Raw genomic sequence first — 55,263 nt, forward strand, 5'->3', positions numbered from 1 at the left:
CATCGTGAGGTTACGTACGCCTGTCTTCATTCGTCCAATGCCGATATCCACCGCACTTGATGCGCCCGGCGCATCGACCTGCCCCCGTGCTGGTTGCGGGTTCAACGGCGGAGGAGGCTGAGAAGCGTTTCTCCGGGGTACCGGTCCGGTATGAGTGCAGAAGACGAAGGATTGGACCCGGATCCGCGGACGGACCACAAGCCGGACACCCACATTCGGCGCTGGGGTGCGGTCTATGTCCTTCTGGTGTTGTTCCTCGGTTCCTGGCTGGGACAGTTCTTCGCGCAGCTGAGCGAGTTCCGCAGCGAGCAGGAGGAGCACAATCAGGCGTTCGCCTGGGCCGACTTCTTTCCGGCCTTCCTCAACAGCACGTTCGAGAACTGGCAGAGCGAATGGCTGCAGCTGGTCTTCCAGGCGATCCTGCTCCTCGGCGCCAAGCACCTGATCTTCCGCGTCGACGCCGAGGACATGGAACGCCTCGAAGCCAAGGTCGACAAGATCAGCCACCAGCTCGACGGGATCAGGTCAGGTGCTGATCGGGCGGGTGATCCGAGCGGCGGCCGGTGAGAAAGCGGCTCGGGTCGCCGCCCGCGCTCGCGGCGGAAGCCAACCAGGCCCGGATCCCCTCGGGGTCGCGGCGCTCGAGCTCGTCCAGGCAGCGTTGACGCGCCATCACGATGCGGAGCCGGGCGGTGGGTGTGGTTGCCTGGCTGAGCGCGACGTAGCTCTCGTGCCATTCCCGGCACAGCCGGCTGGTGCTGACAAGACCGGGTGACGGAGGGGTCGGCACCACAGGTTCGGCTCGTGTCCGTTGCCTTCGCAGCGGCCGGCTCCACCATTCGACAGCGCGTGGGGAACTCGCGCCCACCAGCAGGAGGAGAGGTACGACGCCGCCGCCGAGGACTGCGCCGATCCCCAGGACAGCGACAACCGCCAGGCAGACGACGAGAGCGCGCCGAAGCGTCCGGGCCAACGCGGAAGCCGCCGCGTCGCTCGTTGTTGCCCGGCCGACGACAGCGGTCAACCCGACCACGACGGCGAACAACATCACCAGGACCCACACCTCGATCGGCAGCACGACGAGGCCGATCACCACACCGACGGTGATGAGCACGCCGCAGAGAGCTCGCCAAATGGATCGGTAGACGTCCACGGTCGGCTCCGGGTGAGTCAGACCCGGTCGCGGGCGGCGGAGGCCCCGGACATCTGGGCGCAGTTGGCACAGCAGTAGATCGTGCTGTCCTGCTGGACCCCGTGGCCGAGCACCCGGCACCCGCAGTGCGCACAGGTCGGAGCGATCGCGTGGGCCGCGCACTCCAGGCTGTCGAAGACGTGCTCCTGGCGGTCGGGCGTGATCACCGTGAACGCCGCGTCGTACTCGTTTCCGCAGACTTCGCAGGCCGGCATCGGGGGCCTCCTCTCCGAATCCTCACAGACCGAGCACAAGTACCCGATCGCCGGGCCGGTAAGCGCTCCGGCCGGTGCGGATCCGCGGCGTCATTCCTCGTCGGTGCGGCGCTTGAGTTCGTCGATGCGGCCTTGGTCCTCGCCGGCATCGAGCAGGTTGTCCGCCGGCGCTCTCGTGTCGCCGTACTCGCGGAGCGCGACGCGGGGACGGTGCAGGTCGAACGCCGGGCTCTCCGACCGGATCCGGGGCAGCTGCTCGAAGTTGTGCCGCGGCGGCGGGGAACTGGTCGCCCACTCCAGCGAGCGGCCCCAGCCCCACGGGTCGTCCACACCCACCAACGGCGCCTTGCGCGACTTGTAGACGTTGTACAGGAACGGCAGCGTCGAGAGCCCGAGCACCATCGCGCCCACGGACGACACCTGGTGCAGGAACGTGAAGCCCTCGTTGGCGCCGTACGTCGCATAACGCCGCGGCATCCCCTCGACACCGAGCCAGTGCTGCACCAGGAACGTGGTGTGGAAGCCGACGAACAGCAGCCAGAAGTGGACCTTCCCGAGTCGTTCGTCGAGCATCCGGCCGGTCATCTTCGGCCACCAGAAGTAGAACCCGGCGAACATCGCGAACACCACGGTCCCGAACACCACGTAGTGGAAGTGCGCGACCACGAAGTAGGTGTCGGAGATCTGGTAGTCCAGGCTCGGCGAGGCCAGGATCACCCCGGTCAAGCCGCCGAAGAGGAACGTCACCAGGAACCCGATACTCCACAGCATCGGGGTGTCGAACGACACCGAGCCGCCCCACATCGTCCCGATCCAGTTGAAGAACTTCACCCCGGTCGGGACCGCGATGATGAAGGTCATCAGCGAGAAGAACGAGCCGCTCACCGCGCCGGTGACGAACATGTGGTGCGCCCACACGGCGATCGAGTACAGCGCGATGGTGATGGTCGCTCCGACCAGGCCGACGTACCCGAAGACCGGCTTGCGGCTGAACACCGGCAGGATCTCGGTGATGATGCCGAAGAACGGCAGCGCGATGATGTACACCTCGGGATGGCCGAAGAACCAGAACAGGTGCTGCCACAAAAGTGGCCCGCCGTTCGCGGCGTCGAAGACGTGAGCCCCCAGGACTCGATCCGCCTCCAGCATCAGCAGCGCGCCGGCCAGGATCGGGAATGCGATCAGCACCAGGATCGAGGTGACCAGGATGTTCCAGGTGAAGATCGGCATCCGGAACATCGTCATACCGGGCGCGCGCATGGTGATGATCGTGGTGATGAAGTTGACCGCACCCAGGATGGTGCCCAGACCGGCCATCCACAGGCCCATGATCCACAGATCCGCACCGACACTCGGTGACCTCGTGTCGTCGGACAGCGGCGTGTACGCGGTCCAGCCGAAGTCGGGCGCACCTTCCGGGGTCAGGAAGCCGGCCGAGGCGATCAGGCCGCCGAACAGGAACAACCAGTAACTGAACATGTTCAGCCGCGGGAAGGCGACGTCGGGGGCGCCGATCTGGACGGGCATGATCACGTTCGCGAACCCGACGAACAGCGGGGTCGCGAACAGCAGCAGCATGATCGTGCCGTGCATGGTGAACATCTGGTTGTAGACCTCTTCGTTCACCATCTGCAGTCCGGGCTGCGCCAGCTCGGCCCGGATCACCAACGCCATGAGCCCGGCGATCAGGAAGAACGCGAACGAGGTGATCAGGTACAGATGGCCGATCAGCTTGTGGTCCGTGGTGGTGAGAATCCGCACCGCCGCGCGCCCCAGTGGCCGGCGCTCGGTCACCGTGGGCTGAGCAGCACCCCTCCGCACGATCGTGACCATGGATCAGCTCCTCTGCCCGGACAGAATCCCGCGTAAGTACCCACTGCCACCCAGTTCATGCATCCGGCCGCCTGTGCGTCGTAGTGGTTTCAGCGACGTAGACTGGAGGCTGCCGCCGGCTTTTCGATATCGCCACCAAGGGCAATGTCGTCGCGGCTCCCGACCGATCCCCGGCGTCGTTGCTCGTAGCCGGTGGAAGGTGATGCCGATGAGCATCGACCGGAATCCCGACGACGCCGCGGCTCGCGCCGCCGTCGAACATGCGGCAGTCGTGTCGATCGGTCAGGCGCAAGGCGTGATCGCGGAACTCTACGACCTGTCTCTCGATTCGGCCCTCGGTGTCCTGGACCGCAAGGCTCACGATGCCGGAATCCCACTGGTCGAGGCCGCCCGGTGGCTGCTGACCACGGAGACCCTGCCGTGAGGTTCAGCCGGCGGATTCTGGGCACCGCGACAGAGAGTACCCGCCCGGTGAGTAGTCTGTGTCGGACCACACAGGGCCGACTGCACCTGGCCGATGGAGAGGTGTTCCGGTGACCGATCGATCGGCGATCCTGGCGAGGCTGGCGCGGTTGACCGCGGCCGAGGCGGACCGCCGGCATCTCGCGGATCGGCTCTGCGAGGCCAGTCGGGTGATCCTCGCTGCCGACGGCGCGTGGATCACCGTTCAGGACACCGGCCCCCAGCACCTACCGCTCAGCACGACCGACGAGACCGCATCCGCGCTGGAGGACCTCCAGGACGTGGTCGGGGAGGGGCCCTGCCGGGACGCGTTCCGCGCGGGTACGCCGGTGACCGCGGTCATCGGGGACAAGTCGGACAGACGGTGGCCCGAATTCAGCCGGGCAGCGTGGCATCGGGTCGGCCGGCTGACCGTCCACGCGTTCCCGGTGCGACCGGGTCGCCAGACCTTCGGGGTCCTCAGCATCTACCTGCGACCGGACACGGCCTGGGTGGAGTCGCCTGAGGTGGCACAGTTCCTCGCCGACACGGTCGGCGCCGCGCTGCTGCGGGACCCGGTCCCGAAACTCGAACGCGAGCCGACGGGCGGGATGTGGTCGGCGCGCGCCGAGGTCCACCAGGCCACCGGCATGGTGATCGCCCAGCTACGGATCCCGCCGGACGACGCGCTGGCCCTGCTGCGGGCGCACGCCTACGCCCACGACACCACTCTCGTCGCGATCGCCCACCAGGTTGTCACCCGACAGCTCGACTTCCGAGGAGAATCATGACCCCCCGCGACACCGCACACCCGGCGCTGCCCGAGCGCGCGGTGCGTGAGCTGGCTGCCGCGACCGCTGCCCTGGTCAGCGACCATGATGTCATCGGTACGACGACGGACCTGCTGGCCGGATGTGCCGAGTGCGTCCAGGCCACCGCCGCGGGAATCGTGGTGTCGGAGCCCGGGCAGGACCGGCTCGAGTTCCTGGCCGCCACGGACCACCGGGCCCAGCACCTCGAGCTGTACCAGCTCCAGGTCGACGAAGGTCCGGGAGTGGACTGCATCGCGACCGGTCGGTCGGTCACTGCCGTCGGCGTCGCGCAGATCGCGGGTCGTTGGCCGACGCTGCGCGAACCGTTCCGGTCGGCGGGGTTCGACGGCGTTCACGCCGCCCCCATGATCTGGCGGGGCGACACCATCGGTGCTCTCAACCTGTTCTTCGCCGAGGACGGACTCGACCCGGACGCGGCCTACGTGGCGCAGGCGTTCGCGGACATGGCCGCCTTGGTGATCGTGCACAGCGCTCCGACGTCACCGGCCGACATCGCCGACCGGACCAAGGCGGCGTTGGAGGAGCGGACGGTGATCGAACGTGCCAAGGGCGTCATCGCCTACACCGAGAATCTCCCGGTCGACGCCGCCTTCGACCGCCTGATCGCACTCGCCCGGGACCGCTCCCAACCGCTGACCCTGGTCGCAGCCACGGTCGTCGATCGAGCCGCCACCCCCGACCACCAGTGACGCGCGGACACCTGAGGACCGCTGAGGCTGGTCCTGGGGCTGATGGCGCATAATGAGCGCACTGGCCAGGCTGCCGCCGGGCCTGGTCGATGGGGGTGGGAGATGGAGCTGCCGGAGCTTGCCGAGCTGATGGCCAAGGTGGCTGATTCGTTGCGGGTGCCGGTGGACGTCGACGAGACGCGGGCAATGATCACCGCCAGCGTCGTGGACACCATCCAGGGTGTCACCCATGCCAGCATTTCGGTGACGAACAAGGACGGCACGATCGAGACCTTCGCTCCGACCGACGCGGTCGCGGCGGCGGCCGATGCGTTGCAGTACGAGCTCGGTGAAGGCCCCTGCATCGCGGCGGCGTTGTCCGAGCCGGTGGTGCAGGTGGATGACCTGAGCAGCGATCCGCGCTGGCCGCTGTACGGACCGAAGGCCGGCGCGCTCGGGCTGTGCTCCCAGTTGTCGTTCCAGTTCCGTGCCGAGCCGCAGGTGCGGGGTGCGCTCAACCTGTACGCCGACGAACCCGCGGTGTTCGACGTCGAGGCCCGCTACATCGGGTCGATGTTCGCCGATTGGGCCGCCGTACTGCTGGGCTGGGGCCGGCAGGAGACGACCCTGCTGCAGGCTCTGGAGAGCCGGGCCAGCATCGGGACCGCGGTAGGGATCCTGATGGAGCGCTACCAGCTCGACCAGCAGCGCGCCTTCGCCTTCCTCGCACGGCTCTCCCAGAGCGGAAACATCAAACTCCGCGACGTCGCCGCCAACATCGTCACCGACACCGCAATCAGGGCCCGCGCCTAGCTCCGGCTTCAGCCGAGCCGGGGACGGCCGGCCGTCAGGCGTCGCTCCCCGGCGGTCCGCACCTCGAGCTCGAACCTTCAGATCCAGCAGTACGCCGGATCAGGTCGTCCGGCCGCGGGCGCGGTTGATCAGCCAGGCGACGACCCCGACCGCGGTGCCGACCAGGGTTCCGGTGACGATGCTGCTGATCACCGCGAAACCGCGGAAGATGAGGGCCTGCACGGATTCGGGAACATCCGCCAGGTTCCCGCCGAGCCGCGGCTCCTCGTCGATGGCCCAGGTCCACAACACCTGATGGCCGATCGCAAGCAGGACGCCGTACGTGAGACCGACGACGGTCAAGGTCCAGATCGGGTTCGGGACCCGTGCGGCGACCGCCACGGCGAGCCAGACCGCCAGCGGGGCGAATACCAAGACCGCGTTGACGGCCGGCCCGACGAGATCGAGGTCGTGGGCGACGACGCGCGGAACGGCGAGCAGTGCCAACAGGAAGATGACCGGGAACGACAATCCCAGTCGACGTGATCTGGTCATGTAGGCAGTCTACATGTAGCTTGCCTATGCGCTCGAAGGCATTTCCCCCAGTAGACCTGGTGCGGGAGGCGACTACTCGTCCGGGTAGTGGAGGCCGATGGTGGCTCGGATGGTGTCCAGGGTCTGCATGATGCCGACTGATTCCTCCGGGGTGATCAGCGGGCTGACCGTTTGGCCCTCGGCGATGAGTCGTTCCAGTTCTGCCGCCTGGTACTGCATTCCCCGGCCGCTGACGGGCTGGTCGAACACGTCGACCACGGTGCCGCTGTTGTCGAGCAGGGTGACGGGTGCGGGTCCGTACCAGACCGCGGCGATCTCGATGCGGCCTTCGGTGCCCAGGATCGAGGCGGTGTTCGAGCCGCGGGTCTGGCTGGAGGAGTAGGTGGTGGAGATGCCGCCGTTCTCGTGCTGGAAGATGGTGGCCACGGAGGCGTCCACCCCCGAGGTCCGGAAGACGGCGCGAGCCTGTACGTCGGCCGGGCGGCCGAGGATGTCCCAGGTGAACGAGATCGGATAGACGCCCAGGTCGAGGAGCGCGCCACCGCCGAGGCGCAGGTTGTTGAGGCGGTGTTCGTCGTGCTGTGGCAGTCGTTGGGTGTGGTCGGCGTGAACGGAGCGCACCTCGCCCAGGCGGCCGGCCTCGATCAGGGCGCGGACGTGCGCCATGTGCGGGAGGAACCGGGTCCACATCGCTTCCAGGACGACGAGATTCTTCCGCCGGCCGAGCTCGGTGATGCGCCGGGCCTGGTCGCCGGTCAGGGTGAAGGCCTTCTCGACCAGCACGTGCTTGCCGTGCTCGAGGGCGAGTTCCGCGTTCGCGGCGTGGAAGTTGTGCGGCGTCGCCACGTAGATCACGTCGATGTCCGGGTCTGCGACCAGTTCCTCGTAGCTCCCGTACGCGCGGGGGAGTCCGAACTCGGCGGCGAACGACTTGGCCGACTCCGCCGTACGGGAGCCGACCGCGAGCACGCGATGCCCGTGCAGCAGGAGGTCGCGGGTGAACGCCCGGGCAACGCCGCCGGTCGCGAGAATGCCCCAGGAGACCGTGCCGGCTGACCGCGGGTACGGCTCGATCGCCGCGCTCATTGGTCGATCCCGTAGTCGAGGACGACCTGAAGGGCCTTGTCCGGTGCGTTGTCGAGCATTTCGAACGCGGCGGGGGCGTCTTCCGCGGGCATGACGTGAGTGATCAGTTCGCGGAGCGGAAGCCGTCCGTCGCGTTCCAGCTCCAGAACTGTTCTGGACATCCGCAACTCGTCCCATCGGTGCATCAGATGTGGCGCCACGCCGGAGATCTGCGAACCGACGATGGCGACCCGGTTGTGGTGAAACTCTTCGCCGAGCCTGACCGCGCGGGCGTCGCCCTGGAAGAACCCGCTCGCCACGACCCGGGAGCTGTAGGCGACAGCACGGACGGCTTCGTGCAGGGCCTGGTAGCTGCCGCTCATCTCGATCACGACATCGGCGCCGCGGTTGCCGGTGGCCGCGCGGATCCGGTCGGCCACGTCGTCGGTCGACGGATCGAGGACCAGAGATGCGCCCAGACGTTCGGCGAGCTCTCGTCGCCCTGCCACCGGGTCGACGACGATCACCCGGCCACCGTTCAACCTGGCCAGCAGTGCGACGATCTGCCCGGGTACGCCGGCTCCGAACACGGCGACCGTCTCACCGACATGGATGTCGGCGTCGAGGATCGCGTTCAGGGCGATGGCCCCGATCTTGGCGAAGATCCCGGCGATCGCCGCGGAACCCTCGGGAAGTACGCGGTCCTGGGCCCAGTCAGCCGGTCGCACCGCCGACGAGCGGTGACCCCAGGCTCCCCAGACCAGCTGCCCGACCAGCGCGGGGTCGACCTCGTCACCGACGGCCTGGACCCGCCCGACCTCCTCGTACCCCCAGCCGTCGAGGGGGTAGGAGTGCGTCGAGTCGCCCGGCACGAACAGTCGCCGGCCGGCGTCCCACTTGCTGTTCAGGTAAGGATTGCTGCCACGGTAGGCGGTGAGCTCGGTTCCGGCCGAGATGCCGGAGTAGAAGGTTTCGAGGCGTACGTCGTGCGGCCCCACCGGCTCGTCGTCGAACTCGACGACCTCGGCCTTACGCGGTGACGTGAAGCGAACGAGATGTCCCACGGGTCAGATCCTGTTCTGAGTGGTGATCGGTGCTGAGCTGGTCGCGGGCTCGGCGACGAGCCGGAAGAGCAGTGCCTGTTCTGGGTACAGCATCGGTGCTTGGAGACCGATCTCGCCGGCCAGGCGCCCGGTGACGGTTGAAGGGCGGCTCCACCAGGAAGGCGGACCGGCGGCGGTTCTGGTGAGTGCGGCGGAGGACAGCTCGATCGGCTCCACCCGGTAGGTGGCGTCCGGGACCAGTCCGGGGATCCGGATCCGCCCCGGTCGCGCCAGCGGCGTGGTGGCCATGGCCACGAAGGCGAAGATCGCCCGGTCGCCCGACGGGCTGACGTAGCCATGCGACCAGTAGCTGTCGTCGGGGTAGTCGCAGTGCACCGCCGTACCGGTGTGGATGAGTGCGCGCTCCTCCTTGTACAGGCGGACCCAGGCGGCGAGCTCTTCCAGTTCCGTGTCCGACGCCGTCCGCAGATCCCACTCGATGCCGAAGTGGCCGAAGAGCGCGGTGGCCGCGCGAAAGGCCAGTGAGTGCGTGCGATGAGTGGTGTGTGCGGTGGGCGCGCCGACATGAGCGCCGACGAGCTCGGGCGGAAGAAGCAAACCGGTCCACCGCTGGATCTGCTGGCGTTCCAGCGGGTCGATGCAGTCGCTCGCCCACACCCGGTCGGTTCGCTGCAGGACCTCCAGATCGACCCGGCCACCACCGGACGAGCAGGACTCGATCTCCAGCCAGGGATGGCGGAGTCGAAGCTCGTCCATCATCGCGTAGACCGCGCGGGTCTGTTCGTGCACGCGCGCTGCTCCGGTGGTGCGGTCGCCTGCTTCCACGAGGTCCCGATTGTGGTCCCACTTGATGTAGTCGATCCGGTGTTCGGAGACGAGCGAGCTGATTGCCTCCAGCACCTGACTGTAGGCGTCCGGGATGGTCAGGTTGAGGACCTGCTGGTGCCGGGCGCGCAACGGCAGCCGGTCGCCCGGTGCCATGATCCACTCCGGGTGGGCACGCGCGAGATCGGAGTCCTCGTTGACCATCTCGGGCTCGAACCACAGTCCGAACTCCATTCCCAGGCCCCGCACCGCGTCGACCAGCGGTTGGAGACCCTTCGGCCAGACGTCGGGATCGACCTGCCAGTCGCCGAGGCCGGCGCGGTCGTCCCGGCGGTGCAGGAACCACCCGTCGTCGAGGACGAATCGTTCCACCCCCACCTGTGCGGCATGTTCGGCCAACTCGATCAGCGACTCGAGATTGTGGTCGAAGTACACGGCTTCCCAGGTGTTGAGCACCACTGGCCGGGGCGACTTCGGGTGTGTCGGACGGTCGCGCAGAGACCGGTGGAACGCCTGTGCGAGCTCGTCCAGGCCCTCGCCGTACGACGCGTACAACCATGGCGTGGTGTACGTGTCGCCGGGAGCCAGAACCAGCTCGCCCGGCAGCAGCAGCTCGCCACCGCCCAGGACCCGGACGCCGGCCAGACCGAGCTCAGCGAAAGTCACGTGATTGCCGCTCCACGCGGTGTGGACGGCCCACACTTCGCCGCTGCGGAAGCCGAACGAGCGCGTTCCGGCGGCAAGGAGGATGCTGGCGTCCGAGCCCGTCCGCCCGCGACGCCCTTCCCGTAGGTGGGTGCCGGCCACGAACGGGTGCCGTTGAGGCGTCCGCTCGCGCAGGTGGCGGCCGGTGAAGTCGAGCAGTTCCTGCGCTTCGGCGGGTACCGGCAGCACGAGCCGAACGGCGTCGACGGTGTACGGCGTGTCCGCAGCGTTCGTGAGGTCGGCGCGCAAGCGCAGTACGCCAGAGGGTTGCAGTTCGATCGTGGTGGTCAGTGCCAAGCCCGCGTCTTCGTCGACTGCCCGCGCACGAAGCTGCTGGGTGTCGTCGTCCGTTCTGCTCAGGTCCCAACCCGTGGCAACGAAACGACTCGAGAAAGTCACGCCGCCGCGGTGGCCTTCCAGCCCCGGCAATCCTCGCCACCCGGCGGACTGCTCAGGCAGCACCGAGGGGAACCCGGCGCCGTGCAGGCCGTCGGCTCCCCACTGTGTCTCGCCGAGCGCTTCGAGGTACGCCGCATCGGACCGGCTCGTGGTGATCCGGCGGCCCCAGTGGAGGACCCGCGGGATCCCGTCAGCGGCGTCGACCACCACCGACACCCTGCCCGCGGAGAGGACAACCGGCGTCACGGGCGGAGCTCCCGTCGATAGTCTCATCCGTTTCATCCTGTCGTTAATATTTTCATCGTGAAACGTGTAGGCTTGAGCATGCCACAAGAGGACGCGCAGCGGAATCCGTGCCACGTCCTTCTTCGGCGGCCGTTGCGGAGTCGGGAGGGTGGTGGTGAGCATGGGCAGAGACGACATCGCGGCAGGCGTGCCGTTCTCGGTGCTGTCCAAGACGGTGGCGATCGACATCCTGGTGCACGGGGCGAGGTCCCGCGCCCAGCTCACCAAGAGCATGGGGCTGTCGGCGGCCACCCTGACCCGGCTGGTCAAGCCGCTGCTCGAGGCCGGTGTCCTGGTCGAGACCGATCCGATCCGCACCCCCGGCCGCGGCCGCGCGTCGCTGGCGCTCGATGTCGTTGCCGACCGCTACCGATTCGCCGGCGTGAAGCTGACCACCGACTCGATCTACGCGGTGGTCACCGACCTTCGGTCGCAGGTCCTGGACACCTGTGTCCAACCCGTGCGGTCGCTGGAGGTCTCGGACGTGGTCGAAGAGGTCAGCGAGATCGTCGCCGAACTCCGGTCCCGCGCCGGCCGGCCGCTCGACGCGGTCGGAGTCACTGTCGGCGGTGTGGTCGACGCCGGTGAGATCGTTGCCGACTCACCGTTCATGCACTGGCGTGACGTCGCGTTGAAAGCCCTGCTCAGCAAGCGACTGGACGTTCCGGTCCACCTCGACAACGACGTCGTCGGCTTGACCCAGGCTCAGCACTGGTTCGGCCACGGCAGGGGTTACACCGACTTCGCCTTGTTCACGGTCGGTGCCGGTATCGGCTACGGACTGGTGCTCAACAACGAGGTGATCCCGACCGGTGTGACACCCGTCAGCCATCTGCCGATCGATCCGTCGGGGCCGTTGTGTCACCTCGGCCACCGCGGCTGCACGACCGCCTATCTCACCTCGGCTGCCGTCACCTCGGCGGTTTCCGCAGTACTCGGCCGGAGGGTCGGGTACGACGAGGTGCTCGGGCTGGCGGCGGCCGGTGAACCGGTCGCCAGGCGGGTCGTGGACGAGGCGGCCGGCGCCCTCGGCCAGGTCGCCGCCGCGATCAGTTCGCTGACCGGTGTGGAGCGCATCATCCTGTCCGGCGAGGGAGTCCATCTCGCCGAGACGGCCCGGGCGTCGCTCGACGAAGGACTGGCCCGGTACGCCGGTCCGCGGGGTCCGCACACCGAACTGGTGATCCGGCCGATGGACTTCCTGGAGTGGGCGCGAGGCGCTGCCACGATCGCGATCCAGGGCGAGTTTCCCTGTCGCCCAGCGGTCGACCAATCGTAAACCGGCGTACTCTTGACATCTTTTCTTTTCACCGAGAAAGTAGATCGACCGGGGACGCTGCTCCAACCGGGAGATGTGGGACCTGCCATGACGCACGGCCGGCTGCCGCCGGTCCGTCCTGGGCGCGGGCCGCGTAAGCGTCACATCGAAACGGAGACTTGGCAATGAAACACCGTTCAGCGGGGACCGCGGCCTTGGCGATGGTTGCCATCGGCCTGGTGGCCACGGCCTGCACAGGGACCGGCGGTCAGACCACCTCGGGTGAGGGCCAGACACAGACGGTCCGCTACCTGATCGAACAACCCGAAGACGCCGCCGCCCTGAAGAAACTCGAGACCCATCTCGCCGAGTTCGAGAAGACGTCGGGTGTCGACGTGAAGCTCGAGGCGATGCCGACCGAGAACATGCGGACCGTGTTGCAGACCCAACTGCGGTCCGGCGAGGGCCCGGACGTCTTCAGTTGGGGTTCAGGGCCCGGGTACGCCGGCGCACTCGCGAAGGCCGGTCTGCTGTACGACCTGACCGATGCCTATCAGAAGTACAAGTGGCCGATCTACCAGTTCGCGAAGGAGCGCGTCACCTTCGACGGGAAGACGGTCGGCGTCCCGGGTGAGATGGAGACGATCGGGCTCTTCTACAACCAGGACTTGTTCACGAAGTTCAACGTCGAGGTTCCGCGGAACCTGGACGAGCTGAAGGCGGCCGCCGAGACGTTCCGGGCGAAGAACGTCGTACCGATCGCCGCCAGCGACAAGGAAGGCTGGCAGGGCGGACACCTGCTCAGCATGGCGCTGTCCAGCGCGACCGGCTCGGACGGGATGGACGCTCTGCTGAAGGGCGAGAAGTCCTGGACCTCGCCCGAGGTGGTCTCGGCGCTCAAGCTGTGGGAGGACTTCGGCAAGTCCGGGTATCTGCCGAAGTTCCCGACATCGCTCAGCTACGACAACGCGAACGCGCTCTTCTACTCCGGTAAGGCGGCCATGCTGCCCACCGGAAGCTGGCTGATCGACGGGATCGAGCAGAACGCGAAGTTCAAGGTCGGCTACATTCCGTTCCCCGCTCCGTCCGGGCCGGGGATCTTCACCGGCGGACTCGGATCCGGTCCGTTCATCTCCGCGGGCAGCAAGAACACCGACGCGGCCCTCAAGCTGGTCGACTTCCTGGCCTCGCCGGCCCATGCCCGCTGGATCGTCGAGAACCTCGGCACGATCCCGCCGCAGCCGGTCGACGTCACCGGCATGAAACTGTCGCCGCTGCTGAGCCAGACTCTGCAGGACACCTCCAAGTTGGCTGCCGGCACCGGGGACTTCGGCTACAACATCGACGTACTGACCACCGACGTGTTCAACAAGGCGATGTGGGACGGCGTTCAGGGGATCCTCTCGGGTCAGCGCACCGCCGAGCAGGTTGCCCGCGATCTCGAAACCGCATTCAAGAAGTCATGAGAACGGAGCCACTGACAGCGGCGCGACCCGTCGGCGAACCGAGGACGGCCTCCCCGAGTCGCAAGGCACACTCAGGACCGCCTCGGGTGACGCGCGGTGCCCAGACCCGGTTGGGGCTGGTGCTGGTCGCGCCGCTGATGGTGATGGTCGTGGTGTTCTTCCTGTTTCCGTTGGCCAACGCCGTGTACTACGCGTTCGTCGACTTCAACGGGATCAACCCGCGGCCGCCGTTCGTGGGTCTGGACAACTTCGTCGAGATCTTCAACGACCCCAGCGTCTGGGCGGCACTGAAGAACAACGTGATCTGGATCGTGCTCGGCACGGCCGCGCCCTTGGTCATCGGTCTCGGGCTCGCCTTGCTGGTCTGGGGCGTCGGGCGGACCAGCATCTTCTACCGGATCGCGTTCTTCGTTCCGTACGTGCTTCCGCAGGTCGCGATCGGCGTGGTGTGGGGTTGGATCTACGACCCCGCCCGCGGCTGGCTCAATCGGGCATTGGAAGCGGTCGGGCTGGGTTCCCTGTCCACGGGCTGGCTCGGCAACCCGAACACCGCGCTGTACGCGGTGCTGGGGACCGCGGTCTGGGCAACCTGCGGCTTCGTCTTCGTCATCCTGCTGTCCGCGCTCCGGAACGTCGACAGCGAGTTGGTGGACGCGGCCCGCATCGACGGTGCGGGGACATTCGGCCGCCTCTGGTACGTCATCCTTCCGCAGATCATGCCGGTGTTCCTGATGGTCACCACGATCACGCTTGTCGGCGGCTTCAGCGTGTTCGACATCGTCTTCATCATGACCGGCGGCGGACCCGCGGGTGCCACCGAAGTGCTCGGAACGTATGCCTACGGCAACGCCTTCCAGCTCAACCGGATCAGCTACGGTACGGCGCTCGCCTTGGTGATCACGTTGATGGCGATCCCGTTCGCCATCTGGCTGAACCGCCTGCAGCGGCGGCTTTCACTGCAGGGGAGCGGAGCATGACGACACTGCAGGGGAGCGGAGCATGACTACGCGCGCAGACCGACGTCCGCTGCGTCGGCAGGCCGCCCTCGGAGGTAAGCACCTGGTCCTGCTCGGGCTTTCCGTCCTGATGCTGTTCCCGCTCGTCCTGATCCTGTCCACGGCGCTGAAGACGGACGAGGACGTGCGATCGAACCCGTTCGGGCTCTTCTCGTCGGTGTCCTCGGAGAACCTGGTGACGGCGTGGACGGTAGGAGACTTCGGCGACTACGTGCTGAACAGCTTCCTGTTGTCCGTGCCCAGCACTCTGATCGTCGTGGTGCTGGCGACGCTGGGAGGCTACGCCTTCGCCCGGCTGCCGTTCCCCGGGCGGACCCTGGCCTTCTACCTGGTTGTCCTCGGACTGCTCGTCCCGTTCTTCACCTACATGATCCCGCTGTACTTCCAGTTGCGCGGTATGGGGCTGCTGAACACGCTGCTGGGAGCCAATCTCGTGCTGGCCAGTACGGGACTGTCGTTCGGCACGTTCTTCATCCGGGCCTTCTTCACCGACCTGCCCACCGAGATCGAGGAGGCGGCGCGGATCGACGGCGCCTCGGAATGGCAGATCTTCGTCAGGGTGATGCTGCCACTGGTCACCTCCGGCGCCGGCGCACTGGCCGTCTTCACCTTCCTGCAGAACTGGAACAACTTCCTGGTACCGCTGCTCTATCTGCCCGGCGGCCGCTACCGGCCGCTGACGACCGGTCTCTACCTTTTCCTGGGTGGGCGTTCCGTCGACATCGGTCCGCTGGCGGCGGGAGCCTTGATCACGATCCTGCCGGTGATGGTGCTGTTCGTCGTCATGCAACGTCAGGTGACGCAGGGATTTCTGTCCGGCGCTGTCAAAGGCTGATCCTTTCCGGCCTCTGAGATTCAAGGAGCACTGTGCACGACGTACTCGACCTGCGCGATCTGATTCCCGACGAGGCGGAGCAACTGCTCCACAGCGGCTATCCGGCGGGGGAGTTGCAAACGGAGGCTCGGGAGGCCGCGGCGGGCAACGATCTGGCGCGACTCGAGGAGACCGAGCGGCGGCTCGGCGATCTGGAACGCAACCCGGACTGGCCTTTCGACGAGCCGGACGATGCGGCGACCTTGCTCGACCTCGCGGCCGCAGCGCCCGAGCTCCCTGTCGACCGAGCGCGTCTGGACGACCGGATTCGCGGGGCCTGGCTGGGACGGACGGTCGGCAACACGCTCGGCAAGCCGGTGGAGGGCCTGACCAGGACCGAGCTCGAGATCTACCTGCGGGCGGCGGATCAGTGGCCGCAACGCGGTTATCTTCCACTGCTCGACCCGCTGCCCGACGGTGTGTCGGCGCTGCACCCGTCGGCCCGGACCGCCTCGGCCGGACGGTTCGTCGACGTTCCGCGCGACGACGACATCGACTGGACGATCATGGGGCTCCATCTGCTCGAGACGTACGGGCGTGAGCTGACGACGGAGCAGATCGCCGCCGAGTGGCTGGACCGGGTGCCGTTCACTCAGACCTACACGGCCGAGCGAGCGGCGTACCGCAATCTGGTTCACGGCCTGCGGCCGCCCGTCACGGCCACCTACCGGAACCCGTACCGCGAGTGGATCGGCGCATTGATCAGGGGAGACGCGTTCGGACTGGTCAGCCCGGGGCGTCCCGGCGAGGCTGCCCGGCTGGCGCTCACCGACGCCAGGCTCACCCACAGTGCCAACGGTGTGTACGGCGAACTGTGGGCCGCGGGTCTGGTGTCCGCTGCGCTGGCCACCGGTTCCGTCCGCGACGCGATGCGGGCCGCGAAGTCGCTCGTGCCGGCCCGGTCACGGCTCGTCGCCGCGTTGGAGGCCGTCGAGCACCTGTACGACGCGGGCGCCGGTCACACCGAGGCGCTCGACTGGGTCGACCGCGAGCTGGGTCACCTGCCGTGGGTGCACACGGTCAACAACGTGGCCCTGATCGCGACCGGGCTGTTGTGGGGCGAGGGTTTCATGGACGCCGTCGGCATCACGATTTCGGGCGGGCGGGACACCGATTCGAACGCGGCCACGGTCGGCAGCGTGTACGGCGCGGCGCACGGCGCGGGCGGCGTACCGGAAGACCTCGTCGGAACGACGCACGTCAAGGTGCGCAGTGCGGTGCGCGACTTCGACCGGATCACGATCGACGAACTCGTCCAGCGGACGCTCAGCCTGGTACCGCCGGCCGATGAGGGGAACCGCTGAGATGGAGCGTGTGTTCTCTCGCACCGCGACGCTGATCGGTCATCGCGGTCTCGGGATGGGGACGGTGCTCGGGCGGGCGGAGAACACGCTGGCATCATTCCTGACCGCCGTGGAGCAGGGCATCGACTGGATCGAGGTCGACGTACGGCGCACCGCCGACGACGAACTGTTCGTCGCGCACGACGCCGCCCTGCCGAGCGGGGACATCCTGGCCCAGATATCAGGCGCTCGGGCGTCCCGCCAGGGTGTACTGCGGGTGCAGGAACTGCTGGACGCGCTGCCGGTCGAGTGTGGGGTCGCCTTCGACATCAAGTCCTCCTTGGAGGACGCCGGCCGTTCGCCGGACCGGACCACCGCAGCCCTTCTCGGCCGTGCGGCCCGGGACTTCGACGCCGGCCGGCCGGCGATCGCGCTGTCGTTCGATCCCGCCGCGCTGGGGCATGTCCGAGCACAGTCGCCCCACCTGCCGCTGGGATTGCTGACCTGGTTGCACTTCCCGATCGGCCACGCGGTCGCCGCGGCCGCACACCTGGACGTCCAGGTCCTGGCCGTCCACGCCGGCTCCCTCTGGCCGAACCCGTCCACGGCACAGATCGACCTGCCCTCGGTGCAACGCACCCTCGATCTGGTACATCGGTCGCACCGGCAACTACTCGTCTGGTGCCCGACCCCCGACCAAGCGACGTACCTGATCGACACAGGCGTCGACGCCCTCGTCGTCGACGACGTACCGACCCACCTGGCCCGCACATGCGACCCGGCCCGAGCTTGATGCCGGCTTGACCCCGGACCCAGGTACGGGGCGCACGCTGACGGCGTAGAAGGGTCGGGTGAGTTTCATGGGTGTATCAGTGGGTTGCGGTCCGGTCGTTGGTGCGGGTGTGCGCGGGCGGCGGGGCATCGGACCGGTTGGGACCGGCGCCCGGGTGGTGGTGGGTGGGTATCTGCTGTGGGAGGTGTGGGGGCCGCCGGTGCGGGATTATGTCGACGGGTCGTTGTTGCTCGGGGTCGTCGGGTTTCCGGTGATGCTGCTGGTGTGGCAATGGTTGCGGGCGCGGTGGTGGCCGGAGCCGCTGCGGTTGACCGGCCCGGTGGCGAGTGTCGTGAATCTGGCGGTGGTGGCCGCGCTGTATGCGACGCCGTGGTACCTGCCGTCGTTGTCGGTGACCAGCGACGCGGCGATGATCTTCTACGGGGCGTCGATGCTGCTGGCCGCGGCGCGCGGGTACGCCGGCTGCGAGGTGCTGGCCGTGTCGAACTGGGTGCTGCGCCGCGACGACCAGATCGGTTGCCTGGTGTTCGCGCCGGTCGACGCCCTGGAACGTCGGTATGCCCGGCGGAGGACCGGGTCGCGGGTGTGACCTTGACTCTGTAGTCAGGTCCGGGGTTGACGATAGGGTCATGAGGACCAGTGAGCTGGCCGACCGGGCCGGGGTGAACGCCGAAACCCTGCGTTACTACGAGCGTCGTGGGCTCCTGACCGAGCCGCCCCGTACGCCGGGCGGTTACCGCGACTACCCACCGACCGCCGTGGAGTTGCTGCGCTTCATCAAGCGCGCTCAGGAACTTGGATTCACCCTCGACGAGATCGAAGAACTGATTCACCTCGACACCGGGGGACCGGACAGCTGTGACGCCGCCCGCGCGCTGGCCGAACACCGCCGCGCCGACCTCGAGGCCCGGATCCGCGACCTGCAACGGATGCACGACTCCCTTGCCGAGTTGGTCGGGACCTGCGACCTGCCTCGCGCAGACCGGCGCTGCGCCTTGCTCGACGCGATCGGTCAGGGCGCCGGCGATCACCCAGCAGAGGTAAGCCGATGAAGCTCGAGGTCCTGCACGTTCCCGACTGCCCGAACCTGGGCCCGATGCTCGACCGGCTCGGGCAGGTCACCGACCTGCCGGTCAGCACGCGCGTCATCGACAGCGACGCGGACGCCGCCAGGTTCGGCATGGCCGGATCGCCGACGCTGCTGATCGACGGCCGCGACCCCTTCTCCGCAATGGAAGGCGGCTGGTCGGTGTCGTGCCGCCTGTACCGCGACGAGGCCGGCCGGATCGTCTCCGCGCCCTCGGTCGAGCAGTTGCGCGCCGCGATCGCCGGCCGGGGGGAGCCGGCCACGCCCGCAGGAGTGCTGAGCGCCTGGCGGGCTCGCGCCTTGCCGCTGGATCCGGTCGAGAAGGCCGTGCACCAGGCCATCCTCAGGGCTTTCGCAACCACGGGCCGCCCACCCTCCGCCGGTGAACTCGACACCGTCATCGTGGCCGGTGGCGCCGGTCCCAGCGTCGCCGCCACCTTGGACGCACTGCACGCGGCAGACGCGATCCGCTTGGCTCCGGATGGCCAAATCGCGGTTGCCTACCCGTTCTCCGCCGTACCGACGCGGCATCGGGTGCACATCGGCGACCAGGCCACCGGCGTCGACGTCTACGCGATGTGCGCCATCGACGCGCTCGGCATCGGACCGATGCTCGGCGAGGACACCCTGATCGAGTCCGTCGACACGACCACCAACCAGGCCATCACCGTCACCACCACCGGCGGTCATAGCCGGTGGGAGCCCGACACGGCGGTGGTGTTCGTGGGAGCCGACGGCCGTGGTGGACCGTCGGCCGACTGCTGCTGCGACTACCTCAACTTCTTCACCGACCTCCGAACCGCGAACGCGTGGACCACGACGCACCCGGACATCCCCGGCCACGTCCTCGACCAAGCCGCCGCCGAAGCCCTCGCCACCCGCCTCTTCGGACACCTGCTGGTCGACCAGCAGGTCTAGGTGGCGGGTGATGCGATGGTGGTGACTGCGCCGGCGATGATGCGGTTGATGGTGTCGGGCGCGGTCTCGGGATCCGGGCGGCCGGCGTCGAGCCAGGCGATGACTGCTTCGACGACGATCGTCGGAATGAGATCCGCGGCCCACTGCAGCCGTGCCTCGTCGGGGATCACTTCCTTCAGGTAGGGCTCGGCGGTGGCCTTCATGGCGGCGCGCAGTTCGTCGGCGTGCCGCCGGAACTCAGGTTCCTGGCCCGATTGGCGGAAGAACAACCGGAAGCCGTCGGGGTTGGCCTGCGCCGCGGCGACCAGGCCCTCGAGGCTGGTCGGGCTCATGTGCTCGGGGTGACCCGTGGCGGCTCTGAGCTGCTCGCTCACGTCGGCGAGGACCGCCTCGTACAGGTCGGTCTTGGACTCGAAGTGGCGATAGATCAGGACCCGGCTGACGCCTGCCTCGGCGGCGACGTCGTCGAGGCTGGTAGCCGCGAAGCCGGCGCGGCCGAAGGCGCGCGCGGCCGCCTCGATCAGGGCGCGGCGCCGTTCGGGTCGCTTGAGCAGCTTGCCTCCGCCTTCGGTGGTCACCGGTCACGTCCTCCAAAGTGTTTACAGCGGTGTTGACACTTTCCTGTTAACACTTCATCGTAGTGGCATGAGCAGGCACTTGTCGCCGCGCCACCCGGCCGGCGATCTCATCAGCGGTACGGCGATCGAGGTGCGCGGGCTGTCGAAGTCGTTCGGTTCGTTCCGGGCGGTCGACGACCTGACGTTCAGCGTGACCCCGGGCACGATCACCGGGTTCCTGGGCCCGAACGGGGCGGGCAAGACCACCACTCTGCGGATGCTGCTCGGCCTGGTCCGTCCCGACCGGGGCGTCGCCACGATCGGCGGTCACGTCTTCCGCGACATCCCTGCCCCGGCGACCGTGGTCGGGGCCGCCCTGGACGCCTCCGGGTTCCATCCCGCCCGATCCGGTCTCGCGCATCTGCGGATCTACTGCACCGTGAACGGCTTCCAGCCGGGACGGGCCGACGAGGTTCTCGAACTGGTCGGGCTGACCACCGCCGGCCGGCGCCGCATCGGCGGCTACTCACTCGGCATGCGGCAGCGGCTCGCGCTGGCCGTCGCGATGCTGGGCGATCCGCACGTCCTGGTGCTGGACGAGCCGGCCAACGGGCTCGACCCGGAGGGCATCGTGTGGATGCGGAGGCTGCTGCGCGGTCTGGCCGCGGAAGGCCGGACGGTGCTGGTGTCCAGCCATGTCCTGACCGAGATGCAGCAACTGGTGGATCGCGTCGTCATCATCGACGGCGGCCGCTTGCGCTACGAGGGTCCGGTCGGCGAGCTGGCGGGCCGGCAGGGCGCCCTGGTTGAGGTGCGCACGCGTCACGCAGACCGGTTGCGTGCGGCTCTGGATCGCCACGACGGCGTCACCGTTGACGAGGACGGCGCCGGCCGGCTCATGGTCAGCGGTACCGATGCGGCCACCGTTGGGCGGGCGGCGTTCGTCGCCGGGGTGGAACTGGAATGGCTGTCGCAACGCGACGGTGACCTCGAACGGCTGTTCTTCGATCTCACCTCGGACGCCTCGACTCCGCGCCCGAACATCTCGGAGGTGGGTGTCCGATGACCGGGCTGGTCCGCGGCGAGTTCGCCAAACTCCGGTCCACCCGGCTCTGGCTCTGGTTGCTCCTGGCAACGATGGCCCTGACCGCACTGTTCGCGAGCCTGAACATCGCCTTCAACGACGATCCTGCGACCCTCGCACCCCCGTTGGCGACCGCTGCCGGCCAGCGGCTGCTGTTCGGCACCGCCGCCGGCGGCGCGCAGACGCTCGTCGCGGTGCTGGCAGCCATCGGCATGACGAGCGAGTACCGGCATCGTACGGCGACGACCACTTTTCTGACGACGCCGTACCGGGCCAAGGTTGTCGCGGCCAAGCTGATCACCTACGCCGTGGTCGGCGTCTTCTACGCTCTCGCCTGCATCGCGGTCGTCACCGCCATTGCCTGGCCCTGGCTGACCGCCCGTGGCATCGACCCCACGCTCACCGGCAACGGCATTCCTGCGACTCTGGCCGGAGTCATCGCCGCGGTCACCGCGTTCGCGCTGCTCGGCGTCGGGCTCGGCGCGCTCCTGCGCGACCAAGTCGCTGCCGTGGTGGGCCTGCTGGTCTACCTGTTCGTCGCGGAACCGATCGTCACGCGCATCCCCGCGCTGCAGGACTGGACGATCTACCTGCCTGGTCCATCGTCCAGTGCGTTGACCCAGATCACCCTGACCGACCAGACCTTCCTCGAGCCCTGGCAGGGAGGCGTCATGCTCGCCGCCTACTCGACGCTCGTCGCGACAGGTGCTCTGTGGCGTACCAGTCACCTCGACCTGACCTGATCTCCGGCGGGACCCCGTCTGCCGTGAAGGACCGGTCAATCAGCAGATTCCGTGCTGCCTCCGGCGGTGCGAGTCTGCAGAGCACGCCGCCGTACATCCGGAGCTCTTCTCTCGGTACGTCGGCAGCAGCCGGGGCACGACGCGGAGAACTGGGTGGTGACGATGGGACTCGAGGAAATGCTGCCGAATGGGGTTCTGCTCACGACGGTGGAGTGGGCGGCTGCCCAGGCGCGGCGCGCGTCGGTCTGGCCCGCCGCGATGGGCCTGGCGTGCTGCGCGATGGAGCTGATGGCAGCAGGTGCCCCGCGCAACGACTTCGCGCGGTTCGGGATGGAGGTCTACCGGCCCAGCCCGCGCCAGGCCGACCTGCTCTGCGTCGCGGGCAGACTCAGCCAGAAGATGGCGCCGGTACTGCGCCAGTGCTACGACCAGATGGCGAACCCGAAGTGGGTCATCGCGATGGGTGCGTGCGCGAGCTCGGGCGGGATGTTCAACAACTACGCCATCGTGCAGGGCGTCGACCACATCATCCCGGTCGACATCTACCTGCCAGGCTGTCCGCCCCGACCCCAGGCCCTGCTGGACGCCTTCATCATGCTCCACCACAAGATCAGGGACGAGAAGCTGGGCGACAACCGCGACCAGATCATCCGAGAGGTCGAAGCCGCGGCCCTGCAGGCCACACCCACCCACGAAATGCCCCGCTGAGAAAGTCTGGTAGTTGAAGGCCAGGCCACCGCGGAAGCAGAACCCGATCAACCCGATCCGGCCGGCGGCCGCGTCCAGCTTCCTCAGTGCGTCCGCTGCCGCGCGGCCATCGCCGACCGCGCGCTGAACCTAGGCGTCTGGGCCGCGCACCGAATCCGTCGTCTGACCGGTCGAATCCGTCAGCTCGCCGGCGTGGCAGTGCGGGGGTCGTCGATGCCGCACGGACACGATTGTTTCGACGACGGCGTCGTACGCCCTGCCGAGCAAGCGCATGGCCTCGGCCGCGGTCGACGGGTCTGTCTTCGCCGACGAGTTCATCAGTGCCTCGGTCAGTGCCAGCGCCGCGCGTTCGCGGTGGTCGTAGAGATCCACGCCACGCCAGGCGGCGAGCAGGTATCGCCGGGGCTGATCGGTGCCCAGTGTTGGAGACCGGCGCGTGGAGGCGTCCAGGCAGCGGACGCAGCCGCTGAGCTGAAGCGCCCGCAGGCGAACGAGGTCGAGGAGGTCCGGACGCGTTGGCCCGCGGTCGCTACACCACCGTCTGGCAGAGAAGCTCACGAAGCCTCGCAGAAGTTGCTGTCCCAGGGGGTCAGGCGTGGGCTGCGGATGCCGCCGGCGACTCGGCGTCGCGGTGGCGGGTGCGGTTGCGGGCGGCGCCGAGGAGGCACAGGAGAAGGCCTCCGATGATCCAGGCACTCAGCGCGGTGAAGGCTCCGGACGATCCGGCGCCGTCGAAGAACGCCACCGACCGAAGCGCGGTCCCGGCGGCTCCTGGTGGTAGCGCCTGACCGAAGTCTCCCCATCCGCTCGGCAGCATCTCGGGAGCACTTGTCAGGCCGGACAGCGGATTGCCGAGCAGCAGCATGACGGCGGCGCCAAGCCCGAGACCGGGAAGACCGAACAACCAGTCGAGTCCCAGCAAGGTCAACGTGACGGAGGAGACGGCCAAGGTGATGACCGCCGAGTTCGCCCAATAGCTGCCACTCAACGCTCCGAGCCAGTACTGGTTGAATGCGGCCAGGATCAGGCCACTCGCGATGCCGAAGACCAGAGCGCCGACGACGCGCTGCGTTCCGGAACGAACTAGCCGCGCGAATCCGGCCCCGCCGGCGATCCCGCCGAGCACGAGCGGCAACGCTCCGGCCGCCAGTCCGGCTCCCCGCGGATCGTCGGCAGGTGCGGGCACCACGTCGACGATCTTCGGCGGCGGACCGCCATCGGGGGAGATGCGCGTGCCGAGGTGGGTCAGGGTGTCGGCGATCGCGGCGCTCGCCGCGGAGGCGGTCAGGATCTCGACACCGCTCGGCCCCGGGACGATCGCGCCGTACACGGTCCGGTCCTCGATCGCCTCGACGGCGGTCGCCCGGTCCGGCATCGCCATGGCGTCGAAGGCGCCGGGTACCTGCGTCTCGAGCCTCTCGATGAGTTGCGAGGTCACCGGCGACGGCCCGGCCACGGCGATCGGGACGTCCCGCGGTTCCGATCGGACCGCCGGCCACGCGAAGGCGATGAGCAGGATGCCGAGCACCACGACGAGCAAGGTCGCGACGCCCGCGGCCGGAGGCTGGTGCGGAGCGCCGGTCGCAGGCCGCTGGTCTTCGGATCTCATGGTTCCTCCAAGAAACGGACAACCGTTCGTTGTTGATGGCAGACGCCTCCAGCGCGCCGGAAGAACAGGGCGCCCGCCCGCGACCCCTCATGAACCCTGCGCGGACGGACGCCGGCCCGAACCGGAGTGAGCACCTCCCCAGCCGGACGATCGCAGCTTATGCAGCCGAAGCCGGCGCTCAGATCCGTCAGGTGACCAGTTCATGCACCCGTCTGCGAACAGCGTCAGGCGTCGGCCTCGTCGACCACCAGGACGATCTTCCCGGTCGTCGTACCGCCGGCGATCAGCTCGTGCGCCTGGGCCGCGGCGGCCAGTGGGAAGGTGTGGCCGACCTCTACCCGCAGGGTGCCCACTGCCACCATCCCTGCCAGTGCTTCCAAGCCGCGGCCGTCCGGTTCGACCAGGAATGCGCAGGCCTGGACACCCAGTTCGGAGGCGCGCCGCTGCATGCCCGGTGTCCAGGCCGCCTGCGAGTTGACCATGATCCCTCCCGGCCGCAGGCACTCGAGCGACCTGAGGGCGGGTGCGCCTCCCACCAACTGGATCACGACGTCGACGTCGCGGACGACTCCCGGCAGGTCGGTGGTCGTGTAGTCCACAACCTGGTCCGCTCCGAGGGCCCGCAGGAAGTCGTGTTTGGCGGCTCTTGCGGACGCGATGACCTCGGCCCCGAGTGCTTTGGCGGCCTGTACGGCGAGATGACCGACGCCACCCGCGGCCGCCGTCACGAGAACCCGATGACCGGGTTGGAGGCGGGCCGTCTCGACGAGCATCTGCCAGGCGGTCAGCCCGGCGAGCGGCAGACCGGCCGCTTCGACGAAACTCAGCTCGGCCGGCATCCGGGCGAACTGACGCGACGGGGCGGCGACGTACTCGGCATAGGCACCGGCGGCCCGCGGGAAGCACGGCATACCGAAGACCCGGTCGCCGGGCCGGAACCGGGTCACGCCGTAGCCGACGTCCTCGACCGTGCCCGCGACGTCCCAGCCGTTGACGAACGGCAACTCCAGGACGCGGTTGTAGGCGACGCCGAGCCGCGTGAAGTGGTCCACCGGGTTGACACCCGCTGCCTTGACCTTGACCAGGAGTTCGGTCGGAGCGGCTTGGGGCGGGTCGATGTGGACCAGTTGCATCGTCTCCGGAGGCCCCCACTCCTGCTGCCGGACCGCCCTCACCGCCGGCACCTCCGCACTGTGCGCACCATGGTCGCAAGGTAGGCCGGGAGGGACCTGGCCGGATCTGCCGAACGACCGGACCGGCACGCGAACGAGCCTGGTCGAATGACGGATGCCACCGGCAACCGGGGTACCTAGGCTCGGAAGCCCCGACGTCATGGAAGGGAGACCGGTGGCTGACTTGCCGAGCGCGCAGCTTCGCGACCTCGATCCCGCCTTCGAGCGGATCGCCCTCGGAACCGGGGAATTCACCTACGGTCTGCCAGGACTCAGCGTGCGGGAGAAGCTGTTGCTGTGCCTGGCGAACGACGTCTGCCGAGGTCACCTCGGGCTCGCCTTCCGCATGCATGTGACCGCGGCGCGCCAGTACGACGTCACGGTGGAGACCCTGTACGCCGTCGTCCGCTTCATCGCGCCGTACGCCGGTTACCCCGCTGCCGCGGACGCGCTGGAGCGACTCGCCGAGGTGCTCGGGCAGGGACCCAACCAGGTCCGGCCGGCGGCCTTGTCCAGCGACGCCGAGCCGAACTATGTGACGGAGACGGCCGACGAGTGGTTTGAGCGGTACCTCCGATCGCGCACCGCCGATGCCTGGGCAGAGACACTGCTGAGCAGGCGTGAACGGGCGTTTCTGGCCATCGCAGCCGATGTCGCGAACCAGACGTTGGGCCAGTCACTGAGGTCTCACGTGTTCTCCGCCCTCGATGCCGGCGTCGGCCCAGAGGCGGTCCGTGACATGGTCCGATTCCTGAGCGAGTTCGCCGCCTTCAAGGCCGAGGCCGCACTACGACGGTTGGACGAGATCCTCGCCGACGCCGGAAGCGGTCCGTGATGAGTACGACGGGTTCACCGGGCTGCCGGATGGCTCATGCGTTGGTCACGGACGCCTCGACGGACATCGGCCGGGCGACGGCGATCCGGTTGGCCGCTCGCGGCTCTCATGTGTTCGGCGCAGTACGGGACGACGACGCTGCCCAGGCACTCCGGTCGATCGGACTGCCCCGATTGACGCCGCTACTCGTCGATCTTGGCGCGGTCGAGAACGTCATCCGGGCAGTGGAACGGATCTCCTCGCATGCCAGGGCACTGGATGCGCTCGTCCACACCACCCAGCCGCGCGGCAGGATTCCGCTCGAGGTTGTGGAACTCGCGGACCTTCGCCGGCAGTTCGAGCTGGCTGTCGTTGCCCAACTCGCTGTCACGCAGGCGATGTTGCCGCTGCTCCGTGCCGCGAACGGCCGGGTGATCACGGTCGGGTCGATGGCCGGCCGACTCCCGGTGCCGTATCGCGGCGTGCACTCGATCGCCGCGCATTCGCAGCACGCGTTGAGCGACGTACTGCGCCAGGAGTTGCGGGGGAGTGGCGTCGACGTCGTACTGATCGAGCCGGTCATCGAGCGGACCGACCGCTGTAGTTCACCGTGGGTGGTGGCAGACACCGTCGTCCCCGCATTCGAGAGTCGGCGGCCTCGCGCCAGCTACGTCTGTGGCCGGCACGGCCGCGCGTTGGCGACGCTGGCAGCCCTTCCACCCCGGCTCCGGGACCGTCTCGCGCTCGGTGTGCTCGGACTGGGACCGATGTCTGGGATGCGCCCGGTGAGGAGCCGTCAACGAGCCGCGGTACCGATTCCAGCTGCGGACGGGGCGTAACGTTCACCTATGTTGTACGGCAGGCAGGCCGAGCAGCGGGCGATCGAGAGCCTCATCGCCGCGACGCGAGCAGGCCATGGCGGATCTCTGCAGTTTCGTGGTGAGCCGGGGGTCGGCAAGTCGGCTCTGCTCGACTTCGCGGCGGAACAGGCACGCGGAATGTTGGTGCTGCGCGGCAACGGTGTTCAGAGTGAGGCGGAGCTGCCTTTCGCCGCCCTCCACCAGTTGCTTCGGCCGTTGCTCACCCGCGCCGACTGCCTCCCCAGTCCGCAGGCGACAGCGATCCGTGGCGCGTTCGGCCTGATGCCTCTGCGGTCGCCCGAACGCCTCCAGGTTGCGCTCGGAGCGCTCACCTTGCTGTCCGAAGCATCGGACGAGCAGCCGGTGCTGTGCCTGGTCGACGACTGTCAATGGCTCGACCGGCCGTCGGTCGAGGTGCTCTCGCTGGTGGCCAACCGGTTGCGCGACGAGTCGATCATGTTGCTGGTGGCAACGCGTGCGGACGAGCCGTCGCCCCTCCCGGGAGTGGCCGAGTGGCCCCTGCAGGGCCTGGATGCCGAGTCCGCGAGTCAGCTCTTGTCAGAGCGGCACCCTGCGCTCTCTCGTGACGTCACCGGACAGGTGATCCGCGAGACCGGGGGCAACCCCTTGGCGCTGTGCGAACTGCCCGCAGAGCTGTCCGAACAACAGCGAGCGGGAATCGATCCGCTGGTCGGCCCACTTCCACTGCCCGAGTACATCCAGCGTCACTACGCGAAGCAGCTGGCGTTGGTCCCGGAGTCCACGCGCCGGCTGTTGCTGGCGGTCGCGGCGGACGATGTCGGCGACCTGGCTGTGGCGCTCCGCGCCGTACGGACGCTGGGAATCGGCATCGAAGCGCTGGGCGACGCCGAGGCAGCCGGCCTCGTACGGACGGAGGAGACGTTGGCCGGGTCGAGGGTGGTCTTCCGGCATCCGCTCCTGCGCGCAGCGGCGTACCGGACGGCATCGGTGAGCGAGCGTGTCGCAACTCATCGGGCCCTCGCCAAGGCTCTCGATCCCGAACTCGAACCTGACCGGCGAGCTTGGCAGTTGGCTGCCGCCGCTACCGGCCTCGACGAAGTGGCCGCGGAGGAACTGGAGCGTAGCGGCCTTCGCGCCCTCCAGCGTGGCGCACCTTCATCCGCCGCCACGGCGTTGGAGAGGTCTGCGCGTCTGACCTCCTCGGTCGACGTCAGGGCCCGTCGCCTGGTCGCGGCGGCGAGTGCCGCGAACAGGGCGGGGCAGCAGGCGAGGGCCGAGGCGCTCGCCGGCGAAGCCGACAAGCTGACCGACGATGTCGTCGTCGAGGCGCGAATTCGCCAGCTTCGGGCAGCCATGGCGTTCGACAACGGAGCACCGGGGACCGTTCATCGGCTGTTGATGACGGACTGGCGCGACGTCATGGCGGCTGACCCCGATCTGGCGGCGGGCATGCTGGTCGACGCGGCGAAGAACGCCTGGTTCGCCAATGATCTGGAGCGAGCGGCGGAGGCGTCGCAGGCACTCTCGGCCGTTGTCCTTCCTCCGCACAGCGGCCGCCGCTCGCTGGTGCGGAGGGTGCTGCAACTCACGGAGCGACTGGAGATGCTGTCCGGAGGTAGTGCGCACCGCAGTCACGACAACGACACCGTTGACGAACGTGGCCTGGTCGGCGGTGAGCCGCAGGACCCGTCGGAACTCGTGCTTCAAGCGGTGGCGTCGATCGCGTCGGCCGACGACGTGGTCGGCATCGGCGCGGCCGAAACGGCCGTGCAGACCTGCCGGAACGAGGGCCGGCTGGATCTGCTCGTGCTCGCGCTACAGGTGTTGGCGACTCTGGAGGTGCTGGTCGGACGGCACCAGTTCGCCAGGGCGAATGCGGTGGAAGGGCTGGAGTTGGCCACGACTCTTGGACTCAGCAACCGCAGCTGTCATTTCCAAGCTCTGCTGGCGTGGCTGGACGCGGTGGCCGGTCGGACGGAGTCATGTCGCCAACTCGCATCTCTGGCACTGGGACACGCAGAGGCCAGAGGGATCGCACCGGTCATCGCGTTCGGACGATGGGCCCTCAGTCTTCTGGACCTGGGACTCGGACGACCGGCGGACACCTTGGATCAGTCACGCTCGAGTCTGACCGGATCGGGTGAGCATCCGCTGGTCCTTGTCATGCGTACGCCGGACCTGGTCGAGGCCGCCGTACGGCTCGGGCGAACCGAGGAGGTGACGGAGAGCCTGGACCAGTTGAGCGCATGGGCGGCGAGCAGCAGACACCCGAGGGCGAGGGCGGTCGAGGCCCGATGCCGTGCGCTTGTGGCGACTGACGATGCCGAGGCCGACAAGCTCTACAACGAAGCGCTCGCCCTGCACGGTGACGCGGACAAGACCGGGCAGTCCCGGCCCTTCGATCGGGCCCGAACTCAGTTGCTCTACGGGGAGTGGCTCCGCAGACAACGTCGCCGGGTCGAAGCGCGGATCCCCCTGCGGGCCGCGCTCAACACCTTCGAACAACTTCAGGCCACTCCCTGGATGCGGCGCGCCGAGAGCGAACTCCGGGCGGCGGGTAGCGCCGGCCGGAGCAGCACGCCGCTGCCGGTGGCGGAACTGACCCCGCAGGAGCTGCAAGTCGTTCGCCTGGCCCGGGAAGGCGCAAGCAACCGAGAGATCGGTGCGCAACTCTTCCTGAGCCCGAGGACGGTGGGATATCACCTCCAGAACACCTTCCGAAAGCTCGGCATCCGGTCTCGCGTCGAACTCGCCCAGGTGAGAATCGACGAGGACCATCAATGACCGGTCAGCGCAGATGCTCGAAGTGAACGGGCTGGGCGACCGCGCCCTCGGCCCGGTGGATCAGCACCGGTCCTTCCTGGATGTCCGTCTGCTCGACCCCGAACTCGGCATCCAGAGCGACCCGAACCTCCACAGCCGCGGCGGCCGCCAGCTCGGCCGCAGCCTGATCGGCGAAGTAGGTGATTGTCAGCGCTGTGTCCTCGCCGGTACGGACGGCTGTGTACATCAACGCTCCCGCGTCCCGCGGAATGATGTCCGCCATGTCGGACTCAACCCTGCCCATCATCGCGTCGAACACGGTCACATCAGTCCTGTAATGACGAATCACGGCATACATGTCTTCTCCCATCCGATGACACGGAACTAGAGTTCGAGGTTTCGCTCCTGTTCAGCGGCCGGCGGGCCACTCGCACAACGGTGGCGGCCACGAGCAGAAGCGCGAATACGCCGGCCACAGCAACGCCCAGAGACCGAGAACCGAGAAGACCACCGCGCCCAGCAGGACCGTCCAGACGACGATCGTCTGCGCCCGCTCCGGAACGACGTCGATCCTCTGCATCATGCGATCGACGATAGAAAGGGGACCACGGCAACGGAATCCGTCATCTGACCGGCGCCGCCCGGCAGCAGATCGCCGTGGAGCTCCTCGCCCGGACAGCCCCGAGAGCCGAGCACTGCTCGCTCTGCAGGCTCGTCAGGATGGCGTCATCTGGGTGGTTTGCTGGGCGGCCCAGCGGGCGGCTGCGTCGGCGACGGGGATCGTCGGGTCGACCAGCCACGCGGCCTCGATGCCGTAGCAGAAGGCGATGATCTCCATTGCCTTGAGCCGCGGGTCGATGTCGTCTCGTATCTCGCCGCGTGCCTGTGCGGAGCGAAGGGTCGCCGTCACCCGGTCGATCGTCGTCCGGTAGCCCTCGACCAGGCGCGGATGGAGGTCGGTGTCGGGGCTGACGTTCTCCCCGAGCACGACGGTGTTCATGCCGAGCATGCTGTACACCTTGTCGTCGTGCTGACTCGGCCAACTGGCCATGTGCCTGGCGATGATGTCCACGATCTCGAGGCCGGGGTCAGGGCCGTCACCCCACAGCCATTCCTCGGTGAATGCCAGGTGGCGATCCATGACGGCGTTGAGCAGTGCCTCCTTGCTGCGGAAGTGGTACAGCAGGCCGGTCTGTGACACACCTGCCTCGGCGGCGATGTCGGCGAGGCTCGTGCCGCGGGCCCCGTGGCGGGCGATGAATCGTACGGCGACGTCGACGATGCGCTCCCGCGTTTCGAGGCCCTTGGCCGAGGTCTTGGGCTTCTGAGCAGCAGGCACAGTCTGTCTCCTCGTCATGGTCGGGGCGGTCGCCGCCAAGCATAGACAACCGACTGAGTACTCGGTAGCTTTTGCAAAACAGACTGAGTACTCAGTCTGGAATCACAGGGAGAAGGGCCATCCATGAGTCCAGCTTTCCGGCCGGAGCGCCCGGTCGTTCGCACCGAGGATGCTCCTCCGCGCCCGCACGAGCAGGTCCAGGCGTTCCTGGACAGCGCCGGCTCGTCGCCTGACCCCTGGAGCGCCGACATCGCGGCTGTGCGGGCGGACGCGCGGGCGAAGGTCCTGGACGTGACCGGCGAACCCTCCCCGGTGTCGTCCATCGAGTCGGTCGACGCGGACGGCGTACCGGGCCGGCTCTACCGGCCCATCGGCGCGGAACGAGACGTGCTGGTCTGGGCGCACGGCGGCGGCTGGATCCACGGCGACCTCGACACCGCGGACGGGGTTGCTCGCGCCCTGGCGAACCGGGCCGCGTGCGCGGTCTTGTCGATCGACTACCGGCTCGCGCCCGAGCATCCCTTTCCGGCCGGCTTCGACGACACCTGGACCGCGGTCACGTGGGCCCGGCGCAACTTCGCGAGTGTCGCCGTCGGTGGCGACAGCTCAGGCGGCAATCTCGCCGCGGCCGCCGCACTGAGAGCGCGCGATGAAGGCCTCGAGCTGGCGGCCCAACTGCTTGTCTACCCGGCTCTGGACAGCGTCGAGGACACCGACTACAAGGTCGCGTTTCGGCGGCGGTACGAGCACTTCGCCGGCCGGCCAGGTTTCGGTTCCAACACCGACCGGCGGCTCCGATACATCTGGGAGACCTACGTTCCCGACCCGGCGCTCCGCAGGACGTCGTACGCGTCTCCTCTCCATGCCGAATCCGTGGACGGCGTCGCGCCGGTGACCATCATCACTGCCGAACACGACTTTCTCCGCGGCGAGGCCGAGGACTACGCCCGGCGCCTGAAGTCAGCCGGCGTACCGGTCGAGCTGACCGAGTACGCAGGCCAGATTCATGGCTTCTTCGAGATGTTCGCCGTCATGACCGACGCGTACGACGCCGTCGGCGTGGGCGGCGACGCCGTTCGTCGCGCCTTCCAGTCCCCGCACCCCGAGCCATCGAAGGAGTTCTCGTGCGACCGCTGACCCAGTACCGCGGAACCCTCGGACTGGCCGCCGCCGCGGCCGCCGTACTCGTCCTCGTCGCCTGCGCCCCCGGCGGGAACTCCGAAGCCGGCCCCGCGCCGTCCACGCCGGTGGCCACCGGCGTCGGCGGCGAGCCCGTCACGCTGAAGCTGCTCGTGAACAGCGGCGTCGATGTCGCCTTCTACACCGCCCTCGGTGAACGGTTCCACGCCGAGCACGGCAACGTCACCGTCAAGGTGGAGAACCAGGACTACGCCACCCTGACGACGAACATCGCGCACATTCTCGCCGGCACCAACGTGCCCGACCTCGTTCGCGTCTCGCAGCTCGGCAACCTGATCGAGAACCAGCTGCTGACCAACCTCGACCCATATGCCGAGGCGTACGGGTGGGACAAGTGGCCCCAGTCGCAGTTCGCCTCCACCCGCGTCGGGACGGACGGCAAGCAGCGCGGGACAGGCTCGCTCTACGCCGCCGGCGCCGGATTCGGCCTGACCGGGGTGTATTACAACAAGACGCTCGCGCAGCGGATCGGCATGACGCGGCCACCGGCGACAGTCGCCGAATTCGAGCAGTTGCTCGCCAAGGCGAGGGATGCCGGGTTGCAGCCGATCATGATCAACGGCAAGGACGGCGGCAGTGTCTATCCACTGCAGAGCCTGGCGATGTCTTCCGCCGAGGACGCGCAGGCCGTCCAGGACTGGAACTACGCCAAGCCCGGCGCGAGTATCGACAACCCGGCGACGGTGAAGGCCGCCACAACGCTGCAGCGCTGGGGGCAAGCGGGCTACCTGCCGTCCGACGTCAACGACATCGACCAGACCCGGGCGCCGGCCGAGTTCGTCAAGGGCAACGGCGTGTTCTTCCCGAGCGGCAACTGGCAGGCGCCGGCGCTGGACAAGGCCGGGGCGGGGCAGTTCGGGTTCTTCCTCTTCCCGCCCGGCGACGCCGGTGGGCCGTCGTACGCGATGACCGCCGCCGCCAACCTGGGAATTCCGGCGAAGTCACCCAACGCCGATGTCGCGGCCGCGTTCCTCGACTTCGTCCAGACGGACCAGCGGGCGCGGCAGGACACGGTGACTCTCGGCGGGCTGGTCCCGGCGGGCCCTTCGGACGCACCCGCTCCGACCGCGCCCGCGGGATCGGCCGTCGCGGCCACGGTCAGTGCGTTCCAGGAGTTGCTGAAGAGCAATGGGTTGGTCGGGTTCATGGCTGACGCAACCGCGTCGATCCACGTCAACAGTCTCATCCCGCAAACGCAACTGCTACTGGCCGGCAAGACGACGCCCGAGGTGTTCGCGGCCAAGGTGCAGTCCGACTACGAGCGCGACCTCGGACGATGATCCCGGCGAACCGAACCGGAGGTGATGCAGTGCCGAGCATGTCGAGCCCGCAGCTGATCCGGCAGGCTTCGCCGGTGACGGACGTGGGAAAGCAAGGCGTCGTACGGCGCCGGACTCCACCCCGGCCACGGCGCTGGAGCGCGCTGCTCTGGGTTGCGCCTGCCTTCAGCATGTACGCCGTGTTCGTGCTCTTCCCGATGCTCCAGTCCGTTCAGTACTCCTTCTACGACTGGGACGGCATCGGCCCGGCGACGCCGGCCGGCCTGGACAACTGGAAGGCGATCTTCACCCAGCCGGAGCTGCTGCACTCCGTGGAGCACGCGTTCATCCTCGTCGTCTTCTACACGGTCCTGCCGGTCGGGCTCGGGCTGATCGCGGCCTCACTCATCCGCGAACTCCGGCCCGGCGCCTTCAGCACCACGGCGCGGGTGATGCTGTTCATCCCGCAGGTGTTGCCACTGGTCGCGGCCGGTATCGCCTGGACCTGGATGTACTCCTCGGACGGTCTGGTCAACCAGGTCCTACGGGCGGTCGGCCTCGATCGGCACACCCGGGCATGGCTCGGTGACTTCACCTTCGCCCTGCCCGCGGTCGGGGTCATCGGGGTCTGGGTCATGCTCGGTTTCTGCACGGTCCTCTTGCTCGCGGGGATCGGCAAGATCGATCCGGCTTTGTACGAGGCGGCCCGGCTGGACGGCGCCGGGCGGATCAGCGAGTTCTTCGCCGTGACACTGCCCGGCCTGCGGCGGGAACTCGTCGTATGCACGACGTTCACGATGATCGCTGCGCTGGCGAGCTTCGACGTCGTCCAGATCGCGACGCAAGGCGGTCCCGGCTACCAGACGATGGTGCCCGGCGTGGAGATCTATCGGCTGACGTTCCTGCAGCAGCACGTCGGTCAGGCCTCGGCGCTCGCGGTCTTCCTGGCTGCCCTGGTGCTGGTGCTCATCTGGCCGATCCAGCGTCTTGGGAGGGAGAAATGACGACGTCCGGAATCGCTCACCGGGTCACTCGCACCGGCATCCTGCTCGCGCTGATGCTGTTCGCCGTCGTACCGCTGCTGAGTATGTTCACCACAGCGCTGGCGCCACCGGGCAGCACCCCTCAAGGGCTCAGCTGGCCGAGCGATCCGCACTGGAACAACTTCGTGGACGCGTGGAGCGCCGCGAACTTCCTCGCTCTGTTCCGCTCGAGCACCCTGATCGTTCTGGGTGTCGTTCCGGCCACGGTCGCCATGGCCACCGCCGCCGGCTACGCACTCGCCCAGCTGAACGTGCCCTTCGGCAAGGCGATCTACGGTCTTCTGCTCGTCGGCCTCACGCTGCCGTTCGAGGCCCTCATCACCCCGCTGTACTACGACCTACGCAGCATGGGACTGCTCGGAACGCGGCTGGCGATCATCCTGCCGCTCATCGGACTGCTCATGCCGTTCGGTGTCTTCTGGATGCGCGCGCACTTCCTCGGGGCCGAGCCGGCGCTCACCGAGGCGGCGAAGGTCGACGGCGCCAATGCCTGGCAGACCTTCCGCCGCATCCACCTGCCGCTCGCGACCTCCGCGTGGTCCGCGTTGGCTGTGCTCTTCTTCCTCGCCAGCTGGAATCAGTACCTGTTGCCCCTTGTCCTCGTCGACGATCCGACGAAGCGAACCGTGGCCGGCGGGCTGGGCGCCTTCCAGGGTCAGTACGGAACCGACATCGTGCTGCTGTGCGCCGGGTCGCTCCTGATCATCCTGCCCTCGTTGGTGATCTTCTTGATCTTCCAACGCAACTTCGTCAAGGCGTTGATGCAAGGAGCCGTGAAGTGACGTATGAACGAGCGCACCAACCAGAGGTGGGGACCCGGGCCCGCCGGTAGCTCGGCCAGGCCCGGGTGTGGGGTTGGTTCAGTTGCAGCAGGTGGATTGGGTGGGTGGTTTGGTGTCGACGACGGTGAGGAGGCCGCCGGGGATGCCGGTTGCCAGGCCGCGGGTGGTGGGGGGCTCGAGGGCTTGGGGGGCCGGGCCGCAGCAGCCGGCGGCGGTTTCGGCGGATGAGTCGCCGTACGCGCGGTTCGACGAGCAGACGCCGGTTTCGGGGAGGTTCAGCTGGACGGCGCGGGCGGCCTCCCAGTCACCGGCGAGCGCGGCGACGACCGAGCGGGCCTGTTCGTAGCCGGTCGCCAGCAGGAACGTCGGTGCGCGGCCGTACGACTTTGCGCCGATCGCGTAGTAGCTCGGTTCCGGGTGTGTCAGCTCGTCGACGCCGTGCGGGGGAACGGTTCCACAGGAGTGCTGATTCGGGTCGATCAGCGGCGCGAGGGCGCGGGTCGATCCGAGGATCGGGTCGAGGTCGAGCCGCAGTTCGGAGACCATGTCGTGGTCGGGGCGGAATCCGGTCGAGTTGACCACCGTGTCCACGACGACCCGCCGGTCGCCCGCGACCAGCTCCACCCGGCCGTCCGCCGTACGGGAGATCGACTCGATGCGGAAGCTGCTCACCAGCTCGACGCGACTGGACTGCACGAGTCGCTTGAGCCGGGTGCCCAGAGCGCCGCGGGCCGGAAGCTCGTCGGCCTCGCCGCCTCCATAGGTGCGGGCCTGGTCCGTGCCCCGAACCACCCAGAGAACCTCGGTGCCGGGCTCCTGCGCGGCGAGGTCCCCGAGCTCGAGGAGGGTCGTGGCCGCGGAATGGCCGGCGCCGACAACCGCCGTACGGCGACCGGCGAAGCGCTGACGGTCACGCATCAGGACGTCCGGCAGGGCCGGTGAAATCGCGTCCGCCACCTCGGCCTCACCCCGAGCCGGGATCCCGGATCCGCCGAGGACGTTCGGCCGACGCCACGTACCTGCCGCGTCGATCACCGCGGTGGCGCGCACCTCCTCACCATCGGCCAGGCGAACGAGGAACGGCGCGTCCTCGCGACCCGCGGTACGGACCCGGTCGAACCCGACCCGTGTCACCGCGGTCACCTGGGCGCCGTACTGGATCCGGTCGGCAAGTTGCGGCGTCTTGGCGAGCGGAGCCAGGTAGGCGTCGATCAGGTCGCCGCCGGTGGGCAGTTCGTCCAGGTCGGGCTCGATCCAGGCGGTCTGCTCCAGCAGGCGGCGGGCAGCACCGTCCATGTCGTAGCGCCACGGGCTGAACAGCCGCACGTGCCGCCATTCGTCGATCGCCGCCGCAACACTCGGCCCTGACTCGAGTACGACGAACTCCAGCCCCCGCTCGGCCAGATGCGCCGCGGCGGCCAGTCCGATCGGCCCGGCACCGATGACGACGACCGGCAGGTCCTTCGATGGAAAGCTCATTGCTTGTCTCCACAATCCGCGAGTGGCTCAGCGGTGCTTGGACGCCGCACCGGCCGCTGAGTTGATGTTCATCTAATCAACGATCCCACCTTGCCTCCTGATTAGACGTAAGTCAAGATAGACGCATGTCAAAACAGCAGCTGTCCATCGAACCCGTCGGCGGTTGCTGCGCCCCGATCATGGACGCCCCTCTCGACAGCGCCGGTGCGGTCGAGGGCGCGGCGGTGTTCAAGGCGCTCGCCGATCCGGTCCGGCTGCGGCTGATGTCGATCATCGCCTCGGCCGGCAAGGAGGTCTGCGTCTGCGACATCACCCCGCAGTTCGACGTCTCCGGTCCGACGATCTCGCACCACCTGAAGGTTCTTCGCGAAGCGGGCCTGGTGGACTGCGAGCGTCGCGGCACCTGGGTGTACTACTGGCCGCTGCCCGAGCGTCTGACCTGGCTCTCGACCCTCCTGTCCGTTCCCGCACCCGCGTGACGAGCTGCTGGGTGGGTCAGCTCGCGGGGCGTACGAGAGCGGGTGTGCCTGAGAGTAGGGCCGCCGGAGCGTCTCGCATGACGAGGTCGACGAGGTCGCGGCCGAGGCGGCGTTCGAGGCGGGGCAGGAAGACTCGGCCGAGTACGTCCATGCCGGGGCCGCCGCCGTACGCCCGGAGCATGGAGCGGCGGCCGACGTCCGTGCCGAGGCAGACCTGGCCGGCCAGCCCGGCCTCGGCCATGCCGTCGATGAGGTCGAGGATGCGCGAGTCGGGACCGTACTTGATCCGCCCCACCGTGTCGTACACGAGATAGGCACCACGGGAGGCCAGCTCACGGTGCAGGTCGAGGTCGGCGTTGCGGTCGGTGTGGCACAGCAGAACCCGGTGGGCCGCAACGCCCAGCTGGTCCAGGGTGTCGAGGATCTCGTGGGCCGCGGTCCCGGTCTCGCAGTGCACGGCCACCGGCACACCGGTCCGCAGGGCAGCCTCCGCGCCGGCGCGGAACCACCGGAGCTCGTCGCCCGTGATGCGCTGGTAGGAGGCGCCGAGCTTCACGATGCCGGCCCTGATCGTCGACGGCACAGGGCGCGGGCCGGCCCAGTCGCGATCGTCCATACCGACGGTGAGGTCCGTGAGCAGGACGTCAAGAAGTTCGTCCTCGGAGACCTCGCGGGCCCAGTGCCAGGCAGGGTAGTGCGCCGAGCGGTGGTAGCCGGTAGCGGCGACGACATGCAGGCCCGCGTCGGCGGCCAGCTCGGCCAGCGCACTCGGCCGACGGCCCAGTCCGACGGGGGTCAGGTCGATGACAGCACCGATCCCGCTGGACCGGACCGCCGTCGCCTCGGTCGTGGACCTCTCGAGGTCCCAGAATTCGTCGCCGGGCAGAGCCGAGGAGCGCAGGAAGAGATGCTCGTGCGCGTCGACGTATCCGAGCTCGGCTGCTCCCACCGGCCCGAGTACCGTCATCACTTCGGTCAAGATCGGACTCCGATCGTCATCGCGCCAATGACACGTGGAACACGAACTCGTCGCCCGCGTACCGCGTCTGCGTCTTCTCCAGGGGCCGGCCGTCCTGGTTGAGGATGAGGCGCTCTTCGACCAGCAGCGCGGCGCGCGGCTCGACGGCGAGCAGTTGCACGTCCTCGTCGCCGGCGTTGGCGGCGACAAGAGTTCCGGTGGCACTGGTGGGAATCTCGCCGAGTGCTCGCAGCGCGTCGTGCAGGGAACCGTGTTCGAGATCCTCGTTCAGTACGGCGCTACACGACATCGGGAGTACGACGTTCTCGATCGCGACCGGTCTGCCGTCGGCGAGGCGGAGCCGGCGCACGTGCGTCACCTTGGTTCCCGGTGCCAAGTGGAGCGCGGCCAGTTCGTCGGCGGTGCCGGCGCGGAGTTCCGCCACCAGGATTCTCGAGCCGGCCACCGCTCCGCGCCGCGCCATCTCCTCGGTGAACGACCGGAGCCGGCCGATGTCGCGATGAACCCGCGGCTCGGCCACGAACGTACCGACTCCCGGCACGCGGTAGATCACGCCCTCGTCGACGAGGCGTTGGGTGGCTTGACGCACGGTCATCCGGCTGACGTTGAACAGGGCGGCCAGCTCCGAGTCCGACTCCACCGTGTCACCGGGGCGCGAACTGGCGATGCGGCTGCGCAGGTGGCGCTCGACGGCCTGGTGGCGCGGGATCGGCGGAGTCGTCACGGTGCCACCTCGATCTGGGAACGTCGGGCAGGTTGCATGGCAGGCAGTCTAGACAGGTTGGAGGTCCGCCTCCAGTAGCGGTCCCCGGGCCTTGACGGCCTCATTCAGCCACAGCTACCGTCCACCTGTCTAGACAGGCTGGACTGGCCGTCGTGTGTGTGGAGGTGAGGCGTGGACGACGCGGTGCTCGGCATCGACATCGGCGGAACCCGGATCAAGTGGGTGCGGTGGTCGCCCACCTCAGGAGTGCTGGACGAAGGTGAGCGGGCGACACCCCGGTCCGGTGCTCCGGCCGTGCTGGCTGTGGTCGCCGACCTGATCGGCAACGGATCCGTAGCGGCCGCGGGAGTGGCCGTCCCGGGTCACCTGTCGGACGACCTGAGCGCCGTCCGGCTGCTGCCGAACCTGCCGGGGGATTGGTCGGGGCTGCACTTGGCCGACGAACTGCGGCCCGGACCGGAGGGCGCCTGCGACTCGTCAACGACGCGCGCGCCTTCGCTCTCGCGGAGCTCCGGCTCGGGGCGGCCGCGGGGTACGACGACGTCGTGTTCGTGACGATGGGCACGGGGATCGGTGGTGCCCTCGCGCTGAACGGCCGGATCCTGCGCGCCCGGGGCGACGTCGTCGGCGAGTTGGGTCACATGATCTGCCGCCCCGCCGGTCTGCCGTGCGGCTGTGGCGCGTACGGCTGTCTGGAAACTGTGGCCGGCGGACTGGCGCTGGTGGCTCGGGTCCGGGCTGGTGGCGGCCGAGCCGATACGCCGCAGGACGTGGTCCGCGCCGCCGACCGGGGGAGCGGTTCGGCGCGTGCTGTGCTCGGAGATGCCGGCCAGGCGCTCGGCCTCGTGCTCGGCAATGTCATCGCCTACTCCGGCGCGACGACTGTCGTCATCGGGGGCGGCGTCGCCCCCGCCTTCGCGTTCATGAGACCGGCCGTCGAAGCCGAGTTGGCCGGGCGTGCCCGGCTGGTGGGGCCGGTCGAGGTCCGACTTGGCCGACTGGGCTCGGGAGCCGGCGCCCTCGGGGCGGCCCTGCTGGTGTCGTCCACATCGCAATCGCACAGAGATGGAGAGACCCGATATGACCATGAGCTGGATCTCGGCAGCGCTGACGACCCTGGAGGAGGTCAGGCGATCCCAGGAGACCGCGATCGAGCAGGCCGCCGTAGTGGCCGCGCGGTCGATCGCCCGTGACGGTGTCGTGTACGCGTTCGGCACCGGGCACTCCAGGATGCCGGTCGAGGAGATCTTCCCGCGCTACGGATCGTTTCCCGGCTTCCATCCCATCGTCGAGTTGTCGATGACCTTCCACAACCAGGTGGTCGGCGCGAACGGGCAGCGCCAGGCGATGTTCATCGAACGCATGCCGGGGCTCGCCGATCAGATCCTGGCCAACTTCCGGCTCCGGCCGGAGGACAGCCTGATGGTCTTCAGCGTCAGCGGGCTGAACGCCGTCCCGATCGAGATGGCGATCGGGGCCAGGAAGGCCGGTCTGCCCGTCATCGCCGTCACCTCGCTGGCCGAAACGAAGGCAGGCGAGGCTCGGCACCCGAGCGGCACTCGCCTGGCCGACCACGCGGACGTCGTCATCGACCTGTGCTCGCCGGTCGGCGACGCGCTGTGCCACGTGGAAGGAGTGGACGAGCCGATCGGGCCGGTCAGCACACTGACGGCTGTGGCCGTCGTCAACGAGATCAAGGTCCGGACGGCGCGTTTGCTGGCCGCCGAAGGGATCGTCCCACCGGTCATCACCAGCTCCCGCCTGGTGGGCGACGAACGCAGCTCGGAGTTGTTCGAGGCGGCGTACCTGGACTTCGCCCGGCGCGCGGCCGGAACGCTGCGCTCGGCTCCGGCGGGGAGGTGAGTGATGCGGGTTCTGGTGGCCGGTTCCGAGGGCGGCATCGGCGGCGCGTGCGCCGACTCGATCCGGGCATCCGGCGGTCAGGTGTACGGCGTCGACGTCGGGTCGGCGGACATCACACTGCCCGGTGGTGCCGAGGCGGCGATCGGCCAGGCACACGCCGTTCTCGGCGGCCTGGACGGAGTCGTGCACGCGATCGGCATGTCGGGCCGCAGGCTGGGCGACGGTCCTGTTGCCGAATGCACCGACGAGGCCTGGTCGGAGGTGCATCGGGTGAACCACGAATCCGTCTTCCGCCTGCTACGGGCCTCGATACCGAAGCTGGCGCAGGGCGGATCCGTCGTGATCGTCGGCTCGGCTCTGGCCACCTCGCTGGACCGGGACTTCCGCACCGTGGCGTACGCCAGCGCGAAGGGCGCTTTGATCCCGCTGGTCCGTTCGGCTGCCTACGACGCCGCTCCTCGGGGTGTTCGGGTGAACCTGGTGGCCGCCGGCCTGGTGGACACCCCGATGGCCCGGCGCGCGTTGGAGTCGCCGCGGATCGCGGCGCGGATGACGGAGCTGATGCCGCTCGGTGGCACGGCCTGTACGCCGCAAGAGGTCGCCGAGGTCGTGGTGTGGCTGCTGTCCGCCGCGGCCCGGCGCACGACCGGGGCGGTCATCCCCGTCGACGGAGGCTGGCACCTGCGGTGAGCCACGGACCCGCGCGCTAATTCGCATTACCACGGCAGCGAACTCTTGACGACGATCGGGGCACTGACTAGTTTCTCGGCAACGAAGTTCGCAAATGCGTATTACCACTGAAGATCTGGAAGGGCATCGATGCCGGACAAGGGCAGCACGCGGTTGACGCAGCGGGACATCGCCCGGCTGGCGAAGGTCAGCCAGACGACGGTGTCACTGGTGCTGAACAACCGCAGCGACGCGACCGCCCGGATCCCGGCCGAGACCCGGGACCGGGTGCTGAAGGTGATCCGGGAGACCGGGTACCAGGCCGATCCGCTGGCGCGCCGGATGCTCAAGCAGCGCAACCAGATCCTCGGCGTGTTCACCTACGAGTCGGTGTTCCCGAGTGCGAGTGGCGACTTCTACCATCCGTTCCTGGCCGGCATCGAGGACTGCGCCGAGCGGCTCGGCTGGGACCTGCTGCTGTTCACCAGCGCTCCGGTGACGAAGGGCCGGCGGCGGATCTTCCACGAGAACAACCGGCTCCGCATCGCCGACGGCTGCCTGCTCCTCGGTCGCCGGATCCCGTCCGACGAGTTGGCCCGGCTGATCGCCGAGGAGTACCCGTTCGTCTCGGTCGGCCGCCGCGACGACGCCGGCGGCCCGGTCCCGTGCGTCGGCGCCGACTACGCCTCGGCGACGACGACCGTGGTCGAGCGGGCCTTCGCCCTCGGTCACCGGCGGATCGCGTTCGTCGGCCCGGGCACCGGCGCGGAGTCGTCCGCGGATCGCCTGCGCGGCTTTCGTCGTACGGCGGGAAACCGGGCGCCGCACGTGCCGACCGCCGACCGGCCGCCGGCCGAGGTGCTGGACGCCCTGCTGGACCAGCGGATCACTGCCGCCTTCGTGGAGGAACGGGCCGACGCGGTCGCCCTGGCCGACGCGGCGGCCGAGCGCGGCCTGGACATCCCGGGCGACCTGTCCGTGGTCGCCCTCGGCGACGCGACCCGGCCGGCCGCGACCGGAATCGACTTCAGCGGCTTCCACGTCCCGCGCCAGGAGATGGGCCGCCAGGCCACCGAGCTGCTCGAGGCCATCCTCAGCGGCCGCGCCGAGGCCGGCACGCAACGGCTGTTGCCGTGCGAGCTGGCCGAAGGCACCACGTTGATCGCACCGAAGGGTTTGTGATGCAGACAGATGTCCTCATTGTCGGCGGTGGGCTCGGCGGCGTTGCCGCCGCGTTGGCAGCCCTGCGTGCCGGTCGCTCGGTCGTCCTGACCGAGGAATTCGACTGGCTCGGCGGGCAGCTGACCAGCCAGGCCGTGCCGCCGGATGAGCACACCTGGGTGGAGCAGTTCGGGATCACCGCGTCGTACCGGGCGCTGCGCGAAGGGATCCGCGACTACTACCGGCGCCACTACCCGCTCACCTCGGCGTCGCGTGCGGCCACCCACCTCAATCCTGGTGCCGGATACGTGTCGAAGCTCTGCCACGAGCCGAGGGTCGCGCTGGCGGTGATCGAGGAGATGCTCGCGCCGTACCGGTCCAGCCGGCGGCTGCAGGTGCTCCAGCCGTTCCTGCCGGTGGCCGCCGACACCGATGGCGACCGGGTCACCGCGGTCACCGTGCAGCACCGCGACACCGGCGATCAGCTCACGATCACCGCGCCGTACATCCTCGATGCGACCGAGACCGGCGAACTGCTGCCGCTCACCGGAACCGAGTACGTCACGGGCTTCGAGGCGCAGAGCGAGACCGGTGAGCCGAGCGCGCCGGCCGAGGCGCAGCCGCTGAACATGCAGGCCGTGTCCTACTGCTTCGCGATCGACCACGTCGACGGCAACCATGTCGGGGACAAGCCGGCCAACTACGCCTTCTGGCGGAACTACGAGCCCTCGTTCTGGGGTGACCGCCTGCTGTCCTGGACCGCACCCGATCCGCGGACCCTGGCCGCCTCGCGCCGGACCTTCACGCCGAACCCGGACGACGATCCGCTCGCGGTCGTCGCGGACCAGCGGCGGACCGGCGGGGACACGAACCTGTGGACGTTCCGCCGGATCGCGGCCCGCCGCCACTTCGAGCCGGGTGCGTACGACAGCGACATCTGCCTGGTCAACTGGCCGATGATCGACTACTTCGAGGGCCCGGTCATCGACGTACCGGACAAGGCCTCGCACCTGGCCGCAGCCAAGGAACTGTCCCAGGCGGTCCTCTACTGGCTGCAGACCGAGGCGCCGCGTCCCGACGGCGGCGCCGGGTTCCCCGGGCTGCGGCTGCGCGGTGACCTGCTCGGTACGGCGGACGGCCTGGCGCAGGCGCCGTACATCCGGGAGTCCCGCCGGATCAAGGCGGAGTACACGATCGTCGAGCAGGACCTGTCGGTCGCGATCCGCGGCGACCGGGGCGCGGTCGAGTACGACGACAGCGTCGGCATCGGGATGTACCGCATCGACCTGCACCCGTCGACCGGAGGGGACAACTACATCGACGTGGCCAGCAGCCCGTTCCGGATCCCGCTCGGGGCGCTGATCCCGCGCCGGGTGGAGAACCTGCTGCCGGCGAACAAGAACCTCGGCACCACCCACATCACCAACGGCTGCTACCGGCTGCACCCGGTCGAGTGGAACATCGGCGAGGCTGCCGGCGCGCTCGCGGCGTTCTGCCTGGACCGCGCCGTCAGCCCGCGCGCGGTGCGCAACACCCCGGCCCTGCTCGGCGAGTTCCAGTCCCGGCTGGTTGCCCAGGGCATCGAGCTCGGCTGGCCGGACGTCACCGGCTACTGATGGAGGACCGACCTGTGAAGCTCCTGTGGCGCGGTGACGTACTGGTCGTCGGAGGCGGCTCGGCCGGCTGCGCCGCCGCGATCGCCGCGGCCCGCTCCGGCGCGCGAACGCTGCTCGTCGAGGCGGCGGGTTTCCTCGGTGGGACCGGTGCCGCGGTGCTCGACACCTTTTACGGCTTCTACGCGCCGGGACGGTCCGACCGCGTGGTCGGCGGGATCGGCTGGGAACTGTGCGAGCGGCTCCTGGCACGGGAGCAGGCGTTCGAGCGGCCCAACACCTATGGCGCGGGGACCGGCGTGACCTACGAGCCGGAGGCGCTGAAGCTGGTCTGGGACGAGCTCACCGAGGAAGCAGGGGTCGTGACGCTCCTGCACGCCACAGTCGGTCGTGTCGTGATGGACGGCGACCGGATCACCGAGGTCGTCGCCGAGACCAAGGCGGGCAGCGGGCGGCTCGTGGCGACCGTGGTCGTGGACGCCAGCGGTGACGCGGATGTCGCGTGGCGGGCCGGTGCCGCAATGGAGCGGCCGGACGACGAGCAGCGGGTGCAGCCGCTGACCGCGACGTTTCGGCTGGGCAATGTGGACGTCGCTTCAACGCCGACGGCGGAGTTGCACAGACTGATGTGGGAAGCAGTCGCGTCGGGGGAGTTCGCGCTGCCTCGCACGGAAGGCTCGGCCCACCGCACCGTGCTCCCGCGTGTTGTCCACACGAACATGACCCGCGTGAGCGACGTCAACCCGCTGGACCCGTGGGAGCTGTCCGCCGCCGAGCGAGAAGGCCGCCGGCAGGTGCACGAATACCTGCGCTTCCTGAAGGCGCGCGTTCCCGGGTACGCGGACGCCCACCTCCTGGGCGTCTCCACCCGCATCGGCGTACGGGAGAGCCGCCGCCTGATCGGCAGGTACGTGCTGACCCGCGACGACGTCCTGTCCGCCCGCCGGTTTCCTGATGAGATCACCCAGTGCGGTGCGCCCATCGAGGACCACGCCGCCGGATCGTCGACGATCTGGCAGTACGTCGGTGGCGACGCCGGTCCGACCGGTTCGACGTACGGCGTTCCGTACCGCTGCCTGTTGCCGCAGGGCGTGGCCGGTCTCCTCGTCGCCGGACGGTGCCTGTCGGCCACCCACGACGCGCATGCGTCCGTTCGTTCGATGGCGCAGTGCATGGCGATGGGACAGGCGGCGGGAACGGCCGCTGCCATCGCGGCCTCGTCCGGCCGGCCACCCGCCGACGTGGACATCGCCGACCTCCGCGGCGCGCTCGAGGACGGCGGCGCGCTGCTCGACCAGACCTGTTCCGTAAGCGTCGACGGGAGAGTTCCGCAGTGATCGTCACCTGTTCCGATCGGGTCGCGCGATGCTGACCCTCGTCGTCCGGCGCCTGCTCGCCGGAGTGTTCGTGCTGTGGGGCGCGTGCACGCTGATCTTCCTGATCGTGCGCGTGGCACCCGGTGACCCGGCCATGGTGATGCTGGGGCCGGACGCGGAGCCGGACCAGATCGCCGCCATGCGTATCAGGCTCGGGCTGGACCAGTCGATTCTGGTGCAGTACTGGGACTACCTGGGCCGGAGTGTCCGGCTCGACTTCGGCGACTCCTACCGGCTCGCGACGTCCGCGTTCGACGCGGTCCTGTCCCGTCTGCCCGCCACTGTCGACCTGACCCTCACCGCGGCGGTGATCTCGGTCGGCGCCGGGTTGCTGCTGGGATCGGCCGCCGGCATCCGGGCCGGCTCGCGCCAGGACCGGCTCGTGACGACACTGACCATCGTCCTGCAGTCGTTCCCGACGTTCTGGGTCGGCATCATGCTGATTCTCGTCTTCGCCCTCGGGTTGCGGCTGCTGCCCAGCTCGGGCGCGCAGAGCCTGAGCAGTCTCATCCTGCCCGCGGTGACCCTGTCCTTTCCCTTCACAGCAATCGTGGCCCGGGTGACGCGCAGCGGCATCGCCGAGGCGATGGGGGAGCCGTACGTGCAGACGGCGCTGTCCAAGGGGTTGACCCGGCGCCAGGTCCTGACCGGGCACGCGCTGCGCAACGCGCTGATCCCGGTAGCCACCGTGGTCGGGCTGCAGATCGGCGCGCTGCTGGGCGGCGCGGTCGTGGTGGAGAACGTCTTCGCCTGGCCGGGTCTGGGCACTCTCATCGTGGAGTCTGTGGGCAACCGCGACTACGCGGTCGTCCAGGCCGCGACGCTGACGATCGCCGCGATCATCGTCGTCCTCAACCTGCTGGCGGATCTGCTCTACGCCCAGCTGGATCCCCGCATCCGGACGGCGGCGACGCGATGACGGGCATCGCCGATCTCGTCGCCTCCCGGGCCGGCCGGCGCAGTCGCCGCGGTACCGGGCGGGTGCCCGCCGTGATCATCGGTGTCTACCTGCTCGTGGCCGTCTTCGGTCCGATGCTCATCGACTACGACCCGGTCCGCACACCGCTGGAGGACCGGCTGCTGGCGCCGGGCTCGCAAACCTCGACCGGCGGCACCGCTCTGCTCGGCACGGACGCGCTCGGCCGCGACGTGTTCGCCCAGATCGTGTACGGCGCTCGTACGTCGGTCGTCATCGGGCTGGCGACGGTCGCGGTGTGTGTGGTCGTCGGCCTGCTGGTCGGGTTCGCCGCGGGCTACTACCGGGGCGTGGCGGATTCGGTGCTGAGCCGGCTGATCGACATCCTGCAGGCGTTCCCGGGGATCCTGCTGGCCATCGTCATCGCCGGGGTCTTCACACCGAGCCTGTGGGTGATCGTGCTGGCCCTGTCGGTCACCGGCTGGATCTCGTTCGCTCGAGTGGCAAGGAGCGTCGTGCTCGGCGTCCGCGAGCGTTACTGGCTCGACGCGGCCAGGCTCCTCGGCGTCCGCACCCGGCGCGTGCTCGGCCGGCACGTCCTGCCGTTCACGGTGGGCCCGATCGTGGCGATGGCCACTCTCGAGTTCGCCCTCGTCGTCCTGGCCGAGGCCGGCCTGAGCTTCCTCGGCATCGGACTGCCGTCGTCCTCGGTCTCCTGGGGCCAGACCGTTGCCAACGGCAAGGAGTACCTCAGCTCGGCGTGGTGGATCTCGGCGGTGCCGGGGTCGGCCCTGGCCGTGCTGGTCGTCAGTGTCGGTCTGCTCGGTGACAACCTGACCGCCCGGTACGGCCGCGCCCGGTCGCGATAAGCACAGCATGCCCATCCAGCCCTTCGCTCGTGGAGTGTGAGTAATGCGTATTACTGGAGCAATCAAGGTCACCGGACTCCTGGTGCTCGCGGTGGCCTTGCCGGCCTGCTCGGTCGGCGACGGAGCGGCCGCGGACGGTGCTGCCGGCAAGGGAGTCGTGGCGAGTGGAACGTTCGTCATCGACAACATCGACCCGGGCTCGAGCCAGGGCGGGTCCGCCGGGAAGGATCTCGCCGGGCAGCAGATCTACGGACGGCTGGTCAAGCCGGATGCCACCGGCAAACTGGTGCCGGACCTCGCCGAGTCGTGGCAGCCGTCGCCGGACGCGAAGAGCTGGGACTTCACCCTGCGCGGCGGGCTGAAGTTCTCCGACGGCAGCCCGCTCACCGCCGCCGACGTCGTCGACACCTTCAACCGGCTGATCGAACTGAAGGGCACGACCGCGGCGAACTTCAAGGGCGTCACCGCGAAGGCCGGCTCCGACACCACCGTCACGTTCACCGGACAGACCCCCGACCCGGCACTGCCCAGCAAGGTGACCACGCTGTACATCCTCCCGTCGGGCGTACCGGACGACGCGGCGTCGTACTTCAGCAAACCGGTCGCCTCGGGACCGTTCATGGTGGAGTCGTTCAAGCCGAGTGCCGAGCTCAAGCTGGTGCCGAACCCGAACTACTGGGGCGGTGCCCCGAAGCTCCCGTCCCTGACGATCCGCAGCATTCCGGACACCGCCGCCAAACTGGCCGCGCTCAGGACCGGCGAGGTCGACGTGGTGTGGGGCCTGCCCGACGACCAGATCCCGGCCCTGCAGTCCGACGCGAACCTCAAGGTCGAAGCCGTGCCGAGCAACGGCAACTTCACCATGTGGTTCAACTCGGGTATCCCCGCCTTGGCCGATGCGTCGGTACGCCGGGCGCTGTGGCAGGCGGTCGACTTCGAGACGATCATCAAGCAGCTGTACCCGGTCACCGGGCAGCCCGCCGACGCGCCGCTGGCGCCGACGGTGTTCGGCTACGCGCCGCAGACGCCGGTGAAGTACGACCCGGACGCGGCGAAGAAGGCGTTGCAGGCCGCGGGCTACCCGTTCGACAAGCCGCTGCGGCTGCAGTTCGGCCAGGCCCAGTTCAAGCCGTTCCTGCAGGCCGTCGTCTCCTCGTGGGCGAAGATCGGGGTGAAGGCTGATCTGCTGCAGAAGGAGCAGGCCGTTTTCATCGAGGACCTGCTGGCCCTCAAGTGGGACGTCAACTTCCAGCTGCTCGGCACGGCCGGCTACGACGCCGCGACGAACCTGGGCCGGTTGTACCCCTGTGCCGCCAAGCGCAACGGGTATTGCAACCCGGCCCTCGACAAGCTCCTCGCGCAGGCCGGATCGACCACCGATCGCGAGGAGCGGGCCAAGCTGTACGCCGGGGCGTCGAAGATCATCTGGGACGACGCGGTGGGCATGTTCCCGATGACGGCGAAGGTCGCGTACGTCTCGAACAAGAACCTGTCCGGCTTCACCCTCGACGGCCTGGGGTATCCGGACTTCTCACGAGCAGCCGTGACGGGCAGCTGACCGTGATGGACACACTTGTCAGGATCACCGGGCTGTCGGTGGACCTGCCCGGCACCGACGGTCCCGTCCGGGTGATCGACGACGTCTCCTTCGACATCCCGGCCGGCACCACGGTGGGGCTGATCGGCGAGACGGGTAGCGGGAAGACGATCACCGCGATGTCGATCATCGGCCTGCTGCCGGAGGGCGCAGGCGTGACCGGTTCGATCAGGTTCGGCGACACCGAACTGGTCGGCTGCGACGAGGCGCGGTTGCGCGCGCTGCGCCGGAACGAGTTGTCGATGATCTTCCAGGACCCGATGTCGTCGCTGAACCCGACCCAGCGAATCGGTCGCCAGGTGGGTGAGGTGCTGCGCCGTTCGGGCCGGCCACGGGCCGAGGTGCGCGAACGGGTGATCGACATGCTCGATCGGGTCGGCATCCCCGAGCCGGCCCGGCGCGCACGCGACTATCCGCACGAGTTCTCCGGCGGGCTTCGCCAGCGGGCCATGATCGCGATGGCCATGATCGCGGGCCCGTCGCTCGTCCTCGCCGATGAGCCGACGACGGCGCTGGACGTGACCGTTCAGGCGCGCGTGCTGGCCCTGCTGCGCAAGTTGCAGTTGGAGGAGGGCTCGGCGATGCTCCTGGTGAGCCATGACCTGCGGGTGATGTCGCACGTCGCGCAGGACCTCGTCGTCATGTACGCCGGCCGCGTCGCCGAACGTGGTACGGCATCGGCGGTGCTCGGGCGGCCGGCTCATCCCTACACCAGGGCGCTGGTCCGCAGCGTGCCCGCGATCCGCACGAAGACCGCGATAGCCGACCCGCTGCCCGGCACGTCGGCGTCGCCCGCGCAACGGCCGGTCGGGTGTGCCTTCCACCCTCGGTGCCCCTTGGCGACCAGTCGCTGCCGTGCCGAGGTTCCCCGGCTGCGGGAGGTCGCTGCGGGCCGATGGAGCGCCTGCCACGAGGCCGAGAAGGTGCTGACATGACAGAGCACGTTGCCGCGCCGGCACGCCTCATGACCGAGACCCCCGTGCTGGCAGTGGATGGGTTGCGGGTGACCTTCCCGATCAGGGGATCCCTGCGCAGGTCGCGGTTCACCGCGGTCGAGAACGCGAGCCTCACCGTCGCCGAGAACGAGATCGTCGCCGTCGTCGGCGAGTCGGGGTCGGGCAAGACCACGGTCGCGCGGTGCGTGGTCGGGTTGCAGCGTCCCGACGCAGGCGTTCTGACGTTCGACGGTACGCCGATCCCGGCCCGCCGCCCACCGGAGCTGAGGCGGGCGATCCAGATGGTGTTCCAGGACCCTCGATCGTCGCTGAACCCACGAATGCGGGCCGGCGCGATCATCGAGGAGGCCTGGCTGACTCACCCCTCCACTGCGCCGGCCGGACCGCGGCGCAGTGCCGTCGCGGCCGCACTCGCCGACGTCGGCCTGGACGCCGAGGTCGCCGACCGCTATCCGGCCCAGCTGTCGGGCGGCCAGTGCCAGCGCGTCAGTCTGGCCCGTGCTCTGGCGGTGTCGCCTCGGCTCCTCGTGTGCGACGAGGCCGTGTCCGCGCTGGATGTGTCGGTGCAGGCACAGGTGTTACGGCTCCTGCTCGAGCTTCGGGCGACGCGCCGGTTGTCGATGTTGTTCATCAGCCACGATCTCGGCGTCGTCCACCAGATCGCCGACCGTCTGGTGGTCATGCGGGCCGGACGGATCGTCGAGCAGGGCGCCGCGGACGCGGTGTTCTCCAATCCCAGCCACGAGTACACCCGGGCGCTCCTCGACGCGGCCCTGGAACTCAACGACCTGAGCACCTGAAGGAACCGATGACGAACGAGAGCGAAGCGGCGTACCGCGACATCCAGAAGGCCCTCGCACGGGGCTGGAACACGTGGGACACGCGCAGCGTGCTCACCCAGGTGCTCCTGCCGGACGCGCTGGGCGTGTCCTTCGGACTGAAGGAGTACTACCGGGGCACCTCGCTGCGCACCGCCCAGATCGGGCGGCGTACCGACGGCGCGGAGACCATGACGCTCGGCCGACACGCGTACGACGGCAGCTACACCGAGACGATCGTGCGCTGGGCGGGCATCACGATCCGCGTGCAGACCGCGCACGCCGGCAACGACCTGGTGGCGTTGGTGACGCCGACCGCCAACCAGCACAAGAGCGCGCTGCTGACGGTTGCCGTCGGGTACCTGTGGAACCGGCCGGGCTCCGTCAGTCGTGAGGGCGACCGGATCACGGCCGTGGGCCCGGACGGCAAGGCCGTGCACGTCTTCTCCACCGCGGCGCACGTCGACGACCCGTACGCCGACATCGACGGGCCGTACCTCGCGCTGGACCTGAGTGCCGCCGTCGGCGTCAGCACCGGACGTGCTCGTGGCCTGGGGGAGATCGCGGCGATCGTCGCGAGTGCCTCGGCCGCGATCGGGGAGGCCGGGTCGGACCCGCTCGCGCAGCATCGCGAGATCGTCCGCGACGCCATCTCCTGGAACACGATCTACGAACCGGCGAAGTCCCGGGTGGTGACCACCGTCAGCCGGCTGTGGAACGTCGGCAAGCGCGGCGGGTACGCGTTGTTCTGCTGGGACGCCTTCTTCAACGCGCTGCTGGCGGCTGTGTCGAGCAAGGAACTCGCCTACGTCAACACGGTCGAGATGCTCCGGGCGCTGACGCCGGACGGTTTCGTGCCGAACGTCGAGCAGGGCACGGGCCGCAAGACGTACGACGGGTCGCAGCCGCCGGTCGGATCGCTGGTGACCCGCGAGCTCTACCGCAGGTTCGGTGACAGGTGGTTCCTCGAGGAGACCTTCGGCCCGTTGCTGTCCTGGAACCGCTGGTGGTGGCGGGTGCGCCGAGACGGCGAGCTGCTCTGCCTGGGATCGACGTACTTCGATCCGGAGTTCCCGTCACCGCAGGACATCCCGCGGATCCACCAGCACTTCGGTGCGACCTGCGAGTCCGGCTGGGACGGCCATCCGGTCTTCGACGATGTGCCGTTCGACAAGTCCAAGAGCCTGCTCGCCGCGCACGACGTCGGACTGAACAGCCTGTACGCCGCCGACTGCGAGGCGCTCGCCGACATCGCGGACATCCTGGGGGAGTCGGAAGCCGCCGCGGAGCTGCGCGGGCGGCAGGCGGCTGTCGTGACGGCGATGGAGTCCCTGTGGGACGAGCCGAGTGGCATTTACCGGAGCAGGCGGACCGACTCCGGGCTGCCCACCGAACGCCTGTCCACGATGAGCTTCTACCCGCTCCTGGCCGGTGTCGGCCTGGGGGAGCGGGCCCGGACCATGGTGGACCGCCATCTGCTCGCCGATGACGGCTTCGGTGGCGAATGGGTGTTGCCGACCTCGCCCCGCAGCGAGCCGGTCGACCTGAGCGACGGCAGCTACTGGTCGGGGCGGGCCTGGCCGCCGGTGAACTTCCTCGTCTACCTGGGGCTGCTGCGTGCGGAGGAGAAGGACGCCGCCCGATGGCTGGCCGAAGGTAGTTCGAGGCTCGTGCTGAAGGAGTGGAACGAGCACCGCCACGTGCACGAGAACTACTCCAGCATCCACGGCGGCGCGTGCGACAAACCCAACAGCGAGCCCTTCCAGACCTGGGGAGCGCTGCTCAGCCTCATCGTCCTGATGGACCGCGGCGAGGTCGGCTTCTTCGACGCCGAGGGGCACTGATGGTCGACGGAAGGCAACTCCTGTCCGGCGTCATGATCCCGCTGGTCACCCCGATGTCCGCGCCGGGCCGGCCGACCGACGTCGACGGCCTGCTGCAGGCACTGGCCACGGCAGGTGCGCGGAGCCTGATGTTGTTTGGTAGCAACGGCGAAGGGCCGTTGCTACCGACCTCGGCGCTTGCCGATTTCGCCGTACGGGCGGCTGCGCGATGGCGTGAGCTGACCGGTGGACCGGTGCTGTGCAACGTGACCGCCGCCGGCACTGCCGAGGCGCTCGAGCGGGCGGCCGCTGTGGCAGCTGCCCGGCCGGACGCGCTCGTGCTGAGTCCGCCCATCTATTTCCATCATCGGGAGGACGAGGTGGCCGCGCATTACGCGGCGATGGCCGATCTCGACGTCCCGGTGGTCGCGTACAACGCACCCCGCTACAGCAATCCCCTCAATCCGGCGCTGATCGACGTACTGGTGACCATGCCGCATGTCGTCGGGATCAAGGACAGCTCCGGCGACCTGGAGCTGTTGGACTACATCGTGTCCGCGGCCCGGCGACGGCCTGACTTCGGGGTGAGCCAGGGTGCGGAGAAACAACTGCTGGCCGCCTTGCGCCTCGGCGTCGACGGCATCGTCCCCGGCATTGCGAACCTGGCGCCTGGGCCGGCGGTGGATCTCGTCGCCGCGTACGAGTCGGGACGCGTCGCCGATGCCGAGGAGGCACAGCGTGTCCTCGACCGGCTCCTCGCACTGCATTCGATCCGGCCGGGGGTGCCCGCGATCAAAGCGGTGCTCGCCGACCGTGGGCTCTGCCCGCCGTACGTCGCCGCGCCGCTCCTGGCGTGCACCGAGACCGAGCGGCGCGACCTGATCGCCCTGCTCGGAGCCGAAGAAGCACATCTCTTGACCCGGAGGTAACTCGTGACCCAGCCGGAATCCCGACCCGCCCGTATCCGTCGCAGAACCTTCGGCCTCGGCGTCGCCGCCGTGACAGCCGCTGCCGCGCTGGACACCGCCGGCGGCTTGCCCGCGAACGCGACCGCCGCGCGCTCGACTCGTACCTTCGACGAAACCACCTTGTGGGACAACACCGTCGACCCGCTGAACAGCTACCACGTCCACGGCCTGACCGTCCTGCCGGACGACACCATCCTCGTCGCCACCGAGGGCCGGCACGAGGTGTGCGACGCCGGCCCACGCGACCTGGTGCTCCGTCGCAGCGAGGACGGCGGGGACACCTGGGAGCCGACGCAGACGTTGGTCGCGTCGGTCGAGGGCCAGTCGTGGGGGAACCCGGCCTTCGTCGTCGACCGGACCACGGGCGGGATCTTCCTGTTCTACATGCTGTCCATCCGGCTGCCGGAGAACACCACCTGCTCCGGCGACATCGGTGACCTCTACATGATCTCGAGCGCCGACGGCGGCCGTACGTGGACCGCACCGCGGGCCATGTCCGGCCTGTTCGACCACTTCCCCTACGACTGGGCACTGCACGGACCCGGGCCGGGTCACGGCATCCAGCTCGACACCGGACGGCTGCTGCTCAACTGCTCGCACCGGCGAGTGATCATCGGCAACACCGTCGATCAGCGGTTCTACGGCGTGGCGTCGATCTACAGCGACGACCACGGCGCGAACTGGCAGGCCACGGCCGAGGTGCCGGTCTCCGTCGCCTACCCGATCAACGAGGCCAGGCTGGTTCAGCGGTCCGACGGCACGGTGCTGGTCAACGGACGAGCCGCGGCAGGCGGCAACCGGCAGCGGATCGTTGCCGTCAGCACCGACCGCGGGCTGACCTGGTCGCCGCCGCGCCTGGACGGATCGACGGGCACGTTCAACGCCGTGGACGCGAGCATGCTGCGGTACTCCGGCGGCCCGGGGGCATCCGATCGACCCGGCCGGCCCGAAGTGGATCGGGTGCTGTTCAGCAGGCCCGACTCGCCCGTGCGGACCAACATGACGGTCTCGGTCAGCTACGACGAGGCACACTCGTTCCGGTACAGCCGGGTCATCAACGAGGGCCGGTCCTATTACTCGGAACTCGGACGACTCTCGGACGGCACGATCCTGCTCGTGTACGGCTGCGACGGCGACAACCCCAGCTTCCCGCGCCGGGTGGCGATCTGCCGGTTCTCGTTGGAGTGGCTCACCTCGGGCCGGGACAGCCTGCAGGCGGGGCCGCGCCTCGATGAGCGGATCGTCGACCTCGCCACCGGTGCCCGCGCGCACGACGGGACCTTGGCGGACGTCGCCGATCCGGTAGCCCGTCACGGCAGCCGCGTCGTCTTCACACCGAACCAGACCGGCGCCTACGTCGAGTACACCGTGGACGTCCGGCGATCGGCGTCGTACCAACTGTTGCTGAGGTACTTCCGGTCAGCCGACGGCGGCCTGGTCACGGTCACGATCAACGGAAAACGCCCACGCACCGCGGTGCTGGACACCACC

At 68.8% G+C, this 55,263-nt stretch carries 57 protein-coding genes (1 of these 57 only partly in view); 40 read left to right on the top strand and 17 right to left on the bottom strand.

The window, feature by feature from the left end:
* The first annotated feature begins 150 nt into the window (after positions 1-150).
* Positions 151-567, top strand: a complete 417-nt coding sequence (locus ACYVOK_RS18065) for a DUF6766 family protein (RefSeq protein ID WP_460663606.1) — start codon at positions 151-153, stop codon at positions 565-567.
* Here ACYVOK_RS18065 and ACYVOK_RS18070 read toward each other — a convergent pair.
* The 3 genes from ACYVOK_RS18070 to ctaD all read right to left on the bottom strand — a co-directional run bounded on the left by ACYVOK_RS18070 (position 521) and on the right by ctaD (position 3,240).
* Complete coding sequence (locus ACYVOK_RS18070) at positions 521-1,114, bottom strand: hypothetical protein (protein WP_460663607.1); 594 nt, start codon at positions 1,112-1,114, stop codon at positions 521-523. The two genes, ACYVOK_RS18065 and ACYVOK_RS18070, sit on opposite strands and share 47 nt — an antisense overlap.
* Before the next feature lie 56 nt (positions 1,115-1,170).
* Positions 1,171-1,407 (bottom strand): hypothetical protein, encoded by a 237-nt coding sequence (locus tag ACYVOK_RS18075; protein ID WP_460663608.1) that lies wholly within the window; start codon positions 1,405-1,407, stop codon positions 1,171-1,173.
* Between the two features lie 90 nt (positions 1,408-1,497).
* A complete protein-coding gene (gene ctaD / locus ACYVOK_RS18080) occupies positions 1,498-3,240 on the bottom strand; it encodes an aa3-type cytochrome oxidase subunit I (protein WP_460663609.1) in 1,743 nt (580 codons plus the stop codon).
* A 208-nt stretch (positions 3,241-3,448) separates the two neighbouring features.
* Between ctaD and ACYVOK_RS18085 the strand changes: the two genes are divergently transcribed.
* From ACYVOK_RS18085 to ACYVOK_RS18100, 4 genes are all read left to right on the top strand, one after another.
* Positions 3,449-3,664, top strand: a complete 216-nt coding sequence (locus ACYVOK_RS18085) for an ANTAR domain-containing protein (RefSeq protein WP_460663610.1) — start codon at positions 3,449-3,451, stop codon at positions 3,662-3,664.
* Positions 3,665-3,773: 109 nt separating this feature from the next.
* The gene (locus ACYVOK_RS18090) at positions 3,774-4,472 is read left to right on the top strand and encodes a GAF and ANTAR domain-containing protein (RefSeq protein WP_460663611.1); all 699 of its coding nucleotides are present in this window, start codon (positions 3,774-3,776) and stop codon (positions 4,470-4,472) included.
* Positions 4,469-5,203 carry a GAF domain-containing protein gene (locus ACYVOK_RS18095; RefSeq protein ID WP_460663612.1) on the top strand — a complete coding sequence of 245 codons (735 nt, stop codon included), beginning with the start codon at positions 4,469-4,471 and terminating at the stop codon, positions 5,201-5,203. Before ACYVOK_RS18090 ends, ACYVOK_RS18095 begins: the two co-directional genes overlap by 4 nt.
* 102 nt (positions 5,204-5,305) lie before the next feature.
* Positions 5,306-5,995, top strand: coding sequence for a GAF and ANTAR domain-containing protein (locus ACYVOK_RS18100; RefSeq protein ID WP_460663613.1), 690 nt, complete (start codon positions 5,306-5,308; stop codon positions 5,993-5,995).
* A gap of 99 nt (positions 5,996-6,094) precedes the next feature.
* On the opposite strand, the gene ACYVOK_RS18105 is transcribed toward ACYVOK_RS18100, so the two are convergent.
* The 4 genes from ACYVOK_RS18105 to ACYVOK_RS18120 form a co-directional block, all read right to left on the bottom strand.
* Positions 6,095-6,529 carry a hypothetical protein gene (locus tag ACYVOK_RS18105; RefSeq protein WP_460663614.1) on the bottom strand — a complete coding sequence of 145 codons (435 nt, stop codon included), beginning with the start codon at positions 6,527-6,529 and terminating at the stop codon, positions 6,095-6,097.
* A gap of 72 nt (positions 6,530-6,601) precedes the next feature.
* The gene (locus tag ACYVOK_RS18110) at positions 6,602-7,615 is read right to left on the bottom strand and encodes a Gfo/Idh/MocA family protein (protein WP_460663615.1); all 1,014 of its coding nucleotides are present in this window, start codon (positions 7,613-7,615) and stop codon (positions 6,602-6,604) included.
* Positions 7,612-8,658 (bottom strand): zinc-dependent alcohol dehydrogenase, encoded by a 1,047-nt coding sequence (locus tag ACYVOK_RS18115; RefSeq protein WP_460663616.1) that lies wholly within the window; start codon positions 8,656-8,658, stop codon positions 7,612-7,614. Before ACYVOK_RS18115 ends, ACYVOK_RS18110 begins: the two co-directional genes overlap by 4 nt.
* A gap of 3 nt (positions 8,659-8,661) precedes the next feature.
* Positions 8,662-10,995: an alpha-galactosidase gene (locus tag ACYVOK_RS18120; RefSeq protein WP_460663617.1), complete on the bottom strand. Its 2,334-nt coding sequence runs from the start codon at positions 10,993-10,995 to the stop codon at positions 8,662-8,664.
* Here ACYVOK_RS18120 and ACYVOK_RS18125 point away from each other — a divergent pair.
* The 9 genes from ACYVOK_RS18125 (at position 10,994) to ACYVOK_RS18165 (ending at position 19,567) form a co-directional block, all read left to right on the top strand.
* A complete protein-coding gene (locus ACYVOK_RS18125; protein ID WP_460663618.1) occupies positions 10,994-12,151 on the top strand; it encodes an ROK family protein in 1,158 nt (385 codons plus the stop codon). The two genes, ACYVOK_RS18120 and ACYVOK_RS18125, sit on opposite strands and share 2 nt — an antisense overlap.
* A 164-nt stretch (positions 12,152-12,315) precedes the next feature.
* Positions 12,316-13,596, top strand: a complete 1,281-nt coding sequence (locus tag ACYVOK_RS18130) for an ABC transporter substrate-binding protein (protein ID WP_460663619.1) — start codon at positions 12,316-12,318, stop codon at positions 13,594-13,596.
* Between the two features lie 86 nt (positions 13,597-13,682).
* Entirely contained in the window at positions 13,683-14,573 is an 891-nt protein-coding gene (locus tag ACYVOK_RS18135; RefSeq protein WP_460663620.1) for a carbohydrate ABC transporter permease, read from the top strand.
* A gap of 22 nt (positions 14,574-14,595) precedes the next feature.
* Positions 14,596-15,447: a carbohydrate ABC transporter permease gene (locus ACYVOK_RS18140; RefSeq protein WP_460663621.1), complete on the top strand. Its 852-nt coding sequence runs from the start codon at positions 14,596-14,598 to the stop codon at positions 15,445-15,447.
* A gap of 32 nt (positions 15,448-15,479) precedes the next feature.
* Positions 15,480-16,790 (top strand): ADP-ribosylglycohydrolase family protein, encoded by a 1,311-nt coding sequence (locus ACYVOK_RS18145; RefSeq protein WP_460663622.1) that lies wholly within the window; start codon positions 15,480-15,482, stop codon positions 16,788-16,790.
* Positions 16,774-17,562, top strand: coding sequence for a glycerophosphodiester phosphodiesterase (locus tag ACYVOK_RS18150; protein ID WP_460663623.1), 789 nt, complete (start codon positions 16,774-16,776; stop codon positions 17,560-17,562). Before ACYVOK_RS18145 ends, ACYVOK_RS18150 begins: the two co-directional genes overlap by 17 nt.
* A gap of 109 nt (positions 17,563-17,671) precedes the next feature.
* The gene (locus ACYVOK_RS18155) at positions 17,672-18,151 is read left to right on the top strand and encodes a hypothetical protein (protein ID WP_460663624.1); all 480 of its coding nucleotides are present in this window, start codon (positions 17,672-17,674) and stop codon (positions 18,149-18,151) included.
* Positions 18,152-18,191: 40 nt separating this feature from the next.
* Complete coding sequence (locus ACYVOK_RS18160) at positions 18,192-18,614, top strand: MerR family transcriptional regulator (protein ID WP_460663625.1); 423 nt, start codon at positions 18,192-18,194, stop codon at positions 18,612-18,614.
* The gene (locus tag ACYVOK_RS18165; RefSeq protein WP_460663626.1) at positions 18,611-19,567 is read left to right on the top strand and encodes an alkylmercury lyase family protein; all 957 of its coding nucleotides are present in this window, start codon (positions 18,611-18,613) and stop codon (positions 19,565-19,567) included. Before ACYVOK_RS18160 ends, ACYVOK_RS18165 begins: the two co-directional genes overlap by 4 nt.
* On the opposite strand, the gene ACYVOK_RS18170 is transcribed toward ACYVOK_RS18165, so the two are convergent.
* Positions 19,564-20,145 (bottom strand): TetR/AcrR family transcriptional regulator, encoded by a 582-nt coding sequence (locus tag ACYVOK_RS18170; RefSeq protein WP_460663627.1) that lies wholly within the window; start codon positions 20,143-20,145, stop codon positions 19,564-19,566. The two genes, ACYVOK_RS18165 and ACYVOK_RS18170, sit on opposite strands and share 4 nt — an antisense overlap.
* 67 nt (positions 20,146-20,212) lie before the next feature.
* Between ACYVOK_RS18170 and ACYVOK_RS18175 the strand changes: the two genes are divergently transcribed.
* The 3 genes from ACYVOK_RS18175 to ACYVOK_RS18185 all read left to right on the top strand — a co-directional run bounded on the left by ACYVOK_RS18175 (position 20,213) and on the right by ACYVOK_RS18185 (position 22,659).
* Positions 20,213-21,190 carry an ABC transporter ATP-binding protein gene (locus tag ACYVOK_RS18175; RefSeq protein ID WP_460663628.1) on the top strand — a complete coding sequence of 326 codons (978 nt, stop codon included), beginning with the start codon at positions 20,213-20,215 and terminating at the stop codon, positions 21,188-21,190.
* A complete protein-coding gene (locus ACYVOK_RS18180; protein WP_460663629.1) occupies positions 21,187-21,951 on the top strand; it encodes a hypothetical protein in 765 nt (254 codons plus the stop codon). The genes ACYVOK_RS18175 and ACYVOK_RS18180 overlap by 4 nt, the downstream gene beginning before the upstream one ends.
* 162 nt (positions 21,952-22,113) lie before the next feature.
* Complete coding sequence (locus tag ACYVOK_RS18185; protein WP_460663630.1) at positions 22,114-22,659, top strand: NuoB/complex I 20 kDa subunit family protein; 546 nt, start codon at positions 22,114-22,116, stop codon at positions 22,657-22,659.
* Between the two features lie 129 nt (positions 22,660-22,788).
* On the opposite strand, the gene ACYVOK_RS18190 is transcribed toward ACYVOK_RS18185, so the two are convergent.
* The 3 genes from ACYVOK_RS18190 to ACYVOK_RS18200 all read right to left on the bottom strand — a co-directional run bounded on the left by ACYVOK_RS18190 (position 22,789) and on the right by ACYVOK_RS18200 (position 25,452).
* Positions 22,789-23,355: a carboxymuconolactone decarboxylase family protein gene (locus ACYVOK_RS18190; RefSeq protein ID WP_460663631.1), complete on the bottom strand. Its 567-nt coding sequence runs from the start codon at positions 23,353-23,355 to the stop codon at positions 22,789-22,791.
* Entirely contained in the window at positions 23,249-24,268 is a 1,020-nt protein-coding gene (locus tag ACYVOK_RS18195; RefSeq protein ID WP_460663632.1) for a hypothetical protein, read from the bottom strand. The genes ACYVOK_RS18190 and ACYVOK_RS18195 overlap by 107 nt, the downstream gene beginning before the upstream one ends.
* Before the next feature lie 224 nt (positions 24,269-24,492).
* Positions 24,493-25,452 carry an NADP-dependent oxidoreductase gene (locus ACYVOK_RS18200; protein WP_460663633.1) on the bottom strand — a complete coding sequence of 320 codons (960 nt, stop codon included), beginning with the start codon at positions 25,450-25,452 and terminating at the stop codon, positions 24,493-24,495.
* A gap of 163 nt (positions 25,453-25,615) precedes the next feature.
* Between ACYVOK_RS18200 and ACYVOK_RS18205 the strand changes: the two genes are divergently transcribed.
* Genes ACYVOK_RS18205 through ACYVOK_RS18215 form a run of 3 tightly spaced genes read left to right on the top strand, consistent with a single transcriptional unit; the run spans position 25,616 to position 29,880 of the window.
* Positions 25,616-26,275 (top strand): carboxymuconolactone decarboxylase family protein, encoded by a 660-nt coding sequence (locus tag ACYVOK_RS18205; RefSeq protein WP_460663634.1) that lies wholly within the window; start codon positions 25,616-25,618, stop codon positions 26,273-26,275.
* On the top strand, positions 26,275-27,093 hold the full coding sequence (locus tag ACYVOK_RS18210; protein WP_460663635.1) for an SDR family NAD(P)-dependent oxidoreductase: 819 nt from the start codon (positions 26,275-26,277) through the stop codon (positions 27,091-27,093). The genes ACYVOK_RS18205 and ACYVOK_RS18210 overlap by 1 nt, the downstream gene beginning before the upstream one ends.
* Positions 27,094-27,102: 9 nt before the next feature.
* A complete protein-coding gene (locus ACYVOK_RS18215; protein ID WP_460663636.1) occupies positions 27,103-29,880 on the top strand; it encodes a helix-turn-helix transcriptional regulator in 2,778 nt (925 codons plus the stop codon).
* A gap of 4 nt (positions 29,881-29,884) precedes the next feature.
* On the opposite strand, the gene ACYVOK_RS18220 is transcribed toward ACYVOK_RS18215, so the two are convergent.
* The 3 genes from ACYVOK_RS18220 to ACYVOK_RS18230 form a co-directional block, all read right to left on the bottom strand.
* Positions 29,885-30,184, bottom strand: coding sequence for a hypothetical protein (locus ACYVOK_RS18220; protein ID WP_460663637.1), 300 nt, complete (start codon positions 30,182-30,184; stop codon positions 29,885-29,887).
* An 84-nt stretch (positions 30,185-30,268) separates the two neighbouring features.
* A complete protein-coding gene (locus ACYVOK_RS18225) occupies positions 30,269-30,442 on the bottom strand; it encodes a hypothetical protein (RefSeq protein ID WP_460663638.1) in 174 nt (57 codons plus the stop codon).
* A 132-nt stretch (positions 30,443-30,574) separates the two neighbouring features.
* The gene (locus tag ACYVOK_RS18230) at positions 30,575-31,198 is read right to left on the bottom strand and encodes a TetR/AcrR family transcriptional regulator (protein ID WP_460663639.1); all 624 of its coding nucleotides are present in this window, start codon (positions 31,196-31,198) and stop codon (positions 30,575-30,577) included.
* 123 nt (positions 31,199-31,321) lie between these two features.
* On the opposite strand from ACYVOK_RS18230, the gene ACYVOK_RS18235 reads away from it, so the two are divergent.
* Genes ACYVOK_RS18235 through ACYVOK_RS18250 form a run of 4 tightly spaced genes read left to right on the top strand, consistent with a single transcriptional unit; the run spans position 31,322 to position 35,482 of the window.
* Positions 31,322-32,335, top strand: coding sequence for an alpha/beta hydrolase (locus ACYVOK_RS18235; RefSeq protein WP_460663640.1), 1,014 nt, complete (start codon positions 31,322-31,324; stop codon positions 32,333-32,335).
* A complete protein-coding gene (locus ACYVOK_RS18240; RefSeq protein WP_460663641.1) occupies positions 32,323-33,678 on the top strand; it encodes an ABC transporter substrate-binding protein in 1,356 nt (451 codons plus the stop codon). Before ACYVOK_RS18235 ends, ACYVOK_RS18240 begins: the two co-directional genes overlap by 13 nt.
* A gap of 38 nt (positions 33,679-33,716) precedes the next feature.
* Positions 33,717-34,661 (top strand): carbohydrate ABC transporter permease, encoded by a 945-nt coding sequence (locus ACYVOK_RS18245; protein ID WP_460663642.1) that lies wholly within the window; start codon positions 33,717-33,719, stop codon positions 34,659-34,661.
* Positions 34,658-35,482 carry a carbohydrate ABC transporter permease gene (locus tag ACYVOK_RS18250; RefSeq protein WP_460663643.1) on the top strand — a complete coding sequence of 275 codons (825 nt, stop codon included), beginning with the start codon at positions 34,658-34,660 and terminating at the stop codon, positions 35,480-35,482. Before ACYVOK_RS18245 ends, ACYVOK_RS18250 begins: the two co-directional genes overlap by 4 nt.
* A gap of 78 nt (positions 35,483-35,560) precedes the next feature.
* Here ACYVOK_RS18250 and ACYVOK_RS18255 read toward each other — a convergent pair whose 3' ends face one another.
* The gene (locus tag ACYVOK_RS18255; protein WP_460663644.1) at positions 35,561-36,961 is read right to left on the bottom strand and encodes an FAD-dependent oxidoreductase; all 1,401 of its coding nucleotides are present in this window, start codon (positions 36,959-36,961) and stop codon (positions 35,561-35,563) included.
* 125 nt (positions 36,962-37,086) lie between these two features.
* Here ACYVOK_RS18255 and ACYVOK_RS18260 point away from each other — a divergent pair, with 125 nt between their 5' ends.
* A complete protein-coding gene (locus tag ACYVOK_RS18260) occupies positions 37,087-37,440 on the top strand; it encodes a metalloregulator ArsR/SmtB family transcription factor (RefSeq protein WP_460663645.1) in 354 nt (117 codons plus the stop codon).
* 16 nt (positions 37,441-37,456) lie between these two features.
* Here ACYVOK_RS18260 and ACYVOK_RS18265 read toward each other — a convergent pair whose 3' ends face one another.
* Complete coding sequence (locus tag ACYVOK_RS18265; protein WP_460663712.1) at positions 37,457-38,410, bottom strand: phosphotriesterase family protein; 954 nt, start codon at positions 38,408-38,410, stop codon at positions 37,457-37,459.
* Between the two features lie 25 nt (positions 38,411-38,435).
* Positions 38,436-39,143, bottom strand: a complete 708-nt coding sequence (locus tag ACYVOK_RS18270) for a GntR family transcriptional regulator (protein WP_460663646.1) — start codon at positions 39,141-39,143, stop codon at positions 38,436-38,438.
* 171 nt (positions 39,144-39,314) lie between these two features.
* Here ACYVOK_RS18270 and ACYVOK_RS18275 point away from each other — a divergent pair, with 171 nt between their 5' ends.
* The 15 genes from ACYVOK_RS18275 to ACYVOK_RS18345 all read left to right on the top strand — a co-directional run.
* Positions 39,315-39,698, top strand: coding sequence for a hypothetical protein (locus tag ACYVOK_RS18275; protein WP_460663647.1), 384 nt, complete (start codon positions 39,315-39,317; stop codon positions 39,696-39,698).
* Positions 39,611-40,336 carry an ROK family protein gene (locus ACYVOK_RS18280; protein WP_460663713.1) on the top strand — a complete coding sequence of 242 codons (726 nt, stop codon included), beginning with the start codon at positions 39,611-39,613 and terminating at the stop codon, positions 40,334-40,336. The genes ACYVOK_RS18275 and ACYVOK_RS18280 overlap by 88 nt, the downstream gene beginning before the upstream one ends.
* Positions 40,230-41,006 carry a sugar isomerase domain-containing protein gene (locus ACYVOK_RS18285; protein ID WP_460663714.1) on the top strand — a complete coding sequence of 259 codons (777 nt, stop codon included), beginning with the start codon at positions 40,230-40,232 and terminating at the stop codon, positions 41,004-41,006. The genes ACYVOK_RS18280 and ACYVOK_RS18285 overlap by 107 nt, the downstream gene beginning before the upstream one ends.
* Before the next feature lie 3 nt (positions 41,007-41,009).
* Complete coding sequence (locus tag ACYVOK_RS18290; RefSeq protein ID WP_460663648.1) at positions 41,010-41,696, top strand: SDR family oxidoreductase; 687 nt, start codon at positions 41,010-41,012, stop codon at positions 41,694-41,696.
* A gap of 129 nt (positions 41,697-41,825) precedes the next feature.
* The gene (locus ACYVOK_RS18295) at positions 41,826-42,857 is read left to right on the top strand and encodes a LacI family DNA-binding transcriptional regulator (protein WP_460663649.1); all 1,032 of its coding nucleotides are present in this window, start codon (positions 41,826-41,828) and stop codon (positions 42,855-42,857) included.
* Positions 42,857-44,452 carry an FAD-dependent oxidoreductase gene (locus ACYVOK_RS18300; protein ID WP_460663650.1) on the top strand — a complete coding sequence of 532 codons (1,596 nt, stop codon included), beginning with the start codon at positions 42,857-42,859 and terminating at the stop codon, positions 44,450-44,452. Before ACYVOK_RS18295 ends, ACYVOK_RS18300 begins: the two co-directional genes overlap by 1 nt.
* A 14-nt stretch (positions 44,453-44,466) precedes the next feature.
* A complete protein-coding gene (locus tag ACYVOK_RS18305) occupies positions 44,467-45,786 on the top strand; it encodes an FAD-dependent oxidoreductase (RefSeq protein WP_460663651.1) in 1,320 nt (439 codons plus the stop codon).
* 28 nt (positions 45,787-45,814) lie between these two features.
* Positions 45,815-46,744, top strand: coding sequence for an ABC transporter permease (locus ACYVOK_RS18310; protein ID WP_460663652.1), 930 nt, complete (start codon positions 45,815-45,817; stop codon positions 46,742-46,744).
* Complete coding sequence (locus ACYVOK_RS18315) at positions 46,741-47,610, top strand: ABC transporter permease (RefSeq protein WP_460663653.1); 870 nt, start codon at positions 46,741-46,743, stop codon at positions 47,608-47,610. The genes ACYVOK_RS18310 and ACYVOK_RS18315 overlap by 4 nt, the downstream gene beginning before the upstream one ends.
* A gap of 43 nt (positions 47,611-47,653) precedes the next feature.
* The gene (locus ACYVOK_RS18320; protein WP_460663654.1) at positions 47,654-49,168 is read left to right on the top strand and encodes an ABC transporter substrate-binding protein; all 1,515 of its coding nucleotides are present in this window, start codon (positions 47,654-47,656) and stop codon (positions 49,166-49,168) included.
* 5 nt (positions 49,169-49,173) lie between these two features.
* The gene (locus tag ACYVOK_RS18325; protein WP_460663655.1) at positions 49,174-50,142 is read left to right on the top strand and encodes an ABC transporter ATP-binding protein; all 969 of its coding nucleotides are present in this window, start codon (positions 49,174-49,176) and stop codon (positions 50,140-50,142) included.
* Positions 50,139-50,963, top strand: a complete 825-nt coding sequence (locus tag ACYVOK_RS18330) for an ABC transporter ATP-binding protein (RefSeq protein ID WP_460663656.1) — start codon at positions 50,139-50,141, stop codon at positions 50,961-50,963. Before ACYVOK_RS18325 ends, ACYVOK_RS18330 begins: the two co-directional genes overlap by 4 nt.
* 8 nt (positions 50,964-50,971) lie before the next feature.
* A complete protein-coding gene (locus ACYVOK_RS18335; RefSeq protein WP_460663657.1) occupies positions 50,972-52,825 on the top strand; it encodes an MGH1-like glycoside hydrolase domain-containing protein in 1,854 nt (617 codons plus the stop codon).
* The gene (locus ACYVOK_RS18340) at positions 52,825-53,733 is read left to right on the top strand and encodes a dihydrodipicolinate synthase family protein (RefSeq protein ID WP_460663658.1); all 909 of its coding nucleotides are present in this window, start codon (positions 52,825-52,827) and stop codon (positions 53,731-53,733) included. The genes ACYVOK_RS18335 and ACYVOK_RS18340 overlap by 1 nt, the downstream gene beginning before the upstream one ends.
* Before the next feature lie 69 nt (positions 53,734-53,802).
* Positions 53,803-55,263, top strand: partial view of a golvesin C-terminal-like domain-containing protein gene (locus ACYVOK_RS18345; RefSeq protein ID WP_460663659.1) — the 5' portion only. 585 nt of this gene lie beyond the right edge of the window; the window shows 1,461 of its 2,046 coding nt (coding positions 1-1,461); it begins with the start codon at positions 53,803-53,805; the stop codon falls past the right edge of the window.

Source organism: Kribbella swartbergensis (assembly GCF_054784135.1).

Excerpts from the sequence above, each read along its gene's own strand:
- ACYVOK_RS18065 (WP_460663606.1), top strand. The coding sequence starts at position 151 with ATGAGTGCAGAAGACGAAGGATTGGACCCGGATCCGCGGACGGACCAC.
- ACYVOK_RS18075 (WP_460663608.1), bottom strand. The coding sequence starts at position 1,407 with ATGCCGGCCTGCGAAGTCTGCGGAAACGAGTACGACGCGGCGTTCACG.
- ctaD (WP_460663609.1), bottom strand. The coding sequence starts at position 3,240 with ATGGTCACGATCGTGCGGAGGGGTGCTGCTCAGCCCACGGTGACCGAG.
- ACYVOK_RS18085 (WP_460663610.1), top strand. The coding sequence starts at position 3,449 with ATGAGCATCGACCGGAATCCCGACGACGCCGCGGCTCGCGCCGCCGTC.
- ACYVOK_RS18095 (WP_460663612.1), top strand. The coding sequence starts at position 4,469 with ATGACCCCCCGCGACACCGCACACCCGGCGCTGCCCGAGCGCGCGGTG.
- ACYVOK_RS18100 (WP_460663613.1), top strand. The coding sequence starts at position 5,306 with ATGGAGCTGCCGGAGCTTGCCGAGCTGATGGCCAAGGTGGCTGATTCG.
- ACYVOK_RS18105 (WP_460663614.1), bottom strand. The coding sequence starts at position 6,529 with ATGACCAGATCACGTCGACTGGGATTGTCGTTCCCGGTCATCTTCCTG.
- ACYVOK_RS18110 (WP_460663615.1), bottom strand. The coding sequence starts at position 7,615 with ATGAGCGCGGCGATCGAGCCGTACCCGCGGTCAGCCGGCACGGTCTCC.
- ACYVOK_RS18125 (WP_460663618.1), top strand. The coding sequence starts at position 10,994 with ATGGGCAGAGACGACATCGCGGCAGGCGTGCCGTTCTCGGTGCTGTCC.
- ACYVOK_RS18120 (WP_460663617.1), bottom strand. The coding sequence starts at position 10,995 with ATGCTCACCACCACCCTCCCGACTCCGCAACGGCCGCCGAAGAAGGAC.
- ACYVOK_RS18130 (WP_460663619.1), top strand. The coding sequence starts at position 12,316 with ATGAAACACCGTTCAGCGGGGACCGCGGCCTTGGCGATGGTTGCCATC.
- ACYVOK_RS18140 (WP_460663621.1), top strand. The coding sequence starts at position 14,596 with ATGACTACGCGCGCAGACCGACGTCCGCTGCGTCGGCAGGCCGCCCTC.
- ACYVOK_RS18150 (WP_460663623.1), top strand. The coding sequence starts at position 16,774 with ATGAGGGGAACCGCTGAGATGGAGCGTGTGTTCTCTCGCACCGCGACG.
- ACYVOK_RS18160 (WP_460663625.1), top strand. The coding sequence starts at position 18,192 with ATGAGGACCAGTGAGCTGGCCGACCGGGCCGGGGTGAACGCCGAAACC.
- ACYVOK_RS18165 (WP_460663626.1), top strand. The coding sequence starts at position 18,611 with ATGAAGCTCGAGGTCCTGCACGTTCCCGACTGCCCGAACCTGGGCCCG.
- ACYVOK_RS18175 (WP_460663628.1), top strand. The coding sequence starts at position 20,213 with ATGAGCAGGCACTTGTCGCCGCGCCACCCGGCCGGCGATCTCATCAGC.
- ACYVOK_RS18180 (WP_460663629.1), top strand. The coding sequence starts at position 21,187 with ATGACCGGGCTGGTCCGCGGCGAGTTCGCCAAACTCCGGTCCACCCGG.
- ACYVOK_RS18185 (WP_460663630.1), top strand. The coding sequence starts at position 22,114 with ATGGGACTCGAGGAAATGCTGCCGAATGGGGTTCTGCTCACGACGGTG.
- ACYVOK_RS18195 (WP_460663632.1), bottom strand. The coding sequence starts at position 24,268 with ATGAGATCCGAAGACCAGCGGCCTGCGACCGGCGCTCCGCACCAGCCT.
- ACYVOK_RS18210 (WP_460663635.1), top strand. The coding sequence starts at position 26,275 with ATGAGTACGACGGGTTCACCGGGCTGCCGGATGGCTCATGCGTTGGTC.
- ACYVOK_RS18215 (WP_460663636.1), top strand. The coding sequence starts at position 27,103 with ATGTTGTACGGCAGGCAGGCCGAGCAGCGGGCGATCGAGAGCCTCATC.
- ACYVOK_RS18225 (WP_460663638.1), bottom strand. The coding sequence starts at position 30,442 with ATGATGCAGAGGATCGACGTCGTTCCGGAGCGGGCGCAGACGATCGTC.
- ACYVOK_RS18235 (WP_460663640.1), top strand. The coding sequence starts at position 31,322 with ATGAGTCCAGCTTTCCGGCCGGAGCGCCCGGTCGTTCGCACCGAGGAT.
- ACYVOK_RS18245 (WP_460663642.1), top strand. The coding sequence starts at position 33,717 with ATGTCGAGCCCGCAGCTGATCCGGCAGGCTTCGCCGGTGACGGACGTG.
- ACYVOK_RS18250 (WP_460663643.1), top strand. The coding sequence starts at position 34,658 with ATGACGACGTCCGGAATCGCTCACCGGGTCACTCGCACCGGCATCCTG.
- ACYVOK_RS18255 (WP_460663644.1), bottom strand. The coding sequence starts at position 36,961 with ATGAGCTTTCCATCGAAGGACCTGCCGGTCGTCGTCATCGGTGCCGGG.
- ACYVOK_RS18260 (WP_460663645.1), top strand. The coding sequence starts at position 37,087 with ATGTCAAAACAGCAGCTGTCCATCGAACCCGTCGGCGGTTGCTGCGCC.
- ACYVOK_RS18285 (WP_460663714.1), top strand. The coding sequence starts at position 40,230 with ATGAGCTGGATCTCGGCAGCGCTGACGACCCTGGAGGAGGTCAGGCGA.
- ACYVOK_RS18290 (WP_460663648.1), top strand. The coding sequence starts at position 41,010 with ATGCGGGTTCTGGTGGCCGGTTCCGAGGGCGGCATCGGCGGCGCGTGC.
- ACYVOK_RS18295 (WP_460663649.1), top strand. The coding sequence starts at position 41,826 with ATGCCGGACAAGGGCAGCACGCGGTTGACGCAGCGGGACATCGCCCGG.
- ACYVOK_RS18300 (WP_460663650.1), top strand. The coding sequence starts at position 42,857 with ATGCAGACAGATGTCCTCATTGTCGGCGGTGGGCTCGGCGGCGTTGCC.
- ACYVOK_RS18310 (WP_460663652.1), top strand. The coding sequence starts at position 45,815 with ATGCTGACCCTCGTCGTCCGGCGCCTGCTCGCCGGAGTGTTCGTGCTG.
- ACYVOK_RS18315 (WP_460663653.1), top strand. The coding sequence starts at position 46,741 with ATGACGGGCATCGCCGATCTCGTCGCCTCCCGGGCCGGCCGGCGCAGT.
- ACYVOK_RS18320 (WP_460663654.1), top strand. The coding sequence starts at position 47,654 with ATGCGTATTACTGGAGCAATCAAGGTCACCGGACTCCTGGTGCTCGCG.
- ACYVOK_RS18325 (WP_460663655.1), top strand. The coding sequence starts at position 49,174 with ATGGACACACTTGTCAGGATCACCGGGCTGTCGGTGGACCTGCCCGGC.
- ACYVOK_RS18330 (WP_460663656.1), top strand. The coding sequence starts at position 50,139 with ATGACAGAGCACGTTGCCGCGCCGGCACGCCTCATGACCGAGACCCCC.
- ACYVOK_RS18335 (WP_460663657.1), top strand. The coding sequence starts at position 50,972 with ATGACGAACGAGAGCGAAGCGGCGTACCGCGACATCCAGAAGGCCCTC.
- ACYVOK_RS18340 (WP_460663658.1), top strand. The coding sequence starts at position 52,825 with ATGGTCGACGGAAGGCAACTCCTGTCCGGCGTCATGATCCCGCTGGTC.